This is a genomic window from Pseudoalteromonas sp. MB47 (assembly GCF_011319765.1).
Taxonomy (GTDB): Bacteria; Pseudomonadota; Gammaproteobacteria; order Enterobacterales; family Alteromonadaceae; genus Pseudoalteromonas; species Pseudoalteromonas simplex.
The window spans coordinates 57672-115342 of the sequence record NZ_VFBD01000031.1 but is presented as its reverse complement, the minus strand read 5'-3'; the positions used below and the strand labels follow the sequence as shown (position 1 = coordinate 115342).

Sequence of the window (57671 nt, the reverse complement as noted above, 5' to 3'; positions counted from 1 at the left end):
AATGTATGTCAGAAGTAACGCTGAATAGCCGTAATTAAGCGATAAAGTGTGTATTTGAAATAAGATGTAACAATTTAGCTGAGGCGCTTTAAGTTAAAAGCCTTAAGTCCTAAGTTTTAAGCTCTAAGTACAAAAAAGCGCGAAACTAGTTAGCATCGCGCTTCTTATATCTAAAATTTAAAGCTGACGGCTTAAAGCTCCGCTTTATTATTCATCAATCGAGCGAAGTAGGGCATTAATACCTACTTTTTCGCGAGTTTGCTGATCCACTTTTTTCACGATGATGGCAGCATATAGGCTGTGCGAACCATCTTTTGACGGTAAAGAACCAGGAACAACAACCGCACCGGCTGGTACTCGGCCGTAATGGATTTCGCCAGTTTCACGGTCATAGATACGTGTGCTTTGGCTGATATAAACGCCCATCGAGATAACGGCGCCTTCTTCAACTACCACGCCTTCAACAATTTCAGAACGTGCGCCAATGAAGCAGTTGTCTTCAATAATAGTTGGGTTAGCTTGTAGTGGCTCAAGTACACCACCAATGCCTACACCGCCAGATAAGTGAACGTTTTTACCAATTTGTGCACATGAGCCAACCGTTGCCCATGTATCAACCATGGTACCTTCATTAACGTAGGCGCCAATGTTGACATAAGATGGCATAAGCACCACGTTTTTACCTACGAAGCTGCCTTTACGTGCCACAGCATTAGGCACAACACGCATGCCGCCTTGTTGGAATTGCTCTGGTGTATAGTCGCTAAATTTAAGTGGTACTTTGTCGTAAAACTGATTAACACCATCGCTCATTGGTTGGTTATCACGAATACGGAAAGACAGTAGCACCGCTTTTTTTAACCATTGATGTACAACCCACTCACCACTGATTTTTTCAGCAACACGTGCAGCGCCGCTATCAAGTAATTCAAGCGCGTCGATAATAGCTTGTTTTACTTCACTTGATACCGTGCTTGGGCTGATGCTATCGCGGTTGTCCCAGGCGTTTTCGATCATGGTTTTTAAATCTGACATAAGATCCTCTTATTCGGTTTCTGCGTTGAGTTTTTTACGCAATGCTTGATGAATTTTAGCCTGTTCTTCGTCTGTTAATGCTTGGTATTCGTTATTTGATACCACGAAGAAATCTTCTGCACGTTCACCAACTGTGGTGATCCGTGCGGCATGAATATGTAATAAGTGCGCTTGAAATACTTCCGCAATTTTTGTTAATAGACCCGGAATATCCACCGCTTGAATTTCAATTAAGCTGCGGTCTTTACGGGCATGCGGTCTAAGCACAATTTTTGGTTTGATATTAAAGTCTTTAAAGCGCTGAGAGCGATTCTTTTTAAGGCGAATTTTCTTTTTCGGGTCGCTAATTGCAAGATCTAAAGCACGTTTAATGCCTTGCGAACGGTTACTCGCAATCGGGTCACCATTGACCTCTAAAATAACAAAGCTAAATAGCACGTAGCCATCTTTTGTGGTCAGTACCTGCGCATGTTGAATTTGCGCTTTTTTCGAACCAATCACACTAACTAAACGTGAGAATAAACTGCCCGAGTAAGGGCTATAAGCAAAAACTTGTGTACCACCATGCATTGCGGTGTTAGACACGGCAACGCTAGGCTGGCTTAAATCGTCACAGCTTAGTAGGTGCTCTGTGTGCCACGAAATCTGTTGCTCACTAAAAGCGGTAAAGTAATTGGCTTTAAAGCGACTCCAAATTAAGTCGATTTGATCTTCGTTACAACCGTGGTTCAGTAAGCGCTGTTTGGCTTGCTGTTTTTTATCACGTATTTGGTCACGTTGGTCCATTGGGTTTTCAAGCCCTAAACGAAGCGCTCGCTGGGTGTGTAAATACAGCTCACGTAGTAGGGTATTTTTCCAATCGTTCCACAGGTTATCGTTAGTTGCGCGAATATCGGCTAACGTTAAGCAGTACAAGTAATCAAGCTGACGCTCATTTTTCACTTTACTTGCAAAGTCTTTAATCACATCTGGGTCATTAATATCTTTGCGCTGCGCTGTAACCGACATAAGTAAGTGATTAGCCACTAACCACGAAATAAGCTTGCCATCTGAGGCTGGGAAGCGGTGTAGCTTAGCAAACGCGATTGCATCAACTGAGCCAAGCTCAGAGTGATCGCCACCACGGCCTTTAGCAATATCATGGAAAATACCGGCTAAATAAAGTAACTCAGGCTTGTCCATACGAGTGACAATTTCACTACATAACGGAAATTCGCTGACTTTTGATTTATCAAAGTACTTATAAATATTGTTGATGAGTTTATGGGTATGTTCATCCACGGTGTAGGCATGGAATAAATCGAATTGCATTTGCCCAAAGATATTACGCCACTGTGGTAAGTAGGCAGCAATAATGCCGTGCTTGTGCATCAGCGTAAATGCGCGGCCCATACCGTTAGGGTGTTTGATTAAACGCAAAAATGCTTCGCGACAGGCAGCGTAATCTTGTAAATCACCCAATAAACGACGGCGAACTTGGCGCATTGTACGTATGGTACTTGGGTAAATATGGGTGATTTCTGGGTTATCAGCAATATGCTCGAACAATACAAATAGCTGATCACGGCGGAAGAACACCGACGGATTCTTAACACGAATTTGATGACCAATTCGCTCAAAGTTACGGTCAAGCTCAATCACAGGTAACTCACCAGCACCCGGTAAAATGCTTTGCTCAAAGTATGAAAGCAGCATTTGGTTAAGCTCACGTACGCGGCTCATGATCCTAAATAAGCGCTTCATCATGCGCTCGACCGAGGCTTTACCATCACTACCAAAGCCGAGGATTTCAGCGGCGTTAGGCTGATGATCGAACAATAAGCGGTTTTCAGAGCGACCTGCAGCGATGTGTAGCGCAAAACGAATGTTCCAAAGGTTTTCTAAACATTCAGACAGTTCTTGGTATTCTTCGTGAGTAAGGTAGCCGTGATTTATAAGTTCTTGTAATGTTTCGGCCCTAAAGTGCTTTTTAGCAACCCAAATAATGGTCTGTAAATCACGTAAACCACCTGGGTTTTCTTTGATATTCGGCTCAAGATTATAAGCTGTACCATGGCATTTTTTATGGCGTAAACTTTGTTCTTGTACTTTTGCCAAAAAGAATTCGTCTGAGCGCCAAATCGGCGTATCAATTAAATGATTTTTTAATTTTTCGAATTCGATATGGTTACCGAAAATTAATCGGCTTTCGAGTAAGCTGGTGGCAAATGTCACATCTTCGCGTTTTTGTTCTAATGCTTGTTCTATAGTGCGAACGCTGTGACCAATTTCTAAATTAAGATCCCAAAGCATGGTAACGAACTGGCCAATTTTCTCGCACACGGCTTCACTTGGCTGCTCGCTTACTAGCAACATAAAGTCGATATCGGAATAGGGGTGTAGTTCGCCACGACCATAACCACCCACAGCAATCAGGGCAAGATCACTTTCGTGAGCAAGGTCGTAATCGTGAAACAGTTTAATTAATAAGCGGTCGATAAACTCAGCACGGGCATTAATTAAGTTGCTAACGGGTTGTTTTGAGAATTCGTTCTGTAGCCATTTATAAAAATAACTAGAACAGTCGCGATAATCGCTAAGTTGCTCAGCTTGGCTGAGCAACTTTTTTACTTTATTGGGTAATGCCACTGGGGCTGGCTCCTAGTGTTCGATGATCCTGTCAATAGTATCATCTGATCGGAGCGTTAAAATTTCAACACCATTTTCAGTCACTAACAGTGTATGTTCCCACTGTGCAGACAATGAACGGTCTTTTGTTACAACTGTCCAGTTGTCTTTAAGTAGCTTACATTGGCGTTTACCAGCATTAACCATAGGTTCGATTGTTAAGCACATACCTGCTTTTAATACTTCACCAGTACCTGCTTTACCATAGTGCATTACTTGAGGTTCTTCGTGGAACTCAGCACCAATACCGTGGCCACAGTATTCACGTACGATTGAATAGCTAAAGCCCTCTGCGTATTTTTGAATTGCAGCACCAATATCACCTAAGCGTACGCCTGGTTTTACCATTTTAATTGCAAGGTAAAGGCTTTCTTGGGTGATATCTGCAAGACGCTTGCCTTGAATGTTAGGCGTACCAACGTGGAACATCTTCGATGTATCACCGTGATAGCCATCTTTGATCACTGTCACGTCGATATTGACGCTATCGCCTTCTTTAAGTGGTTTGTCATTTGGAATACCGTGACAAATTACATGGTTCACTGAGGTGCAAATTGATTTTGGGAAACCGTGATAATTAAGCGGTGCTGGAATAGCATCTTGAACATTAACAATATAATCATGACAAATTGTATTTAGTTCATCTGTGGTTACACCTGGCACCACATGCGGTTCTATCATTTCTAGTACCTCGGCGGCTAAGCGCCCGGCAACACGCATTTTTTCGATTTCTTCAGGGGTCTTGATCACAGCACTCATTGAGGCTCCAAAGTTGTTTTTCAGGTCAGTTTTTAGTGCACAAATTTTGCACTAGACGTTGAGTTTTCAATTTTAATATGGTATAAAGCGCGCCGTCTTTTTACAAATAAATTCTTAACTGATTTTTTGTATTTAAGGCAAACACAATTTTATTTTAACACACACACGTATCGTCACATACACTTGGGTGCACTTAAGTTACAAATTAACTGCGGTGTTGGTGCTATGGGATATGTGGAGGCCTAACCCTAAATTATAGAGGATTATACAAATGGCAAACGTTTCAATGCGCGATATGCTTCAAGCTGGTGTTCACTTTGGTCACCAGGCACGTTACTGGAACCCTAAGATGAAGCCTTTCATCTTCGGCGCTCGTAACCGTGTACATATCATCAACCTAGAGCAAACTGTACCAATGTTCAACGAAGCACTTAAGTTCTTATCGAACGCAGCTTCAAACAAAGGTAAAGTACTTTTCGTTGGTACTAAGCGCGCAGCAAGCGAAGCAGTTAAAGAAGCCGCTCTTCAAAGTGAGCAGTTCTACGTAAACCACCGTTGGTTAGGTGGTATGTTGACTAACTGGAAAACAGTTCGTCAATCAATCAAGCGTCTTAAAGACCTTGAAGCGCAAAGCCAAGATGGTACTTTCGAGAAATTAACTAAGAAAGAAGCGTTAATGCTTACTCGTGAAATGGAAAAGCTTGAAAAGAGCCTTGGTGGTATCAAAGACATGGGCGGTCTTCCAGACGCGCTTTTCGTTATCGATGCAGACCACGAGCACATCGCTATCCGTGAAGCTAACAACCTAGGTATTCCAGTTGTTGCTATCGTTGATACTAACTCTAACCCAGACGGTGTTGATTACATCGTACCTGGTAACGACGATGCGATCCGTGCTATCCAACTTTACACTGGCGCTGTATCAGCTGCAATCACTGAAGGTCGTGAGAACAACATCGTTGCTCAAGCTGAGAAAGACGACTTCGTAGAAGCTGAGTAATTAGCTGTCATCAAGTCTTCATCTAATTAAGATGAAGACTTGTTATTCTTGTTAAGCGGCCTATACCGCTTCCCTATAACAGAATTCAATTGAGGATATTCTAATGGCTGTAACTGCTGCCCTAGTTAAAGAATTACGCGAGCGTACTGGCGCTGGCATGATGGATTGTAAAAAAGCGTTAACTGAAACTAACGGTGACATCGAGTTAGCGATCGAAAACATGCGTAAGAGCGGTGCTGCAAAGGCTGCTAAAAAAGCAGGTAACATCGCTGCTGAAGGTACAATCTTAATCAAAGAAGGTAACGGCTTCGCTGCACTTCTTGAAGTTAACTGTCAAACTGACTTCGTTGCTAAAGACGCTAACTTCCTTGGTTTCGCTAACCAAGTTCTTGACGCTGCTGCAGAATCTAAAGCAGACATCGAAGCACTTAAAGCACAATTCGAAGAAACTCGTGTTGCGCTAGTTGCTAAAATCGGTGAAAACATCAACGTTCGTCGCGTTGAGTACATCGACGGTGACAAGCTTTCTTCTTACCGCCACGGCGACCGTATCGGTGTTGTTGTAGTTGGTGAAGCTGACGAAGAAACACTTAAGCAAGTTGCTATGCACGTAGCTGCGTCTAAGCCTGAGTTCGTAAACCCAGAAGACGTACCAGCTGACGTTGTTGAAAAAGAAAAAGCAGTTCAAATCGATATCGCGATGAACGAAGGCAAGCCTGCTGAAATCGCTGAGAAAATGGTTATCGGTCGTATGAAGAAATTCACTGGTGAGATCTCTCTTACTGGTCAAGCTTTCATCATGGAACCTAAAAAATCAGTTGGCGAAATTCTTAAAGAGAAAGGCGCAACTGTTACTAACTTCATCCGTTTAGAAGTTGGTGAAGGTATCGAGCGTAAAGAAGAAGACTTCGCTGCTGAAGTAGCTGCTCAAATCGCTGCTGCAAAAGGCGAGTAATTTTCTAACTTAGTGACGTAGGGCAATAAGATGAAATTAATCTGCTATTAGCTTTTGCGTCACTGATGAAAATTCTTTAAAATAACCGCGTTTTATGTGTAACCATAGCGCGGTTATTTTTTATCTCATTACTAAGGCTGGCCCAAATATTATGACTATCAATCGTAAACCTATTTTTAGACGTGTTCTTCTTAAACTTAGCGGTGAAGCATTAATGGGAGACGAAGGCTTCGGCATCGACCCAAAAGTACTTGACCGTATGGCTCAAGAAATTAAAGAACTTGTAGAGCTCGACGTAGAAGTAGGTTTAGTTATCGGTGGCGGTAACTTCTTGCGTGGTGGTTCATTAGCAGAAGCGGGTATGAACCGCGTAGTTGGCGACCACATGGGCATGCTTGCGACTGTAATGAATGGTTTAGCAATGCGTGATGCACTGCACCGTGCATTTGTAAATTGTCGTTTAATGTCTGCTATCCCACTGAACGGTGTGTGTGATGCTTACAACTGGGCAGAAGCTATCAGCCTATTAAAATCTGGCCGCGTTGTAATTTTCTCAGCGGGTACAGGTAACCCATTCTTCACGACTGACTCAGCAGCGTGTTTACGTGGTATTGAAATTGAAGCAGATACTGTAATCAAAGCGACTAAAGTGGATGGTGTTTACTCTGATGATCCAGTGAAAAACCCAGACGCTACACTATATCGCCACTTAAGCTACAATGAAATCATTGATAAAGAGCTTAAGGTTATGGATTTAGCTGCATTTACGCTGGCGCGTGACCACAACATGCCATTAAGCGTATTTAACATGAATAAATCAGGCGCGCTTAAGCGTGTTATTATGGGCGAAGATGAAGGAACGCTTATCTCTTCACAAGCCTCAGATGAAACTAGCAAATAGATTAGGATTGAACCGTGATTAACGATATCAAAAAAGATGCGTCAGAACGTATGCAAAAAAGTGTTGCGGCACTAGGCAGTCAATTATCTAAAATTCGCACAGGCCGTGCGCACCCAGCATTACTTGACGGTATTCAAGTGTCTTACTACGGTGCTGACACGCCATTAAACCAAGTTGCTAACGTAACAATTGAAGACTCTCGTACACTTGCAATTAGCGTGTTTGATAAGTCACTAGCGCAAGCAGTAGAAAAAGCGATCATGGCTTCAGATTTAGGTTTAAACCCAATGTCTGCAGGTACTGTTATTCGTGTTCCACTTCCTCCACTTACAGAAGAGCGTCGTAAAGACCTTATCAAAATCGTACGTGGTGAAGTTGAAAGCGGTCGTGTTGCTGTACGTAACATCCGTCGTGACGCAAATGGCGACATTAAGAGCTTATTGAAAGAAAAAGATATTTCTGAAGATGAAGCACGTCAAGCAGAAGACGAGATCCAAAAGCTTACTGATAAGTTCATTAAAGAGATGGACGCACAACTAGCCGCTAAAGAAGCTGAGCTAATGGAAATCTAATAACCGCTGTTTATCTTTCAGACATTGATTCTGCAAGTAAACAGGCGTAACTAAATTTATTAGTTTTGAAACGCCGTCTAGGGTATACTAGACGGCGTTTTTTTATGGAATACTCGATATTTATGGTTCTTAACGCTGATAAAATTTCCCAGCAAAGTTTGCCTAAGCATGTCGCTATAATCATGGATGGCAACGGACGTTGGGCACAAGCGAAAAATCGCCCACGTGTTTATGGGCACAAAAAAGGCGTTGATGCGGTTCGTCAATCAGTGCAATTTTGTACTCGCTTAGGTATACAGTCGTTAACACTATTCGCATTTAGTAGCGAAAATTGGCGACGTCCAGAGGACGAAGTAAATACGCTTATGGAGCTATTTTTATTCGTACTGGGCAAAGAAGTTAAAAAACTTCATAAAAATAATGTAAAGCTAAACATAATTGGTGATTTATCACGCTTTTCAGAAGGTTTGCGCAATAAAGTTGATGCAGCCCATGAATTAACTCGTAATAATACGGGTCTACAGTTAAACGTGGCAGCTAATTATGGTGGACGTTGGGATATTACTAACGCCGCAACAACGCTTGCGAAAAAAGTCGCAGCCGGTGAAATGGCCGCAGAAGATATTACTGAAGAGCTAATGGCTGAACAAATGAGTATGGCCGACCAAGGTGAGCTTGATTTAATGATCCGCACCGGTGGAGATTTACGCATCAGTAATTTCCTTTTATGGCAAGCGGCTTATGCTGAGCTTTACTTTACCGATACGCTTTGGCCAGACTTCAATGAAGCTGCATTTGCTGACGCTATCGCATGTTACGTTGCCAGAGAGCGACGATTTGGTTGTACAGGCGAACAAATAAAACAATTACTCGCCGAGACCTAATTACTAGTTGAAGGTACACACATTGCTAAAACAACGAATTTTAACCTCGCTCGTGTTGGCACCACTTGCACTTATTTTGGTTTTTTATACCCCATTAACACTATTTAGTTATATCGCCGCTGGTATTGTTTTGCTCGGTGCGTGGGAATGGTCTGCATTTATGGGCCTATGCGATAAAGTTAAACGCTTTGGATTTGTAGCAGCAACGGCTGCATTTTTGGCATTACTCAACTGGCATTGGCCCATTGAATCACTTTGGCAAAATGGTCAATTAGTGGGTGATGCAAACTATCTATTTACTTTGTCATTTGCATGGTGGATTGTGGCAACTTATTTAGTTTGGCGCTACCCAGCAATGGCAAAGGCTTGGAATGAAGGCATTGTAATGCGTGCCATTGCAGGCTTTTTAACCTTAGTGCCGCTTTGGCTTGCATTAAATACACTACGTAGCGCAGGGTATGGTGAATCTACTCACTTTGGTTCAATGTTAATTTTAGTTGTACTTGGTATTGTATGGAGCGCAGATATTGGTGCTTACTTTACTGGTAAAAACTTAGGTAAACGTAAACTAATGCCAAAGGTTAGTCCTAATAAAACGATTGAAGGTTTATTAGGTGGTGTAGTGGCTTCGGTTGTTTTTGTTTTAGCATTTTGCCACTTCACTAATGTTGATATGAGTGTTTGGCCAATCTATGCCGTAATGACTGCATTTATCGCGTTATTCTCAGCGGTAGGCGATTTACTCGAAAGTATGTTCAAACGTGAAGTCGGCTTGAAAGACAGCGGTTCATGTTTACCAGGTCACGGTGGTATTTTAGACCGTATCGATAGCTTAACAGCAGCTGCGCCAATTTTTGTACTTTGCTACGCATGGACACTGAGTTTATGAGCAAAGTAGAGCAACTTGTCGTACTGGGCGCAACTGGTTCAATCGGTTTAAGCACCTTAGATGTTGTTTCTAGAAACCCGGAGCGCTTTGTGGTTTTTGCTTTAGCGGCGGGTAAAAATGCCGAGCAAATGGCTGAGTTGTGTATCGCACATCAGCCTAAGTTTGCTGTTATGGCTGATCAACAAGCCGCTAGTGCGCTATCAAATTTACTTGCAAATAGCTCGTGTAACACACAGGTGCTAGCAGGTGTTGATGCGATGTGTGAGCTTGCTGCACATACAGATGTTGATGCAGTGATGTCGGCGATAGTAGGTGCAGCAGGTCTGTTACCGACTTTAAGTGCAGTTGAAGCTGGCAAAAAGGTCTTGCTCGCTAATAAAGAGTCGCTCGTTATGTCAGGTCAGTTGTTTATTGATAAAGTAAAACAACATGGCGCCACTTTACTGCCTATCGACAGCGAACATAATGCGATTTTCCAATGTATGCCAGCATCATTACAGAATGCATCAGGCCTACTTGCTGATAATGGTGTAAGCAAAATCTTGCTTACAGGTTCTGGCGGTCCTTTCTTAAAGCGTGATTTAGCGACATTATCATCAGTGACTGTTGCTGAGGCAGTGGCACATCCAAACTGGTCAATGGGACAAAAGATTTCTGTTGATTCAGCAACTATGATGAATAAAGGCCTAGAGTTTATAGAAGCCAAGTGGCTGTTTAACTGCTGTGCCAGTGATATTGAAGTGGTGATCCACCCACAAAGTATTATTCACTCTATGGTGCAATATCAAGATGGCTCAGTGCTTGCGCAAATGGGCAATCCGGATATGCGCACACCAATTGCTCATGCTTTAGCTTTTCCTGAGCGTGTCGATGCGGGTGTAAAACCGCTCGATTTTTCACAAATGGCAGATTTTACTTTCACTAAACCAGATTATGCCCGTTACCCTAATTTAAAACTTGCCATTGATGCGTGTGAAATGGGGCAAGGTGCAACCACCACAGTAAATGCGGCGAATGAAATTGCCGTTGCTGCCTTTTTAAATGGTCAAATCGGCTTTACAGATATTTATCGAATTAACGCTGAAACGCTCAACGCAACACAAAACATCAACGTGCAAACTCTCGATGAGATTTTAGCTTGCGACCAAGCTGCACGTGTAAAAGCGACTGAGTTTGTAAAAAGAGGCATCAACTAGCATGTTTGATTTTTTCTGGAATCTTGGCTCATTTATTCTCGCCTTAGGTATTTTAGTGACTGTGCATGAATATGGTCATTTCTGGGTTGCGCGAAAAGCGGGCGTGAAAGTGCTACGTTTTTCAATTGGCTTTGGTAAGCCGTTGATCAAGTGGTACGACAAACAGCAAACCGAATATGTGGTTGCTGCAATCCCACTAGGTGGTTATGTCAAAATGCTTGATGAGCGTGTTGACGAAGTGCCGCCAGAGCAGCGTCATTTATCATTTAATGCTAAATCAGTAAAAGCACGTATTGCGATTGTGGCTGCAGGCCCGATGGCAAACTTTTTATTCGCTATTTTTGCACTTGCTGTGATGTATATGGTGGGGGTGCAGTCATTAAAACCTGTGGTGGGTGAGGTGACTCAAGGCAGCCGTGCCGCTGCTGCTAAGATTGAGCCAAACCAGCAAATTATTAAAATTGGTGAAGACGACATTAACACTTGGCAAGATGCTACATTCTCGCTTATGAGTCGCTTAGGTGAGCAAAGTGTTGTGGTAACGCTTCGTGATCAAAATTATCAAAAACATGTGCGTACTCTTAATTTAGATGGTTGGAAATTAGATCAACAAGACGTACCACCATTAACCTCGATAGGTATTGTACCGTTTCGCCCTAAAGCACTTTTAGAAGTGGCCATGATCAGTAAAGGCTCGGCGGCAGAAGCTGCAGGTTTACAGGTTAACGACAAAATACTTGCTGTAAATGGTGAAAATATCAGCAGTTGGAGCAAGTTAGTTTCATTAATTCAGCAATCACCTAACAAATCCTTACAATTTAGTGTACAAAGGCAAGATAGTATAAAAGAACTGACGGTAACGCCACAAAGCAGAACCAATGATGCAGGCGTTGCTCAAGGATTTTTAGGCGTGTCTCCGGTGGTCGAGCCATGGCCAGAAAACTATATTGAAACTAGACATTATGGCCCCGTCGATAGTATTGTGCTGGGCATACAAGAAACATGGCGTTTAATTACCCTTAGTTTTGACATGATTGGTAATTTAATTACCGGTCAGGTGTCGGTTAAAAATTTAAGTGGCCCGGTGGGCATTGCAGTTGGCGCGGGAACTAGCGTAAGCTATGGCTTGGTTGCATTTTTAAGCTTTTTAGCATTAATTAGTGTAAACCTTGGCGTATTTAACTTATTACCGCTGCCAGTGCTAGATGGTGGGCACTTAATGTATTACATAATTGAACTTTTTCGCAAAAAGCCGGTCTCTGAAAAGACGCAAGAATTTGGTTTTAAAGTGGGGGCCTTGCTGCTTCTGTTTTTAACATGTTTCGCTTTGTTCAATGATGTATCGCGTTTATAACAAGTAAGCGAAAAATTCCAATTTGAACACGATTGTAAAACACCAAAAGTTTATTTAATAAGGTGTTGAGCGGTAATACAGTTGTAAAGGATAAAGATAACAAAATGGCTATAAAAAAACATTTGGCAGTTTCAAGTTTATTAGGCGCTAGCTTTGCAGCCCTAGGCCAAAACTCCTTTATTGTAGAAGATTTAAAAGTTGAAGGTTTACAGCGTGTTGCACTGGGTGCTGCGTTAACGCATATTCCGATCAATGTGGGCGATAATATTGATGAGTACACAATTTCAAGAACCATAAAGGCTCTCTATCGTTCTGGTCACTTTGACAATATTAAAGCATTACGTGATGGCAACAGTGTTATCTTCCGAGTGACTGAGCGCCCAACGATCAGTATGATCGAATTTGATGGCAATAAAGATATCAAAGATGAGCAGCTAAATGAGTCGCTAGACCAGCAGGATATCCGTACTGGTGAGCCGCTTGATAAAACAGTTCTTGATAACATTGAAAAAGGTCTAGTTGAATTCTTCCACAGTATTGGTAAGTACAATGCAAAGGTGGAAGTTAGTATCACAAAGTTACCTCGAAACCGTGTAAAACTATTATTTGAATTTGATGAAGGTGATGCTGCATCAATTCGTCAAATCAACCTCGTTGGTAACGAACTTTTCTCTGATGAAGAGCTACTTAAATTAGCTGAGTCACAGCAAGATTTGCCGTGGTGGAAGTTCATGTCGAGCGACCGTTATCAAAAGCAAACCATTGAAGGCGATTTAGAGAAAATTCGCAGTTACTACCTAGACCGTGGTTACCTGCGCTTTAATATCGATTCGACACAAGTATCTGTAAGCCCTGAGCGTGACTCTGTTTATGTAACAGCAAATATCACCGAAGGCGTTAAATACAAAGTGAAAGGCTTTGACTTTATTGGTGACTTGTTAGGCCGTGAAGAACTCATCAGAAGTGTTATCCCGCTGAAAACAGGTGAGCTTTATAATGGCTCTGTTGTGACCTCTTCAGAAGAGTTCATCAAAAGCTACTTAGCGCGTTTTGGTTATGCTAATGCTGAAGTGCGTACCATCCCAGAAATTGATGATGAAAATAAAGAAGTTCAATTAACGCTATCGGTTAATCCGGGTAAGCGTGTTTATGTTCGTCGTATCATTGTGGGTGGTAACCAAAATACCTCTGATGAAGTAGTGCGCCGTGAAATGACACAGCTTGAAGGTGCGTGGTTGTCCAATCAAAGCCTTGAGCGCTCTAAACTGCAAATTCAGCGTTTACCCTACATGGAAAGCGTTGATTTTAATGTGGTGCCAGTACCAGGTGTAGATGACCAAGTTGATGTAGATTTTACTGTGAAAGAACAATCTGCAGGTAGCTTTAACGCAGGCCTTGCCTATGGTTCTTACTTAGGTCTGCAATTTAACATTGGTGTCAGTGAATCAAACTTCTTAGGGACCGGTAACCAAATTGGTTTCAACATCAATACCTCACGTGGTTCTGAGCGTATTAGTGTGTCTTATACTGACCCTTACTTTACGCCTGATGGTGTATCGCAAGGTAGTAGCATTTTCTACAGTAACTACGATGCGAGTAAGTTTAGCCTAATCGACTATAAATCGAAGAGCTATGGTATTGGTACTAACATTGGTTTCCCAATCGATGCAGTAAACCGTATTAACTTTGGTGTTCGTTGGGTACAAGAAGAACTGTCAGATATTGCTGAGTACGAGCAAACACGTGTTATTCGTGAAACCTTCTTAGATCCAGATAACCCAGATGCAGGTTTTGACTTTACTAAGTACGAGCTAAGTGCAGGTTGGTCACGCGTTACTGTAAACCGTGGTTTATTCCCAACAGCAGGTTCGCGTCAATCTCTTAACTTAACTGCGACAACGCCAAACTCTGATTTACAGTACTTTAAGCTAAATTATGATTCGCGTTTCTACTGGCCAATCAGTAATGACCACCGCTGGGTGTTCTCAACGCGTGCGGCACTTGGTTATGGTAATGGCTATGGTACAACCAATGGTTATGACCAAACACTGCCATTCCAAGAGTTCTTCAGAATTACTGAAATGGAACTACGTGGCTTTGACCGTAATACGATTTTACCACGTGCTGTATCACGTGTTCCGCAAAGCATTCCTGGTACACCATTACCTGATGGTACGACAACAGGTAGCATTGGTGGTGCATCAGAGTTTGACCAGCTTTACACAGCAGGCCGAATTGGTGGTAACGCCAAAGCGGTCGCAGGGATGGAGCTTATTGTTCCAACACCTTTCTTAGATGAAGAAAACACTAGCTCTGTACGTACCAGCTTCTTCGTAGATGCAGCAAACGTATGGGATACAGAGTTTAATATTGACCGTTATCAAAACCTGTCAACAGATGAGCGTGCTAAATTGGATGATTATGCAGATCCGATGCGCTTTAGGGTTTCAACCGGTCTTTCTCTACAATGGATCTCTCCGATGGGTCCAATGCTGATCAGTTTTGCGTATCCATTGCAAAAAGAAGAAGATGACGATACGAAGACCATCAGCTTTAATATTAGTAATACATTCTAAAGGAGTTTTTTCGTGAATAAATCAATTAAATCAACAGCTTTTGCACTACTTGCTACTTTATCTATGGGCCTATCTACTAACGCATTTGCCCACAAAGTAGGTATTGTTGATATGCAAGAAATCTACAAACAAATCCCACAAATGGCGAAAGTAGAGCAAACTTTAGAAGCTGAATTCTCTGAGCGTCGTCAAGAACTAGAAAAACTTCAAGGTGATATTCGTTTTGAAGCTGAAAAGTTCAAGCGTGAAGCGACAACTATGAGCGACAAGCAAAAAGAAGAATTACGTACTAAGATTCAAGGTATGCAGCAGCAACTTGCTGAAAAAGGTCGTCCTTTAGAGCAAGAAATCAAAATGCGTCAAAACCAAGAGCTAGCTAAAGTTCAAAAGCTAATCTTAGATGCAATCGAAGAAGTAGCGAAAGCTGGCAAATTCGATGAAGTTAAAGTTAAAGAAACAACGATTTATGTTAACCCTAAAACTGTCGATGACTTATCAAGCAAAGTTGTTGAAAAAGTAAGTAAGCAATAGAAATCATATATGCAAAACTACACGCTTTCGCAGATAGCGGATCTTCTGGGCGCTGACCTTCAAGGTGACGGCGCTACAGAGATTAAAAAAATATCTACACTTGCAAATGCCCAACATGGGCATATTGCATTTTTAGCGAACAAGAAATATCGCTCGCAATTAGATGATACTCAAGCAAGTGCGGTGATTTTATCATCAGCAGACGCTGAGTACTTTTCGGGTAATAAGCTCATTGTTGCTAACCCTTATGTTTGTTACGCCAAGCTTGCTCAGCTAATGGACACCACACCGCGCTCAGCAGTGACGGGTATTCACCCTAGTGCAGTCATTCATGATTCAGCTTCGATTGGTAATAATGTCGCGATCGCCGCCAATGTGGTGATTGAAGCGGGTGCTGTTATTGCTGACAATGTGCAGATTGGTCCAAACTGTTTCATTGGTGAGCATGCAAAAATTGGTCAAAGCACTAAGCTTTGGGCAAATGTAAGCATTTACCATGAAGTTGAGATTGGCAGCGACTGTTTATTCCAAGCGAATACAGTCGTGGGCAGCGATGGTTTTGGTTACGCTAATGAGCGTGGGGAATGGGTGAAAATACCGCAACTTGGCCGAGTAATCATCGGTGATAAGGTTGAGGTAGGCGCGTCTACTACGATTGACCGTGGTGCATTAGACGATACGATCATCCATAGTAATGTAATTATCGATAATCAATGTCAAATAGCGCATAATGTCGAGATCGGCTCAGGCACAGCGGTTGCCGGTTGCACGGTTTTTGCCGGAAGCGTCGAGATCGGTAGGAATTGTCAGATTGGTGGTATGGTTGCAATTAATGGTCACCTTAGCGTATGCGATGGTGCTATAATCACCGGCATGAGTATGGTGACGAAAGCAATCACAGAGCCTGGAATCTATTCATCAGGATTACCTCATCAAACTAACAAAGAATGGCGCCGAAGTATTGCCCACATCCGCAATCTTGGCGATATGAAAGACCGCATTAAAGCTCTTGAGTCACTGACTAAGTCACTCAATATTGAAGACAAATAAGGATGCTATTTTGGCAAATGAATTAAATAGTCTTGATATCCAAGATATTTTAAGTTTACTTCCGCATCGTTACCCGATGCTACTTGTTGACCGTGTTCTAGATTACACGCCAGGCGAGTCGTTACATGCGATTAAAAATGTAACAGTGAACGAACCTATTTTTACGGGTCATTTTCCTAATCAACCTATCTTTCCAGGTGTGTTGATTTTAGAAGCAATGGCCCAAGCAACTGGCTTACTTGGCTTTAAGACAGTTGAAAATCGTAGCGATAACGAACTATATTTATTCGCTGCGATTGATAATGCGCGATTTAAACAGCCAGTATTACCTGGCGATACTATGCATTTACATGTAGAGTTTTTAAAAGAGCGCCGCAATATATGGAAGTTTGCAGCAGAAGCAAAAGTTGACGGCAAAGTAGTGTGTACTGCCGAAATCATGTGTGCGAGAAGAGAGTTTTAATAGTGATCCATCCTACGGCGATAATCGAACCAGGTGCAAAACTTGGAAATAACGTATCAGTTGGCCCTTATAGCTACATCGGTAACGATGTAACTATTGGTGATAACTGTATCATCGAATCTCATGTGGTTGTAAAAGGCCCATCGACGATTGGTTCTGGTAACCATATTTTCCAATTTGCTTCGGTCGGTGAAGCGTGCCAAGACAAAAAGTACGCGAATGAGCCTACAACCTTGATCATTGGTGACAACAACGTGATCCGTGAGTGTGCGACCATTCACCGTGGTACGATTCAAGACCAAGGTGTAACAAAAATTGGTAGCAACAACTTATTTATGGCTTACACACACGTTGCGCATGATGCAGTAGTGGGCGATAACGTTATTTTTGCTAATAATGCCTCTGTTGCTGGCCACGTACACGTAGGTGACTGGGTGATCCTTGCTGGTAATTCAGGTGTTCACCAGTTCTGTAAAATTGGTTCACATGCCTTTGTTGGTATGTACTCAGGTGTTAATAAAGATGTGCCACCATTTGTAACGACCATTGGCACGCCGGCAGGCCCTGTAGCAATCAATACTGAAGGCATGAAACGCCGTGGTTTTGAAAGCGATGAAATCATGGCAACACGCCGTGCATATAAAACGCTTTACCGCAAGAGCTTAGGTGTTGAAGAAGCAATCGCTGAGCTAAGTGAAGATGCTGCGAAGTATCCAGCTGTTCAGTTGATGATAGACTTCGTGAAAAGCTCTGAGCGCGGAATTATTCGCTAATCAAAAGCTAATTACTAAAAGCCACCTTAAGGTGGCTTTTTTGTTTTTATAGTTCAGGTTTTGCTAAGTCAGTGCTTGTTATCTTCACGACAAAAAAGGATCTAGTAATATGAATAAACTCATCATCTTTGCATTGTTAAGCTTAATAATAAGTGGTTGTAGTAGTGCGCCTTCAGTATCAAAAGGAGCGATAGAAAAAGGCAAAGCCAGTTATTACGCTGATAAATATCATGGCCGAATGACAGCAAGTGGTGAGGTGTTTAATCAACAGGCATGGAGCGCGGCTCATCAAACGCTTGGCTTTGGCAGCAGAGTGAGGGTCACCAATATTAGTAACAATAAAAGTGTGATTGTTACCATTAATGACCGCGGCCCATTTATCCGCGGTCGTATTATCGATTTATCAAAAAAGGCGTTTTCACAAATTGCCTCAGTCAAGCAAGGTGTGATTGACGTTATTGTTGAGCAGCTCGATTAAAAACGGGTAATAAGCTCTACGTAATCGGCTTCATTAGCCATCAATTCAGCATGACTTGCAAAGGCTCTTACTTGTCCTTGTTCTAACCAAATAACCTTATCAACACGACTTAGCATTGCTGGGTCGTGGGTAATGGTCAACATGGTTTTATCTGCCCATATTTTCTCAAGTGTAGTCAGCAAGTTTTGCTTAGTGTGGTTATCTAGACTCTCTGTTGGCTCATCAAGAATGATTAAATTACCTTGCCTTAATAGGGCTTGAGCTATGGCAATACGACGTGACTGACCATGAGAAAGTTTTCTGCCTGCGGTTCCTAAGCGGGTATTAAGGCCGGCTTTTAAGTTCTTAAGCCAAGAGCCAAGTTCAGCGTTTTCACAGGCTTCAATTAGCATCTCATCTGTCGCATCAAAAGCTGCATAGCGTAGATTTTCACGTAGCGTGCCATCAAAAATATGATGCTGCTGGGCAACTATCGTTAGCTGCTTAAAGCGTGTTGCAGTGCTCAAGCTTTCAAGTTCAAAGTTATCTTGCTTGGTGGTGAGCTTTAATGAGCCTGATTGCAGCGGCCAAAGGCCCGTGAGTAAGTTAATTAGAGTGGTTTTGCCACTGCCACTGGCACCGACTAGGGCAACTTTACTGCCGGGTGTAATCGCAAAATTGATATTGCTAAGGGCTTTACTTTTTGCCCCCAAGTATTGGTAATTGACCTCGCTTAGCTCAAGACCAAGCCCTGATTTGTCAGCTAATTGGTTTGCTAGCTGATCATCTAAGTTGTTTGGCTTTTCGGCTAAGCTGTTGTGTTTATCTTCAAGATCAAACAGTCGCTTTGCGGCACTTAAAGTAAGCGGCAATTCAATAAATGCCGTAGGCAGAGTGAGCACGGTTTCAAAGCTTGCTAATACAAATAACGCGAGCATCGCCAGTTCAACGTTTTTCATAGTCCCTATTGCAACCAGTGGAATTATCATAAATACACTGGCTAGCATGGTGAGTTGTATCACCAAAGTGTTTAAGCCATTACTATTTGCTATGGCCTTGTGACGATTGTAGAGCTGGCTGTTGTATTGTTTACTGAGTGAATCACAATGCGCTAATTGCGCCGCATGTGCTTGATAGACAGCAAGCTCTCTAGCACCTGATAACGTATCGGCAAGTTCAGATCTTAACTCGGCTGAGAGCTGGGTTTCGTTATCCGCTTGTTGGTGAAGCTTATGGCTTAACAATGTGGGAAGCAGTACGCCAATAATTATCAGTGAAGTAAAGCACACTAATGCAACGTCAGCGTTATACATGGCCATGAAGGCCATTACTATAGGAATGCTGAAAAGGGCGACAATAATAGGCAGCAGTACATTTAGGTAAAACTTATCCAGCGCATCGACATCATTCTGTAGCCGGTTAAATAAATCGCTACTACGACTCATTGCTAAGTCAACGTTGTTCAGTTGGCTCAAAGTCTTGAACATGTTTACGCGAATTTCGCTCAGTAATAAAAAGGTAGCATTATGAGTTATCATCCTCTCACCGTAACGAGACGCTGTGCGCACGATAGCTAAAAAGCGGATCACTCCAGCTGGGGTAAAGTAATTCATCTGCACACCAGCAATGCCCGCCGCTGCCATGGCTGCTAAAAACCAACCCGATATAGCGAGCAAGCCTACATTAGCAAGTACCGTTAAGCTTGCTAAAAAAGCCCCTAAAAGCAGCATGCCAGTATGAGGTTTGCACAGTTTTAATAGACGTATAAAGTTATGCATGGGCGTCACCTTGGCTTACCAGTTTAGCAAATAGGCCAGCTTGCTCAGTCAGTTGCTGGTACTGACCAGATTCAACAATGTGACCTTGTTGCATAACGTAAATCTTATCGGCGTGTTTAACCGTATTCAGTCGGTGAGCAATAACCAGCACTAAGTGATCTTTTGCATACTCGCGGATCGCTTGATTGATTAAATGCTCGGTTTGGCTGTCTAAGTGAGCGGTAGGCTCATCTAGCATTAGCACAGGGGCATTCTTCAAAAATGCACGAGCAAGGGCAATACGTTGTTTTTGCCCACCAGAGAGGCCTTCTCCTTGTTCACCGAGCAAGGTATCAAAGCCATCAGGTAGTGCAGTAATAAACTCAAGTGCGCCAGCTTTACTTGCTGCTTCATCGAGCTCTGCTTGGCTTGCATCGGGTTTAGCTAAACGCAGGTTCTCTGCAACGCTCCGATAAAATAACGTGGCTTGCTGTGGGATCCACGCCAGCTGTGCTTGCCAATCAGCTAATGCAGTATCACTCAGTGGTTGCTCGTTAATGCTAATGGCACTATTGGCCTGATGATGAAAACCCAATAGGCAATCAAACAAGGTACTTTTACCCGAGCCACTTTCACCCACAAAGGCAATTAAGCCTGAGCTTGGCAGGGTTAAGTTGATATCAGTTACCCCTTCGTTTGTTTCAGGGTAATGAAAGGTAAGCGCATTCAGCTGTATATGCTTTATTGGTAACTCAAGTTTAGATGACCCTACATGTTCATCTGAGTCGCTTTGATTGATTATGTCGACCATATCAGCAGCGGCACTGATCCCTTCAAGTTTTGCGTGATAATGAGTGCCCATTTGTCGAAGTGGTAAGTAAAACTCAGGGGCCAGTAGTAACACCACAAATCCAGTGGCAAAATCGAGGGTACCAAAAAATAATCTAAAGCCAATGATCACGGCAACAAGTGCCACACTAATGGTGGCTAAAAACTCAAGGGCGAAAGACGATAAAAAGGCGACTTTCAATACACCCATGGTTGCTCCACGATAATCATCAGAAATCTGACTGATGCTATTTAGCTCACGCTTGGTTGCATTAAAGAGCTTGAGTTGAGTCAGGCCTTGTAATCGGTCAAAAAAGTAATTACCAAGTACCGCAAGTTGTTGCCAGCGATCTTGGTTTAACTGCTCCGCTTTATGGCCCACTAAAATCATAAAAAAGGGGATAAGCGGGGCTGTTAAAAGGAATATGAGGCCTGCTTTGTAATCGGTTGGAAAAATCACCACTAATATCGCTATTGGAATAAGCGCACTGTAAGCCACACTTGGAATGTAATTAGCGTAATATTGATGCAGTGCTTCAACCCCATTATGTAAGGTGTTAAGTGTTGCGCCATGACCTTTTTGTTCACTGTAGGCTGGCCCAAGTTTGCTGAGCTTTTCTAGCAATGTATTTCGCATCACGTTTTTTATTTTTAACGCGGCGCGGTTATTTACGCGTTCACTTAGGGCAACCAACAAAGCACGAACTAAAATTAGCCCAGCCAGCGGCCATAATAATGGGCTTACGGCTTGCAAGTTTGCTTGTTCAAACATGACTTGATGAGCCGCGTTTGCAAGAAGATAACAAGAGGCAATCATTAATAGGGCGTTGAGTGTGCCCAAACTAATGCTTAATTTAAGAAGTCCTGAAGCAGACTGGCTATACTGCTTTAAAAAAGCGCGCAGCGTTTGTTGCTGCGCGCGATTTGGTCGGGGTTTAGTTGTCATCGGTGTTTTTGAGTCTCGCGTAAAGCTCTAGCTCATCATCAGCAATCGAATCTTTATGTTGGTGAAATTCGTACCACATTACGTTGATCACCCCAAGGGTACAGGCTAATAGAACACCTAAAATCCAGGCAAAATACCACATAATTAAATCTCCTTAGTAGCTACCGTGCGTGTTGTTTTCGATTTCACTGATGGTTACTTTGCGCCACATTTTCACATAGCACCACGTTGTGTAAATAAGAATAAGTGGTACAAAAATAACCGCTGCAATAAACATCACGTTGAGAGTCATATGGCTCGAAACCGCATCCCACATAGTTAAACTAATATTTGGGTTGTTACTCGAAGGCATTACAAACGGGAACATTGACATACCCGCTGTTAAAATCACGCCTGCAAGCATTAAGCTTGACGCAGCCAATGCCATTGCTGGTTTTTGTAATTTAGATAATACAATTGCCAGTGCCGCCATCACGAATGCAAGGGCAGGAAACAGCATGGTTAATGGCATTTTTGTATAGTTATCAAGCCATGCCCCCGGTGCCTGTGTGACTGTTTTACCAAGCGGGTTTGCAAAACCTTGAGTATCGCCCATGCTAACGATTTTATAACCGTCAATTTGCGATACCCACACACCTGCTAAGGCAAACAACACAATAAACGCCATCAGTGCATATTGACCATATTGTGCTGAGCGTTTAGCAACCTCTGCATCAGTACGAAGTTGTAACCACATACCTGCGTGACCAACCAGCATTAGTACACTCACTAGGCCAACAACAATGGCAAATGGGTTTAATAACGCAAAGAATGAACCTTGATAACTGACACGCAGTAGGTCGTCGATATGATAAGGCACGCCCAGTAATAAGTTACCAAATGCCACACCAAATACTAAAGCGGGAATAAAGCTGCCAGCAAATAGGCCCCAATCCCAGTTGTTTCGCCAGCGTGGTGAGTCTATTTTTGAGCGGTAATCAAAACCAAGCGGTCTGAAAAATAACGCAAATAACACCAGCATCATAGCAAAGTAAAAGCCAGAGAACGCGGCCGCGTATACCATAGGCCAAGCAGCAAATAGTGCACCCCCAGCGGTGATGAACCAAACTTGGTTACCATCCCAGTGAGCACCTATGGTGTTAATTACAGTACGGCGCTCCACATCGGTTTTACCAACTAGGCGAAGCAAAATTGCCACACCCATGTCCATGCCATCGGTCACTGCAAAGCCAATCAGTAATACACCAATTAACAGCCACCAGATTAGTTTTAGTGTTTCGTAATCAAAAATCATGACTGAGCTCCTTGGCTTGCAAGTGAATCTGCTTTAGCAAGTTCATGGTGATATTTACCAGTATGAAGCGAGCTTGGACCTTGTTTAATAAAGCGCAGCATTAACCAGCCTTCTACAGCAGCAAGTCCTGTGTAAAAGATAATGAAGCCAGTAATGCTGATAAGTAAATCGTTTACCGTCAGAGATGAGGTTGCCAAGAAGGTTGGTAGAATCTCTGAAATAGCCCATGGTTGGCGGCCATATTCAGCAACAATCCAACCAAATTCAATGGCAATCCACGGCAGTGGAATACTCCATACCGCAGCCCATAATAACCAGCGTTTTTGCTCAATAATGCGGTGCGCGTTGTAATAAAATGCAAGCACGAATACGCCAAGCATGATCACACCGCAACCGACCATAATTCTGAAGGACCAAAACATAGGACCAACTTTAGGGAACGAATCTTTCACTGCTTTTTGAATGTGCTCTTCTGTGGCATCTACCACGTTAGGCGTATAGCGTTTTAGTAGTAAACCATAGCCAAGGTCGTCTTTTAAGCTATCGAATTTTGCAATGTTTTCTGGAGTGTCTTCACCACCTCGAAGCTTCTCTAAGTATTCGTATGCAACCATGCCATTACGAATTCGTACTTCGTGTTGCTTTTCTAGATCTTTAATACCCGTTACCTGTTCATCAATAGAGCGAGTAGCAATAATGCCCAGTGCATAAGGTATTTTAACAGCAGCGTGGGTGACTTGCTCTTCTGAATCAGGAATACCGACCAGAGTGAATGCAGCAGGGGCTTCTTCGGTGTGCCACTCAGCTTCAATGGTTGCGAGTTTAACTTTTTGTACCTCGCCAACTTCGTAGCCAGATTCATCACCAAGTAAAATAACACAAAGGATAGACGCTAAACCAAACCCAGAAGCAACCGAAAACGAGCGTTTAGCAAAAGCAAGATCGCGACCTTTTAGGATGTACCAGCTACTAATGCCCAGTACAAACATAGATGCTGCAACATACCCTGCCGAAACGGTATGAATAAACTTAACTTGTGCGACGGGATTGAATACCAGTTCAGCAAAGCTTGTCATTTCCATGCGCATGGTTTGATAATTAAACTCAGCCCCTACAGGGTTTTGCATCCAACCATTGGCAATCAAAATCCATAAAGCTGATAGGTTAGTACCTAGAGCCATAAGGAAAGTTGCAGCTAAATGCTGACGTTTTGTTAGTCGCTCCCAACCTAAAAAGAACATACCGACAAAGGTTGACTCTAAAAAGAATGCCATTAAGCCTTCAATCGCTAGCGGTGCGCCAAAAATATCGCCCACGTAGTGAGAGTAGTAAGACCAGTTGGTACCAAACTCAAACTCCATGGTTAGACCTGTCGCCACACCAATCGCAAAGTTAATACCAAATAACTTACCCCAGAATTTAGTCATATCACGATAAATTTCGCGACCAGTCATCACGTAAACGGATTCCATGATCACCAAAATCCACGTCATACCTAAAGTAAGGGGAACAAATAGGAAGTGAAAGAGGGCAGTGATTGCAAACTGCAATCGCGATAGATCCACAAATGTTTCATCTATCATTGTTTAGCTCCTTGTTAGCGAGTGCGGTAGACACGACAAATTATTGGTTATGAAGTTTCAGTAATTATTGAAACTTTGTGAATATTAACCTTGTATCCATTTTAGTCAATAGAAAAATAAGAAAATAAGATTAAATAATTGTTCATCATTTCTACAGACTAGAGATTAAAGCTTAACTTTTCAATCGATTAATTACCTTATCAAAAACTTTTAGCCAGTTTTTATAGAACAAAAAGATTACTCACTTATAGGTATTCTCTCGGCTAAAAAATTAATTGTTTACTTTCTTAGCTGGTTACCTAGGTTAATGAATAAGCACTTATTTAAATTCTAGTATTAATTACTCGTGTGACATTTATCCGACTGCTAAAACACGGTAAACTCATTTTTATTAGTGCCAAAAGTTGCGAATTATCAACGAATGAAAGAACAAACAAAGCCGTTACGTATTGCCTTGGTGGCAGGTGAGTTATCAGGTGATATTTTAGGTGAAGGGCTAGTAAAAGCACTTAAACGCCGTTTTCCAGATGCCATATTTGAGGGGATTGCAGGCCCGCGTATGCAAGCGGCTGGCTGTAAAACATTATTCGATATGGACGAATTATCTGTAATGGGCTTAGTTGAAGTACTTGGCCGATTACCGCGCCTACTAAAAATACGCAAACAATTGGTGCAGCATTTTATCGATAACCCACCAGATGTATTTATTGGTATAGATGCCCCTGACTTTAACTTACGTGTTGAAAAGCCGCTAAAAGAGGCGGGTATTAAAACAGTACAATATGTTAGCCCGTCAGTGTGGGCGTGGCGCGAAAAACGCATTCATAAAATCAGTGCCGCCACTAACTTAGTGTTGGCATTATTGCCGTTCGAAAAAGCCTTTTATGATAAGCACGATGTACCTTGTACGTTTGTGGGTCATACTCTGGCTGATGATATTGCTCTTGAGCACGACCAAACCGAGGCTCGTAATCAACTTGGATTGGCACAAACTGATAAAGTGCTTGCATTACTACCTGGTAGTCGAGGTTCTGAAGTAGGGCTTTTAAGCGAAACTTACATTGAAACAGCGGCGAAATTACAAGCGCAAAATCCTGATCTTAAAATTGTGGTGCCGTTAGTCAATGAAAAACGAAAAGCACAGTTTTGTGAGATTTTAGAAAAAACAGCCCCTGATCTAAAACTGCAATTATTGGATGGTCAGTCAAACCTTGCAATGCAAGCCGCTGATGCCATTTTGCTTGCCTCAGGAACCGCAACACTTGAAGGTATGCTGTATAAAAAGCCGATGGTTGTGGGTTATAAAATTAAGCCATTGAGTTACTGGATTTTCAAAACCTTATTCACGTTTAACATTAAGTATTTCTCGTTGCCTAATTTATTAGCCGATGAAGAACTCGTCCCAGAGTACCTACAAACTGAGTGTAATGTTGAAAACCTATCGGCTGCGCTAACACCTATGTTGAATACGGATAACAGCGAACTAAAGGCGCGCTTTTTAGCCATACATAAAAACATTAGATTAAATGCCAATGAACAAGCTGCAGCAGCAGTCGCGGAGTTACTAAATGCAAATTGAACGACCGAATGTTAATTATATTGCTGGTGTAGATGAAGTTGGCCGTGGTCCATTGGTCGGTGATGTTGTAACTGCTGCGGTAATACTGGACCCAAATAAACCCATTGCCGGGTTAGCCGATTCTAAAAAGTTATCAGACAAAAAACGTCAATTATTAGCGGCAGAAATAAAAGAAAAAGCTCTGTGCTATGCCATTGGGCGTTGTAGCCCAACTGAGATTGATGAGCTAAATATTTTACATGCCACCATGCTCGCGATGAGTCGCGCGGTTGAAGGCTTAAGTGTAAAGCCAGAGTTTGTTTTTATTGATGGTAACCGTGTGCCTAGTCAATTAACTGTGCCAGCACAGGCGGTAGTAAAAGGCGATAGCCTAGTCGAAGAGATTTCAGCGGCTTCTATTTTAGCGAAAGTTGCCCGTGACGAAGAAATGATTGAGCTTGATAAGCGTTATCCTGACTATGGCTTTGCAGGTCATAAGGGCTATCCAACTAAAGCGCACTTTGCGGCACTCGAACAATACGGGGCAATTGCAGAGCATCGTAAGAGCTTTAAACCTGTTCAGCGCATTTTGGCGTTAAAAGGAGAGCAACAGTAATGCCTGCGCCGCAATTTGTTCACTTACGTGTTCACTCAGATTTCTCTATGGTGGATGGCTTAGCTAAAACTAAGCCAATTGTCGCTAAAGCAGAAGAGCTGCAAATGCCTGCGTTGGCTATCACCGACCAGATGAACTTATGTGGTTTGGTGCGTTTTTATGGTGCTGCCCATGGCGCAGGTATTAAGCCTATTGTCGGCGCAGATTTTTGGCTCAGAAGCCCTGAATTTGAAGATGAACCTAGCCGAATTACCATCTTAGCGAAAGATAACGAAGGCTATAAAAACCTCACCTTGTTGATTTCTAAAGCATACCAACGAGGGCATTTATTTCACCGGCCTGTGGTTGACCGTGAATGGCTAGTGGAGCACAAAAGTGGCCTAATTTTATTATCTGGCGCTAAAGATGGCGACTTAGGTAAAGCCCTATTAAAAGGTAACCCTGGGCTTATAGAATCGGTCGTTAGCTTTTATAAGCAACATTTTAGCGATCATTATTACATTGAGCTTATTCGTACGGAACGTGCTTTAGAAGAAGACTATTTACACCTAGCTGTTGAGCTTGCCGCAAAAGAGCAGTTACCTGTAGTGGCAACTAACGAAGTAGTATTTTTAAAGCCAGAAAACTTTGAAGCCCATGAAATCCGCGTAGCAATCCATGACGGTTACACCCTAGAAGATAAACGTAGACCAAAACGTTTTTCTGAGCAGCAATACCTTAAAACGGCTGAGCAAATGGCTGAGCTATTTAGCGATATTCCTGAAGCGCTAGAAAACACTGTTGAAATTGCTAAGCGCTGTAATGTGACCGTGCAGCTCGGGACTTACTTCTTACCAGATTACCCAACCGGTTCGCTAAAAATTGAAGACTTCTTGGTTAAGGTCTCTGAAGATGGTCTTGAAGAGCGTTTACAGTTTTTATTCCCAGATGAGCAAGAGCGAAAAGAAAAACGTGGCGAGTATGATGAGCGTCTGAAAATAGAGCTCGACGTAATCAACCAAATGGGTTTCCCAGGTTACTTCTTGATCGTAATGGAGTTCATTCAGTGGAGTAAAGATAACAATATTCCGGTAGGTCCAGGGCGTGGTTCTGGTGCTGGCTCATTGGTTGCTTATGCACTGAAGATCACCGACCTCGATCCACTCGAATTTGACTTACTATTCGAACGTTTCTTGAACCCAGAACGTATCTCAATGCCCGATTTCGACGTCGATTTCTGTATGGATAGGCGTGATGAGGTAATTGATCACGTAGCGGCACTTTATGGTCGTGACGCGGTATCTCAGATCATTACCTTTGGTACCATGGCTGCAAAAGCGGTTATCCGTGACGTAGGCCGTGTACTTGGTCACCCTTACGGCTTTGTTGATCGTATTTCTAAACTAGTACCGGGCGATCCGGGCATGACCTTGGCTAAAGCGTTTGATGTTGAGCCGCGTTTACAAGAAGCCTACGACGGTGATGAAGAGGTCAAAGAGCTTATTGATATGTGTCGCATCCTTGAAGGCTGTACACGTAACGCGGGTAAGCACGCTGGTGGTGTTGTAATATCACCCACCACAATTACTGACTTTGCCGCTCTTTATTGTGATGATGAGGGTAAATTCCCGGTAACGCAATTTGATAAAAATGACGTTGAGACAGCAGGCTTAGTAAAGTTTGACTTCTTAGGTCTTAGAACACTTACCATCTTGCAGTGGGCACTTGATATGACTAACGAGCGCTTAGCTCGTGAGGGTAAAAAGCCCGTTGATATCAACGCTATTCCACTTGATGATAAGCCAAGTATTGAGTTACTGCTACGCGCCGAAACCACCGCGGTATTCCAGCTCGAATCTCGTGGTATGAAAGACCTTATTCGTCGTCTAAAGCCCGACTGCTTCGAAGATATGATCGCACTGGTAGCACTATTTCGCCCTGGTCCATTGCAATCAGGCATGGTAGATAACTTTATCGACCGTAAGCATGGCCGCGAAGAGTTATCTTACCCAGATGCGCAGTGGCAACACGATAGCTTGCAACCAATCCTTGAGCCAACCTACGGTATCATTCTTTATCAAGAACAAGTAATGCAAATTGCCCAAGTACTGGCTGGTTATACGCTAGGTGGCGCTGATATGCTGCGTCGTGCGATGGGTAAGAAAAAGCCAGAGGAGATGGCAAAGCAACGTTCAACCTTCGAAGAAGGCGCTGTTAAAAACGGAGTTGACGGCGAACTTGCAATGAAAATCTTCGACTTGGTAGAGAAGTTCGCAGGTTATGGCTTCAATAAATCTCACTCAGCTGCTTATGCCTTAGTATCGTACCAAACGCTGTGGATGAAAACCCACTACCCAGCAGAGTTTATGGCTGCGGTAATGTCGGCAGATATGGATAACACCGATAAAATTGTTACCTTGGTAGATGAATGTGAAAACATGAAACTGACCTTGTTACCGCCAGATGTCAATGCCGGTGAGTACAAGTTTACGGTTAATCTACAAGGTGAAATTGTTTACGGTATCGGTGCCATTAAAGGAGTTGGTGAGGCGCCTGTTGAAGCTATTTTAGAAGCTCGTAGCGAAGGTGGCCCGTTTAAGGACTTATTTGATTTTTGTGCCCGTGTTGACTTAAAGCGTTTAAACAAGCGTGTTGTTGAAAAGCTTATTTATGCCGGAGCGCTCGACCAACTTGGCCCAGATAAAACCCAGCCTGGCCGTGCAACCTTACTCGCAAGCTTAAAAGATGCCATGCGGGCGGCCGATCAGCACCATAAGGCTGAGTCACTTGGGCAGGCAGATTTATTTGGATTACTTGCTACAGAGCCAGATGAAGTTGAACAAGCATTTATTAAAGCCACAGATTTAACCGACAATGAGTGGCTAGACGGTGAGAAAGAAACTTTAGGGCTGTACTTAACTGGCCACCCAATTAATCAGTATCGTAAAGAGTTAAAGCATTATACATCAGGAAGGCTGGTCGATTTACAACCCACTAACCGCGATGTGCAGTCAACGGCTGCAGGCTTAGTGATTTCTGCTCGTACCTTGATAAACAAAAAGGGAAATCGATGGGGTCTTGTAACTTTAGATGACAAGAGTGCCCGTATTGATGTACGCTTATTCCCAGAACAGTTTGAAATGTACCAAGATTTGCTGCAAGTAAACAATATCTTGGTAATATCTGGACAGGTCAGCTTTGATAACTTCTCTGGTGGCATTACAATGACCGCTAGAGACATATGCACCATCGCACAGGCGCGAGAAAAACGTATAAAAGCGATTAAAATGACCTTGAATATGGTGCAGATCGAGGCGAACTTCTTCGATAATTTACAAAAAGTGCTGGAACCTTATAAGTTTGGTACTTGTCCTATTAAAGTATTCTATCAACGTCCGGATGCGTTGGCTGAGATTACTTTAGGAACCGAATGGTGTGTTACGCCGAGTGATGACTTAATTCACAAGTTATCGCTGATGGCGGCGCAAGATGTAGAACTAGAATTTAACTAATTAGGTAGTTTAGAGCATGAGCCTCAATTATCTTGATTTTGAGCTTCCAATCGCTGAATTAGAAGCAAAAATTGAAGAATTACAAAATGTAAGCCGCGCTGGCGAATTAGACCTTGGATTAGAAGAGGAAGTCAGTCGATTAAAAGAGAAAAGTGCTGAAATGAAAGAGAAAATTTTCTCTGAATTAGGTGCTTGGCAGGTTTCTCAGTTAGCCCGTCATCCGTTGCGTCCTTATACTCGTGATTACATCGAGCGCATTTTCACGGAATTTGACGAACTAGCAGGCGACCGTACTTTTGCTAACGACCCAGCTATTTTAGGTGGTGTTGCACGTTTTGAAGGTCAACCAGTGATGGTTATTGGCCAACAAAAAGGGCGTGACACGGCTGAAAAAATTAAACGCAACTTTGGTATGCCAAAGCCAGAAGGTTACCGTAAAGCATTACGCTTAATGGAAATGGCTGAGCGTTTCAAAATGCCAATCATGACATTTATCGACACTCCAGGTGCATACCCAGGTGTTGGCGCTGAAGAGCGTGGTCAAAGTGAAGCAATTGCGCGTAACCTTAAAGTTATGGCCGCATTAAAAGTACCAACTATCTGTACTGTTATCGGTGAAGGTGGTTCTGGTGGTGCATTAGCAATTGGTGTGGGCGACCGCGTTAACATGCTGCAATACAGCACTTACTCTGTAATTTCGCCAGAAGGTTGTGCATCAATCTTATGGAAAAGCGCAGACAAGGCACCATTAGCTGCAGAAGCCATGGGTGTAACAGCTGCACGTGTTAAAGAGCTTGATTTAATCAACAACGTAATTGATGAGCCACTTGGTGGCGCACATCGTAATTACGATGCGATGGCGCGTAACCTTAAAAACCAACTTAAGCGTGACCTAGCTGACTTACAAGGCCTTTCACTAGATGAAATGCTTGATCAGCGTTACAAACGTTTAATGTCGTTTGGCTATTGCTAAACACAGCTTAAAATTGAAAAAAGCCGCTTTTGCGGCTTTTTTTGTTTTATAATGCCGATAACACAGACGCTTGTATACTCATTGGTTTTTAATGCAAACATCAGATTTATACCACCATTTTTTAGCACAATTGCAGCCTTTGCTGAACGCTCAGCAAAGTTGCTTTAGCGTTGCCTTATCTGGCGGTGTTGATTCGGTTGTATTGTTACATTTAATGAAGCAAGCTCAACAGCAGCACTCAGAACTTAAAATTGAAGCTGTGTATGTTAATCATGGTTTGAGCAAGTATGCTGATGAGTGGCAAGGGTTTTGCCAATCGCTATGTGAAGAGCTCGATGTCGCATTTAAAGCGGTGCACGTTGAAATTTTTGAGCGTTCGCGTACATCACTTGAGGCACAAGCAAGAGAAGCAAGATACCAAGCACTCGACGAAAACTGTATATCAGGTAGTGTGATACTGCTTGGTCAGCACTTAAATGATCAACTTGAGACCTTCTTGCTTCGCCTAAAGCGCGGCTCAGGCTTGCAAGGCTTAGCATCAATGCCACAAACGCGATTATTAGCGTCTGGGCGTGTATGTTTTAGACCGCTGATTAATATCACTCGTGAGCAAATTGAACAATTTGCCAGTGAATTTGCTATTACCCATATCACCGATGATTCAAATGTTGATGAGCGCTTTGACCGCAATTTTTTACGTCATCAAGTTTTGCCTATTTTAACTGAGCGTTTTCAAGGGTTTGAAAAAAGTGCAGCGCGTAGTATTCGGCTGTTACAAAAGCAGCAATCACTGCTCGATGAATATACGCAAAGCGACCTTACACACTGCCAAAATTCACAGGGTGGTTTAAGCTGTGAGGCAATAGCGGGGTTTAGTAAGCCTAGACAAGCAAACCTTGTGCGTGCGTGGCTGAATCAGTTTACCCATCAACTACCTTCAGAGAATCAGCTACAGCAAATTATTGAACAAGGCTTAACAGCAAAAACCGATGCCCAGTTAAAAATTTGTTTGCAAAGCGGCGATGTTCGTCGGCATCAGCAGCATTGGTACTTTGTAAAAGAGCAGGCAATACCTGAGGCGATGAATATTGCTTTACAGAGTTTTGAACTGACAGATGGCCGAAAACTAATAGTGAAAGCGGGTAAAGGCATTAGAAAACCAAAGCCCGATGAGCAAGTAAGGGTTGAATTTAATAAGCCACAAGCGCGTATAAAACCTTTGCATAAACCCGGCTCAAACACCTTAAAACATTGGTTTAAAGATGCCAAAGTAGCTCCTTGGTTACGTGCGCAGACACCACTTATTTTTTATAACGATCAACTTGTGCAAGTAGTTGGCTACTTTATTAGTGAGCAGCACAGTGTTGAAGATGGAATTCTTTGGGAGACAATCTATGAGTGAACAACCACATGTTGGTTTATCACTAGTTAATAAAGCACCACTTGGCTTTGCGTTGTCGGTGCTAGTGGCTGTAATTGCTGGTTTTGCTTATACAGAGCTGACAATAAATACACTTTTTTATGCACTAGCTGGCGGCCTAGTATGCTCATTATTGCTGCTAGGTTACTGGTCAGGCAAAGGCGGTATTTTCTTTATATTGGGCGTGCTTACGCCGCTGGCATTAGTGATGGTATCGCCCCTTACCACTATGGCTGCCTTGCTTTACTTATTAAGCGGCTTCTTCGCTGGTTTTTGGTTAGTATTATTTGGTTATAAACTTATAAACAAAAAAGCCTAGCGGGGGATGCTAGGCTTTTACTCAATTAGTAAGCTCTTGCGCAGTTTCTTCCTGCTGCTTTTGCCTTATAGAGGCCCTTGTCAGCACGGGCAAACACTTCGTTTTCGCAGTCTTGGTTGTTGGCTAGCGTATAACCAATGCTTGATGTTACATCATATTGAGCCATCAACCCTGAGTTAGCAACTAAGCTCATAATGCGATCAGCTATCACCTTATTGGTGGTAAACTCAGGGTCATCGATTAATAATGCAAACTCATCTCCACCAAAGCGGAAAATCGAGTCAGTGCCGCGCACACTACTGCGCAGTACGTTAGCAAATTCTTGTAACACATCATCGCCAATTTTATGACCAAAGTTATCGTTTACTTGTTTAAAGTTATCTAAATCAAGCAACATTAAGCTAAATGGGCGATGTTGACGGCGGCAACGTTCTAGCTTTTGTGCCAAGCTGTCATTAAATTGACTACGGTTATTTAAGCCTGTTAGCGCATCTTTAGTCGCTAAACGTAATACGCGGGTGTACATAAGCGCATTACGTAATGGGTAAACGAGGGCAGTATGAAGCTGCTTTAATTTTGCTTCAATCGCTTTACCCATAGGGAACTGACTAAAGTAAATTAGCTGCCCTAAGCGTTCACTTTCGATATCTAAATCAAAAGAGTACGGTGTTTGGCTGGTATCGCTGCCTGCGCTTTGTGACACTCCGAGTGCAGATTGGAACTGTAAGCCAGATAAGTTGATTAGTTGCTTTGCGTGCTCGGCAAAAATAGTCAAAATTTCTTCGATTGATAACGTGGTTTGTAACTTTGCGACCAAATCGTGTGGACTATTTGTTTCATTTATTCGGTAATGCTCTGCCGAAAACGGCAGAAACTCGCCTCGAGCAGACACCCGCTGCGTCAAAATATGGACATTTTCCATGATAATTCTCCCCCCGGAGTGTTTAGATACCCCCATGTAGCGAGATTTGTGCCATATTTTTAAACTGGCCGAAAAACAGATGGTTGCTATATTTAAAAGAGAAACCAGTTTTGTCACCAAGTCTAGGGAGTTGATTGCTTGCAAAATGTGCTGATCCAAGTGTTTGGCTTGCTCGTCGCTGCCGTATTATTTGTTTGGTTTTTCAAGCGAATTGGTTTACCACCCATTCTTGCTTATCTTGCGACAGGTGTACTGGCAGGGAGTCATGGTATTGGCTGGATGGCGCAAAGCCATGAAATGCACTTTGTTGCTGAGCTCGGCATTGTGTTTTTACTGTTTAGCTTAGGGCTTGAGTTTTCATTGCCGCGTTTAATGGCAATGCGCAATATTGTATTTGGCCTTGGCTCCTTACAGGTCGTGGTGACCAGCATAGTGTTTATGCTAATTTTACTGCTGCTAGAGCACAGCCTTTTAAACGGTTTTACTATTGCTAGTTTAATGGCGCTGTCTTCAACAGCGGTGGTGGTGAAGCTACTTAAAGAATCTGGAGATTTAAACCAGCGCCGCGGCCAGTTGGCAATAGGGGTGTTGCTGTTTCAAGATATTGCTGTTGTCCCTCTGCTCATTGTTTACCCCTTGCTAGCCCAAAGTGGCTCTGAAGAAATTGCCGGTGCATTGGCTTTTGCACTTACTAAAGGTGCTTTAGTGTGTATTTTATTGTTCGGCATAGGTAAATGGATTTTGCCTAAAGTGTTTAGCGAAATAGCGCTGGTAAGAACCGATGAGCTATTTATGCTAACGACTTTATTGGTTGCCTTGTTTGCCGCAGGCTTGACTTACCTATTTGGTTTATCGATGGCGTTAGGCGCATTTTTAGCAGGCATGATGTTAGGAGAAAGCCATTATCGTCACCAACTAGAAGCCGATATTAGACCATTTCGCGATATATTAATGGGGCTATTCTTTGTGACTGTTGGTATGCAGCTAGATGTGCTTTATGTACTTAATAGTTGGTACTGGATCATCGCGGTATTAATTGGTTTATTGCTATTTAAAATAGCGGTGCTTGCGATTGCTGCGCAAGTGATGGGGGAGCGAAAGCAAGATGCGGTATCAGCGGGTATTATGCTTTGGCAAATGGGGGAATTTGGTTTTGTGTTAATTGCACTTGCTTCTCAGCATTTGTTAATAAGCTCAGAGCAAGCTTCGTTTTTAATTGCAGTTGGCGTGCTTTCGATGGCGCTAACGCCTTACTTAATTGAAAAAACACCGCTTATTCTCAAAAAACTTGGCCTTTTAAGCCATACAGGACAGTACTGGCAGCAGCCTGCGACAAGTAGTCCTTTGTATCAAAATCATGTCGTTATTTGTGGTTTCTCCCGTGTTGGGCAAACTGTTGCGCGCTTTTTAAAGCCAGAAGCAATTGAATACGTCGCGGTCGAAAGTAACCCTATCTTATTGCAAGAAGCGAAAGCGGCTGGTGAACCAGTTATATTTGGCCATGTGAATCAAAAAGATATTTTAAAATCAGCGGGCGTTGAGCGTGCAAGGTTGGTGATTATTACCTTTACCGATTTTGAGCAAACGCAAATAGTTGTTGATGCCATCAAACAAATAGCACCTGATGTAAAGATATTGGTACGAATGCGCGATGATACCGAAATGGAAACGCTTAAAGAACTCGGTGTTACTGAGGTGGTACCAGAAACCCTTGAAGCAAGTTTAATGTTAGTTTCGCATGTACTTTATATGTCTGGTGTGCCGATGACACGGATCATACGCCGTGTTAGTAAAGAGCGGCGCAACCGTTATAAGTTCTTAAATGGCTTTTTCACTGGCGATAAACTCGATGGTGAAGAGGCCAGTTCAGATAGGCTTGAGTATTTACATGTTATAGCTCTGCCAGAACACGCTTATGCGGTTAATCAGAAAATTAGTGAGCTTAAACTTGAGCAGCGCCGTGTGTCGGTTAGAGCGCTGCGCCGACAAGACCGTGAAATTGACGCGCCTTCATCACAAACTATTTTATTGGCAGGTGATATTTTAGTGTTGCAAGGTAAGCCTCGCCGAGTAGAGCGGGTAGAACGGTTTTTACTCGACGGTATGGAGTAGCTATTAGCTACTCCAGCTCTAAGAATTTACGAATTTCAGGTAGCTTTTTAAGGCCATCTTGGTAGCCAATTTCAATGAGCTTTTGGGTATAACGTTTTTCAAACAGTAAGTAGCTCGTTAAACTCGATTGCGAACGTTTCTTCACGCCTATCATGCGTAGTAACACTTTGATTGCCATAGGCATGTCATCATAAAACTGAGCTGCGATTGCATTAAAGTTTTGCGATGGATTGATCACGCAAGTTTCAATTTGTTTAAGCTCTTGGTGTTTGTCACGGGCAGGTAATAGGCTCAGCGTGCGATTGATACGTTGTAAACGCTCTAAATCAGACTGTAGCGTGTCGGTAAAGACGCTATCGAGTAAGTGGCCTGCAATATTCGAAAGGCCAGGGTAATGAGGCTGATAACCCGGCGGATGCAATTCTTTTGGTTCATCAACACCAATAATAAAGATTTTTTCAGCACCTAAATGAACCGACGGACTCAGTGGCGAAAGTTGGTGAATAGAGCCGTCGCCGAAATAGTGGTTATACACATTCACACTTGGGAACACCATAGGTATGGCACTCGACGCCATTAAGTGCTCAACATTTATGCGGGTTGCCTGTCCTTCACGTTTTGCTCTGCGCCACGGCTTTTGTGTAAGTGACTGAAAAAATGCCACAGAGTCACCTGTGGTATAGCTCGAAGCAGTAATCGATACTGCATCTAGGTAATTTTTATGCAGGTTTCGTTCGATACGTGATAAATCGAGTATTTCGTGCAACAGTTTTCGCAGCGGCTTATTGTTCAGCAAACTCGCTGGTGGGTGATTTATATGTTCAGATTGAAAACTTGTAAGCATGTTGCGGGTAATATGCAAAAACACACTTAAAAAGTCGCTTTTATAAACCTGAGAAGTCGAAAAGTTTTTCCACACCCATTCAAGTTTTTTGCATGCTAAATGTGCACAGGATGCATAACATGCTAATGCAGCGGAATTAATTGCGCCAGCTGATGTCCCATTAATAATAGTAAAGGGCAGCGGTGCTGTACGAGGCATGCTTTGAGTTATCGCTTTAAGCACACCAACTTGATAAGCCGCTCGCGCGCCACCACCTGTTAGTAATAAAGCGATTTTAGAGTGTTGTGTTTTTTTTAACTTACTGCTCATGGTTGCATTTAAATAGTTGTGCGTCTTTACTTTATTTATCAACTGTAAGTCTTTAAGCTAGAAGAAGCAAAGATTAGCTCAAGGCTAAATGGTTTTTTCGTATTTTTATCTGTTTTATTTTTAAGGGAGTGTCTATGTCAGAGCATTCGTCAGAACCTGAAGTACAAAAGGGTTCATCAAATAACAACCTGATTTTTGCGGTGGTTGTGCTTATCCTTGTTGCGGGTGTGGCAGCGTTTATTTTATTGAAGCCTGAAGATAAACCAGTGCAAGTTGTTGAAGATATTGTTAGCGAACAAGCGCCAGTTGTTGAGTATCAAGAGCCAGAGCCTGACCCAGAACCTGAAGTGACAGAGCCTGAGCCCGTTGTTGTAGATACTGCACCAGAGCGCACTCCAGAGCCAGTTCCAGAAGTTGAGCCACTACCAACGTTAAATGAAAGCGATGAAGTGGTTGTTGCTCGTATGGATGAGTTACTAAGCGACCAAGTGATGAGCTTAATGGTGACTGATGATCTTATTCGCCGTGGTGTTGTGTACGTTGATAACATCGCAAAAGGTAAAGTGGCAGTTAGCCATGCACCTGTAGAACGCCCTAAAGAGTCGTTTAAAGTTATTGAGGGCGATATCTTAACAATCGACCCAAATAGCTATGAGCGCTATACGCCGTACGTAAAATTATTTACCAGCCTTAGCGCTGCTCAAGTTATTCGTATGTATGATGAATATAAACCCCTTATCAGTGAAGCTTATGCAGAAATTGGTTACGAAGGTGATGCATTCACAGGCACGTTAGAAGAGGCGATTGATGTACTGCTTGATACGCCAGAGCCAAAAGGTGATATGCCACTCGTTCGTAACTCAGTTACGTATCAATATGCTTACTCTGAGTGGGAAAACTTACCCGATGCGCAAAAACAATTGCTGCGTATGGGCCCAGAAAATATGAAGAAAGTGAAAGCTGCGCTGCGCAACATTAAAGCTGAACTTGAAAAGTAAGCGATAACCCCCTTAATGACAGTGCGATTGTATACCAAGTATGCAATCGCACTTTCTTTTTCGAATATCCCTTGAATAACAGGCTAAAAGTAGAGATAATCCCTCCCGCGCCAAACAAGGCCCTCAATGGTAGTCTTATTGGTCCTCTCGCAACACTAGCAGGTGAACCTGGTCAGGCCCGGAAGGGAGCAGCCACAGCGTGTGACGTGTGTGCCGAGATGCGGCTGGTAAGACTGCCACCCAAAATTCTATTTGGGTGACTTATTTCATTTAAATTCCTTTTAAATTTTTTTAGAACCAATCTTTTATTCTTGTATTAATCTAACTTTCTTTGAGCTTTTTATTTCTTAAGTTATCTAGACATCCACTTTAAGGTTATCTAGGCACCCAAAAAAGGTTAACTAGACACCCAAGTTAAACAATATAAATTCAGGCTCAATGTTGATGATTTGATTGAAGATGACACAGCTGGTTAGGTACAGGTAATAAAGTTATTCGGACACCCACTTTTGTAGGTATTTTAATAACTAATTTTAAAGCCGGCTTGCTTAGTCGTTATAAATTAATTTACAGATAAATGTAATGTTTAGGTGATTCTGTAGACATTGTCTGATTAGCGCCTGATTTGGGCAAATTTAGTCCAAATGCAGGCTACTTTAAACATTTTCGAGTTTCGGTTTAGGTAAATAGTGCACGACTAGTGCTAATAGAGCTTCTTCGTTTTCGTTTCATGTGATTTGTGTAAGCTGTGATTGCTTGCTCTTTACCAGCCGTATTTTTAAACGAGCGAGTAAAGGAAGTGGTGAGTGTAAGCCAGTTGTCACTACAAATATCTAGTCTTTCAAGTATTGGTAACGCATTTTCTGGGATTTTCCCAGGTTTATCTTCTCGTATTGAGCGGCCAGTCCAATCGACGAGTTGCAGATATGTCTTGAGCTCAAATGGTAGTCCCTTAGGCATATGTTTACGTGGTTTACCTGCAAAGCGCATAAGTGATTTCGGTTGCTTATTATTTTGAGCTGCATTAATTCTAGATTTAATACTGGTGTAGTCAGATTGCTCAGGTAAATCAGCCGCTTTCGCTCTTACAGGGTTTAAATCTACATAAGCAAGGCAAGCTGCAAGAGCTGCTTCATCAAGTAAAGCTTGTGATTTAAAGCGACCTTCCCAAAAGCGTCCTTTACAGTCATCTTCTTGATTTGCTTTTCGAGCAACACTCTCATTAAGAACGCGCATAAACCAACTGATGCTACTGAGCCTCTCTCGATATAAATTTACTCTGGCATTAACCGCAGCGAGCTCGGTTTGTGTTAGCAATTCGCCATTTAAGAATTGTTGGCAAAGGAATGTACTTTTATATAACTTGTGCCATCTAATCAGAATCGCTTTATTATTCAAACGATTTGCTTTTGCTATATCAATATGAAGTACTAGATGAGTATGGTTACTCATAACTGCGTAAGCACAAACATCAATACAAAATATACGACCAAGTTGAAGTAGTTTCTTTTCAACCCAATCGCGCCGGTGTTCATACGAACGACCTGTTAGTGGGTCTTGCCCGCACAAATAAGCGCGACGAACGCAGCGTGAAATACAGTGATAGTAAGGCGTGTTTGAAACGCTAATTAAGTTTCTACGAGGGGTTGCCATGCTCTTCTCCTCCATGAGTTGAACACTATAAGCTTAGCTGTAATTCTAAAGAGTGAGAAACAGAAAGTAGTTTATTCACTTTTTTGTTAAACAATTGACAATTTGTTTCGCAAGTAATCTTAGGTTGATTATACTTTAAAAACTAGTAAGTTAACTCGAAATCATAAATGTTGACTTGCTAGAATCCCAACATATAAGTTTCTTTATTTCTAGCTCTTTTAGTATGTTGAGTAGTTCGGTTTCAGAAAGACAGCAGTTCTGTTTTAGGTTATCAATAGAAATTTCTTTATTAGAGTTGTTAACTTTTGAGGCTAACATAATACGATAAATTAATTTTGACTTGCGATTCATAATGCACCCCCCACATTTGCATAGCATTTTATAATAAATTGCTACTCTCTAATTTGTTAAAGCTTGGTTTTGTTGAGGAAAGGCATTGCAAGCTTCCTCTATATAGTTTCATTACAAGCAAATTAGATGTGTTTATTATTAGATTTTATGTGTATTGATGATTTTTTCGACTATGAGCGATCTTTTTCGCTAAGTCAAATGCAATTGATATGCTAATTTTACCAAAAGTGGGTGTCTAATTACGTGATGTCTCTAGTCCTCTCTAAAGTAGGTGATTAATTATCTTTAAACATGGGTGTCTTTTTATCATTTCTCAGACACTAGCTGTTGGGATTTAAACTGTTAGTGCTGGAGTCATGTTCTCTAATTATGGGGCCGTTTTTATTAATCAGATAAGTTTTGGCTGTGCTGTGAAATGGCATTATTTAAGGCTTCAAAGAGTAGATGTTTTTCAACGGGCTTACCAACATGGCAGTAAAAACCACAGTTCTTGTATTCAATAATATTTTCTTTCATGACATTTGCTGTTAACGCGATTACCGGAGTCGTAGGGTTTAATGCTCGAATGTGTGCACAGGCTTCAATCCCCCCCATTTTTGGCATTTGGATATCCATCAGGACGAGCATAGGGTTTATTTTTTTAAATAAATCTATAGCCTCTAGACCATCTTTGGCAAACTGAACATTGGCATTTGTTTCGGCCATTAAGGATTGAATGACCATAGTATTAAGTGGGTTATCTTCAGCAATTAGAACTGTTTTACCTTCAAGATTGGGAACATCAGTTATATGGGGGCTTTCTATGATTTGCTGCTGCTCTGCTATTTCTAGCGGTAAAAATATGGTAAAGCGTGTGCCTTCGCCTAATTTACTATCAACGTCTATAGTACCTCCCATCCGTTTAATTAAGTTTGTTGTTATTGACATGCCAAGGCCTGTGCCGCCAAAGCGGCGTGTAATACTATTATCAGCCTGTTGAAAGCGTTGAAAAAGATTTGCCAAACCTTCTTCACTCATACCTATTCCTGTGTCTAATACTTGTAACTCGATACCTGGGATTAAGTTTTTTACTTTTTTCTTTACAATAACTTGTATACCACCTTGCTCTGTGAATTTCACAGCGTTAGAAACTAGGTTTAAAATTATTTGCCTAATACGAACAGGATCACCAATCCATATATTTTCGACATTTTTGTCTATATCAATGTTTAGCTCGATAGACTTTTCGTTACAGATAGGTAAAAAATCAGAATTTATAGATTCAACTATTTTTATCAAAGAAAAGTTAACATTTTCGATTGTAAGCTCGTTCGCTTCCATTTTAGAAAAGTCTAAAATATCATTAATAATAGTAAGTAATGATCGGCATGAAAAAAGAGCTTTTGAGACAATTTCTATGTTTTGGGGCTTTTGAATATTAGGTTGCAGGATTTGTAGTAAACCCATAATGCCATTTAAGGGGGTTCTAATTTCATGACTCATATTAGCAAGAAATTCTGATTTAATTCTTGCCCCTTCTAATGCTTGATCAGTTAAAGCTTGTTGCTCTTTATATGAGGTGGATAGCTTTTTAAAGTAAAAGAGCAAAATACCAGCCAAAAGTACAATCGTCAGAATATGAACTGTATATGCAAATTTAAAGTTTTCATTTATCGCCACACTCTTTTTCTTAAGCATGGTGTTTACGTGGCTTTCAAAGTCAGATAGGGCTGCAAGGGCTTTCGCATCATCAACTTTTACAATGTCGTCAATAGCTTCACTAGAAGCGCCTTGTTCAATCATTTTGAGCGCTAAATCAAGCTTTTCCTCATAATTAGCTAGGGTCGTTCTTACACCGCCGAGAGCTTGCTTGTCGTAATTTTCTACAGCTTCTAGCTTTTCTAGTATTACTTTTATTTCGTAAATTTCTTTTTTTATACTAGGGAGGTAAAGATCAACATTTTTTCTTAAAATTAGATTTTTAAAGTGGTGTATAAAGCCACCATATCCTAACCTTTGCACCAAGGTGTCATGTAAAACATAAACGTTGCTTGCAGTATTGGAATAATCACGCCATTGGTTATCAACATGCTTGTAAAAGAATAATGAAGTCACTGTTAGCAGAATGACTAATATAATCACAATTACCGCGTTTACTCTCAGCCTTGTTTGAGTTTTCTTTAGCGATTGAGTCATGAGTCTTGTACCTACTAATTAGTAACTTTAAGCATAGCATTTAAAAAGACAATCTGTGACTTTATTACTTAAGTTTTACCTATATCATTATTTAATAATACTTAATTATGTTTTATGTAAGGCTATTGCTACCTGTGTTAAGAGTTTCTGATTTTCGACTGCATGGATACAGAAGGGAGAGCAATGCGGGAGCAATTGCCGAAAATAACTAAATAATGAAATTTTTGCTTTGTTATCAACGAGGTTTTATTGCCTCAAAATAGTCTACCTAATTAAGCGCATAGGTATTAGTTTTTGCTATTAAATCGTGTAGGGTGCTCATAATAGAGTAATCATTTTTTATTTATCGTTTCCCACTCTGGCGAGTTACCTATTTTTTCGACTAAGAAATCTATAAGAACTCTTACTTTAGCCGTAAGTACATTTGATTTCGGGTATACAAGCCAGATAGCGCTGTTATCACTTATTTGATAATCAGGTAAAACTCGAATTAAAGAACCTGCTTCTAGCTCAGTATGAATATTCCACAATGAACTCATACAGATACCCACGCCAGCTTTTGCTGCTATACGCATACTTGCGCCATCATCACACAAAATGCGTGGCTTACTTTTTTCAGGTGGAAAACTAAAATGATCGCTGCAATTAGGGGTAATTAACTTGCGGGGTTTGGTATTTAAAAACACTAATAATTGATGTCGGATAAGCTCCTCAGGATTCCTCGGAGTGCCATTACGAGCCAAGTAGTCTGGTGAGGCACACAATATCCGAGTGTCTTTGGCAAGGCGTCTGCAAATCAAGCTACTATCTTCCACAGCGAGGTTTCTCAGTGCTAGATCAAACCCTCCTTCAATTAATTTAACTTGGCCATCTGAGAACATGAGTTCAAGGTTTATATCTGGGTAGCGGTCTAGGAATTCTGGCAAAATAGGCATGATAAAGCGCTGCGCAAACGTACTTGATGCAGCAAACCTCAATGTTCCGCTAATATTAAGGTTACCTTGTCCTAAGGTTGCAAGCGCGGCTTCTTGTTGAGCAAGGATCTCTTTGGCATAAGGTAAAAACTCCATGCCAGCAAGTGATAAAGTTACTTTCCTTGTCGTTCTGTGGAATAGGTCTGCTCCAACTTGCATTTCTAATTTGGCTAACCAGGCACTTGCTACAGATGGAGTAAGGCCCAGCTGCTCGCCTGCAGCACTAATGTTGAGTGTCTCAGCCGCTAACACAAATAGTTTAATGCAATTAGTGTCCATCAATTATCTCGAAAATCAGAATTCTGATTCTTTTTATACGTTATTTATTCGTTTTATCCAAAGCCTTAAGCTTTATTTGTAAAACTAAACATGACAAATGCAACTAAAGGGGAGAGTTTCATATGTGAAAGTAAGCCGTATTTATCAACTGCATAGCAGTGATGAATTTATTTCTTTGACTAACTTCACTGACCCCTTATTAAAAGGAATCATTATGTATGCCTAAAACAATTCTATTAACAGGCGCTACAGATGGCATTGGCCTAGAGACGGCAAAAAAACTTGCTTCATTAGGTCATACGCTTTTACTTCATGGTCGTAGCCAGCAAAAGCTTTTACAAGCAAAAGAGTTGATAGAGGCGCTTTATAGCGGTGCAAAAATTGATACGTTTTTAGCAGACTTATCAGAGCTAAAACGGGTGGTTGAATTAACCAATCAGATCAAAGCTAAATATTCACATATTGATGTACTGATCAATAATGCTGGCGTTTTTAAAATAGCAAATAACCTAGGCGAGGGTGGTCTAGATGTACGCTTTTTAGTGAACACGATTGCGCCTTATATTTTGACCAAAACTTTATCTGCTCTTATGAATGAAAATAGTCGCATAGTGAACCTATCTTCAGCGGCGCAAGCACCGGTTAGTATTGCAGCACTTAAAGGCTTGCAAGCATTGTCTGATAGCAGTGCTTATGCGCAAAGTAAATTAGCGCTAACTATGTGGACGCTACAATTGGCAAAACAATGGGCAGACAATACTCCTTCTTTAGTGGCAGTTAATCCAGCCTCTTTTTTAGGAAGCAAAATGGTTAAGGAAGCATATGGTTCACAAGGAAAAAATTTGGCTATCGGGGCTGATATTTTAGTTAAGGCTGCGTTAAGTGACCAATTTACAGGTATGACTGGCCGTTATTTTGATAATGATATTGGTGCATTTTCGAACCCACATCCAGATGCGTTTGATACAGCAAAAAATACTACTTTGATTATGGCGATGGACGAAGTTTTAACTCGTCTAGATGTAAAAATTTAGAGTTTATTTTTACGATAGCTTTTTTACAGCCGCAACCAATAAAAACACTAGGGATAATTATGAAATACGAAGGATTTACAACATTCACGACCACTCAGTCTGGTGGTGTATTAACTGTTACGTTTGATTTTGGGCCAGTTAATGTTCAGGGCCAAGAAATGCTTGCTGATTTAAATAGTTTAGCAATGCGTTTAGAGCGAGATAAAAACACTAAAGTTGTTATTTTTCAATCAGCAAACCCTGAAATTTGGGTTTGCCACTATGATACTGAACTATTGAAAGATATGTCAGTTGAAGTTGTTTCACGCGATGAAGCGAAGCTGCTGGACTTACAATCAATTTGTGAGCGCTTAAGTAAAGTGCCGCAGGCAACAATAGCAAAACTAGAAGGTTTTGCACGCGGTGGTGGCCATGAACTAGCGCTAGCGCTTGATATGCGATTTGCAGCTCGTGGTAAGTTTAAATTTATGCAAATGGAAGTTGGTATGGGTATTTTACCTTGTGGTGGCGGTGCTTCAAGAATGGCTCGCCAGACAGGTTTAGGTCGTGCTTTAGAAATTATTTTGAGTGCCCGTGATTTTGATGCAGATGAGGCTGAGCGCATGGGTACCATTAATAAAGCGCTTAACCCCGATGAGATTGATGAATACGTTGATACGCTAGCAAACCGAATTGCTCAGTTTCCTGCTGAATCAATTAATGCATGCAAACAAATGGTATATGAATCAATTGATAAGCCAATTGCGGAGGCATTAAAAGCAGAAGCATATTGGTTATATCAAGCAACCAGTAAAACACCTGCAATTAAGCGCTTCACTATTGCCGATGAGCAAGGCCTTGAGCATGACATAGAAAATCAGCGTAATTGGCCGGAGTTAGTGATGAAGGTACAAGAAATAAATTAGTACTGTGCTAATAACAAGATTTGTAACCCCAAGAGACTTCTCTTGGGTTTGCTATTAGAGGAAATTTAATATGTTAAAGCTATTATCACTAACAACAAGTGTAGTACTTATTGCTGCATTTTCAGCCGCTGCTGATGAAAAAAGGTTGGATAATCCCCAGTCTGAACTTGTCCCCGTAGAGTCCGTAAACTGGGGATATTTAAACCCTCTACGTGGTGACAAAAGCCCCGGCGCAGCAAACTTATGGGGCGACAGAACAATAGATTCTGCAACCGGTATGCTAGTGCGCTTTAAACCGGGCTTTTCATCTCCTGCGCATATTCATAATATTTCATACCGTGGCATTGTCATTAAAGGACTGATGCATAATGATGACCCAAATGCAGAATTGGATTGGATGGCAACAGGGTCATTTTGGACGCAACCTGCAGGGCAAAATCACATAACAGCTGCTAAGGCTGAGACCAATCTCATATACCTTGAAATCGATGAAGGGCCTTATTTGGTTAAGCCTTCTAAGGCGCAGTTTAATAATGGCGAGCACTCACTCAATCTTCATTCAGACAACATGGTATGGTTCAATAGTGATGAGTTAACGTCATTAGACTCTAAAAAGGTTACCCTTACCCCTCTTTGGCAAAAACAAAATCAACAAGGTGTTTTAGTTAAACTCGATGCAGATTTTAATGGGCAATTAACAAGTGAAAGAGGTTCATTACGCGCAGTTTTGATCAGCGGCGAGCTTAACTATCTATCTGTTGAACATAGTGAAGCAAAACAACTTGAGGCTGGTAGTTACTTCTCGTCAGTCGCCGGTTTTAAACATCAGCTAAAGACTGAGGGTGGAGCAATCGTTTATGTGCGATTTAACAATAAACTACAGATCAGTGAACAATAACTATTTTAAAAGATAATGTTTTAAATTAACTAACTCTACTGTACTTTTTTTGTACTTGCTGTATCTTAAGTTGGTACGCAATTTTAAGGTTTCATTGAGTGTAGACTAACACTCATATGTTAAGTGGAGTAAAGGATATGCACGCACACACAGTTAAAGAGTCAGCAGCAACTATTCAATCGGGTGTCGCAAAAGCGGATGGTAAGCTTGTAGTTACTGAACAAGACATTGTTTTTGAACCGTTTAATAAAGAGCTAGGCTTAGGCCCATACACATTTTCACGAGCACAAATCAATAACGTTGGTAAGTGTTCAGGTAAAGGCGCGGGTATTTTGCCAATCACAGCAGATGGAATTCGCATAACTTTAAATAATAACGATATATTTGAGTTCATTTTAGCAAACCCAGATGAGTGGTTAAGCGTACTAGCTCACTAAGCAAATCTTTAAAAAGACGGCATATTTTAGCAACTTGTCATAATATGCCGTGTTAGCTTTTCATTAATTAATTTCCTTTCTTCGCAACTATTTACACTTAAAAACAGCATACATTGCTATACATTCACACCCTAGCAAGGCATCATAACTTTTTCTAAGGAGAGGTTATGATGCTTAAATCTTTGTTAGCACTGGTTTTGTGTTCCAGCTCTGCGATGGCTGCAACAAGTCTGCCGGATAATCGCCATATTGTTGTTAAGGGTGAGGCTGTTGTGCGTACAGCCCCTGATAGGGCAGATATCACGTTAGAGTTTGAAGCTGTTAAAGCTGAAAGTGTGCAGGCTAAGCAGCAAGTAGATGCGCAAGTAAATGAACTCCTTGCGGGCTTAAATAATTTCTCAATAGACGAAAAAAGTATCTCTGCGGGTCGAATTTTCGTAGAGCCGAACATGCGCTATGACGAAAACGATAACCAAGTTAAAGATGGTTTTCGCGCTACCCGCAAGGTCAAAGTCAGCCTTAAACAACTCTCCCTTTTGGATGGCTTTTTAAACTTTGCGCTTAAAGTGGGTGTCAATCAAATCGAGCAAATTCAACTTTTATCAAGCAAAGCCTCAGATTACGAGCAAGCCGCTCTTGATAAAGCAGTTGAGAATGCCAAACAGCAGGGAAGTAGCCTTGCTAGCGCATTCGAAGCGAAACTTGGTCGGGTGTATAGTATTCAATCACAACAGGTAGGTAGTCACTTTGGCTATGGCAGCAACACAAATATTGAACGAATCATGGTAACGGGCTCACGTATTAATACAGTCCCAGAAGGTAAGTATTTACAAGAATCGATTACCTTCAGAGCAAGTGTCAATGTTGTGTTTGATTTAGTTTTGGAATAATTAATTCCCTGTTTTTAAAACATCAAGGCAGCCTATGAATCTTTAAAAGCAGCTTTGATTTTGTTTCTTCTCTTTTCATTGCTAACAAGGTATTGATTGTATTTAGTTTATCTCTTTATAGGTGGTGAGCGCTTAAAAGTTGAGAATTAAATATTTTAACTTGAGTGTGTTGTTTAGAATAAAATATCTTGATTTTGTAATTTATTACTAATATTGTAGCCGCATTGTAACAATAAAGTTGTTACCAATTGTTGTTCTTAAGAGCATTTATGTAGTTTGTAGTCACAAAATCTCTCACTTTACAAAAACTATAAGGTTACAGTTCCATGAATAAAAAATTCTCAGCGCTAGCGGCTGGTGTTAAAAAAGCACTTATTCCTACTTTAGTTTTAAGTACATCAGTATCTGTTTATGCAGCTGATCAACTGCCAGAAAAGAAAAAAGCAACTAAAGAAGATATCGAGCAGATTGAAGTAAGAAGTTATGCTGCATCAGTTGAGAAAAGCATTAATATGAAGCGCTTTTCAAACAGTGTAGTTGATGCCGTTTCTGCTGAAGATATTGGTAAATTTCCAGATCAAACTGTCGCTGATGCACTACAGCGTATTCCGGGTGTACAAGTTGAAAAAGACCTAGGTGGTGAAAGCGACCGAGTTAGTATTCGTGGTACTGCACCGCATTTAAATATTACCTTGTTAAACGGGCAAAACGTTGCTTCAGCAACTGCTTCAGCTTCAATTACGCGTCCTTCACGAGGGTTTAACTACTCGCTGCTACCAGCTGAATTAGTAGATACTCTTGAAGTATATAAGTCGGCAGAAGCAGACATTGATGAGGGCTCTATAGGTGGTACCGTTGTTGTAAAAACTCGTAAACCGCTCGATAGTGAAGCGAATTACGCAGCGCTCTCTGTTAAGGCTTATCATTTTGAAAATGCTGAAGAAACTAAACCGTACCTTTCTGGTTTGTATTCGTGGAAAAATGAAGCACAAGATTTTGGTTTTAATCTAGGATTTGTTCATAAAGAAACTGCGACCCAACGTGATAGCAAAGAAGTTCGATTCGGCTATCGCAGTACCGATGCAGATCAAGATGGCAACGCAGAGTTTTACCCTGGCGCGGTAGGCTATAACCGATACGCAAGTGATAGTGATTTAGATACCGCAACTTTGACGTTTCAATATGCAGCTAATGACAACGTAGATTTTGTTTTTAATAACTTATATTCAAAATCTGAGCATGAGTCATACGGAACATACTCAAGCGGCTTTATTTTGCAAAACATTGCAAATGTAGAAAATCCAGTCATTGTTGATGGCACTTTGATTTCGGGCGATCTGCCGGCCCATAATAATTTAGGATATTATGGCAATGCAGGTTATGAGGGGGAGTTTAAAACTCAAGCGCACGATTTAAAAGTGACATATAAAGCAGACAATTACACTGTTACAGGTCAGCTAGGTTATAGCAAGGCTGATGGTGAAGTAAGTGATGTTTACTCAGAATATTACGCAAATACAAGCGCATCATTTACATTAGACAATGGAACGCCAGATGTAACATTAGACGCTGATTTAAGCGCTGATGATTATCGCTTAGACTACAACCATAAAAATGACATATACAACGACTCAAAGGAAGTTTACGGGCAGCTAGATTTTGAGTATCTATTAGATGGTGACTTCTTCAAAGCAATCAAGGCTGGGGTTAAGTACCGAGAGCATTCAAAAGCTGCAAGTTTAATAAAAGCGAATTATCCAAAAGTATCATCAGATGGTGAACAATTTAACTTAGGCATGTTCGCAAGCGATTCGACAGATAATGCAATTTTATGGCAGTTTGATAATTCAAAATATGCTGATTGGATATCATCAACAACACCTTCTACAGCGCCATATGAACACCTTGATTACACATTCGATTTAGAAGAAACCGTCACCGCAGGGTATGTAAAAGCGGTGTTCGATCATAATAAGTGGCGCGGTAATTTTGGAGTTCGAGCTGTGAAAACAGAGCTAGATTCTCGTTCTGTTGAATACACAGGGCGCAGCTTTGCACCTGAAAATATTCAAGATATCAATAGCTCTAATAGCTACGATGATATCTTGCCGAGTGTGAATATCAACTACGACTTTACAGATGATGTGGTTGTGCGTTTTGCTGCGGCAAAAGTCATGTCTCGCCCGGATTATGACTTCTTATCTGCCCGCAAAAGTGGTTATTGTGCTGCAGCTACAGGCTGTAAAGGCTCTGAGGGTAACCCGAACCTGAAGCCTTACCGTGCGACTCAATATGACTTATCTGCTGAGTGGTACTTTAATGAATCATCTATTTTATCGTTTGCTTATTTTTATAAAGATATCGACTCATACATAACCAATGCCACTATAGAAAAACAATGGGCCTGGACAGATCCTGATACAGGCGTGGAAGAAGTTCGTGACTTTTTAGTGACCCAGCCTCTGAACGGTTTAGGCGGTGAGAACTCAGGTTTTGAAGTTAACTACACGCAGAAACTCCCTTACGGCTTTGGAGTACAGACAAACTACACCTATTCAGATGCACAGTTAAAACAAACTGCGGAGCAAAAAGAGGCGGGTGAAGAAGCCGTTTTACCTAATAATTCAGAAGATACCTTTAACGCGACAGTATATTATGAAAACACAACCTTTAGTGCCCGTGTTTCTTATACTTATCGTTCAGAGTATTTCTACACTAACTATCTTGGTTTGAACCAATATAAAGATGGTTTTGGTCAATATGATCTTAATATTAGTTACAATGTTAATGAAGATTTAAACCTTGTATTCCAAGCAATTAACCTCACAGATGAAGAGCAAGAAGCAACGTCGGGCAATAGCACTGGCATGTCAGATGCAAATCGCCCATTAGCGATACACGATTATGGTCGTCGTTTCTTACTTGGCGCACAAATGAAGTTTTAATTTTTCCTTTTGAATCTGATACATGTAGGCACAGCAAGTCTTTGTTGTGCCTTTTTTGTGGGGTATACAATGTACTTTAAAAACGTTTTCTCTTTGATAATGTGCTTTGTTTTGAGTGCGTGCAGTTTCGTACAAATAAAGGAGATGTCTAATACTGAAAAGCAGTTGTTAGGTAACATCCATCAAGATCATGTTGCAAGGGAGTTTCGTGCGGCATGGGTTGCTACTGTTGCCAATATTAACTGGCCTAATGAGCCCGGGCTGTCAGTGATAGAGCAAAAAGAACAAGCTATTCAAATTCTTAATTCACTTCAAAAACATAACTTTAATACGGTTATTTTTCAGGTTCGACCGCAAGCCGATAGTTTGTATCAAAGCTCTTACGAACCTTGGTCTTATTACCTTTCTGGTGAGCAAGGTAAAGCGCCTGAGCCGTTTTATGACCCATTAAAATTTTGGATAGAGCAAGCACATAAACGAGGTTTAAAGTTGCATGCATGGATAAACCCTTATCGTGCTCATCATCATATAGGGGGCCCAATTTCAGAACACTCAGTTGTTGAAAAAATGAATGATAAGGTAGTAAAACTCAAAAATGAGACCTATTGGTTTTTACCAACCGAACAAGCCGTGGTTTCACATACATTAAATGTATTAACCGAACTTGTAGATAGCTATGATTTAGATGGTATTCATTACGATGACTATTTTTACCCTTACCCTTCTTACAACAACGATGAAGATTTTCCTGATGCTGAACAATACAGGCAATATGTGGCTGAAGGCGGGGCACTTTCGATAGGTGATTGGCGTCGTGAAGCTGTAAATCAGTTCGTTAAACGCTTATATCAACGAGTAAAGCAATCGAAGCCTCATGTACTTGTTGGCATAAGCCCATTTGGTATCTATAGACCTGGTGAACCTGAAACTATTCGCGGGATGGATCAATATGACAAGCTGTTTGCTGATGCTAAGCTTTGGCTTAATGAAGGATGGCTTGACTATTTTTCGCCGCAACTTTATTGGCCAATAAACCAGTATGCACAAAGTTACCCGCTCTTATTAAGTTGGTGGCAATCTCAGAATACGCATGAACGACATCTGTGGCCTGGTATTAATGCGTTACGCTCATTTGATGAGACCGGCGTTGATGAAGTCGTGAATCAAATCATGATTAATCGTGGTTTTTTATCAACATCACCCGGTACAGTGTTTTGGAATGTAGCAGCACTTGATGGCAGCCAATTGATGAGTGATGTGATTGCACAAGGCGTTTATCAGCATCAAGCATTAATACCAGAAACTCCGTGGATAGCTGCGCCGCACTTAGCGGCTGTTAATGTTGATATGAATTATGTTGGCGAAGACATCCAGCTTACTTGGAGTCATTCTAATTCTGAGCAAGTATCACAGTTACTTGTCTATCTAAAATATGCACAGCAGTGGCAATATCATATCTACTCAAGTGAGGAGAGTGTAATTTCTGTTGCGGCCTCTGAAGGACAACGACCATTAGAGGCAATTAAGGTAATTGCTATTGATAGGCTCGGTAACCAAAGTGATGAGATTGAGTTGTTATTCCAATAGCACCTGTACTGCAAATACAAAAATTTGTTACGCTTTGGATAATCAAATTTTTAACCATAAAAGTGAACACAATGAAGTATTTTGCGGTCATTTTCTTAGGTTGCTTTATCTCATTTTCAACAGCTGCCGCAACAAAGCACATAAGTATTGTCAAACCTGTGGTTGCTGCGTTTAAGGCCGGTGATAAAGCGACCATCGCTAAAAGAGTCCATTACCCGCTAAAGCGCAAAGCGCCGTTGCAAGCTATTGAAAACGAGCAAATGTTTATAGAAAAATTTGAGCAAATTTTCGATAAACAGTTTGTTGAAGAAATAGCTAACTCAAATATTCGCCATGATTGGGAAATGATGGGCTGGCGCGGCATTATGTTTGATTCAGGTAAACTGTGGCTGGATTTTGATGGCTCTATTTGGGCTGTGCCCTATGAATCAGAGACAGAAAAAGCACAACGCGAAGCGCTAATTGACGAGCAAAAACAAGCATTGCACAAAAGCCTGCGTGAATTCACAAAGCCGATATTAACGTGGCAAACAAAAAAGCATTTAATTCGTATTGATGAACTGGCTGATCATCAATACCGCTATGCGGCATGGAATAGGGATCAATCTATGCAAGATGAGCCAAGCCTGGTGATCACAGGGGGCACATTAAGCTTTGATGGCAGTGGAGGGAATCATTTTTATACCTTTACTAACAACGGTTATCGTTACGTTTGTCATGTTACTGCGCTTGGTACTGAACACTCGCCATCAGGGCTGTTAGAGGTGTTTAAAAATAATGTACAGATATTGTCTGAGCCTGTTTTAAGTTATTAGTATGTTCTTCTTATTTTGCACTACACTTATTCTTCCAAAGGAGTTTTTCTAAAGGAGTAAGTTATGGGTACAAGATTCTGGGTGATCAGAGCCGCTAAAGTTTTTACGCTGGTGTCTATTTTATTATTTATGATAGAAATTCTAAAAGGTCACGAGACACTCAGCGCGTTAGGTTTTGCGCTACTTTGGTCTTTTATTGCCACAGCCATTTTTATTGCAACCCGTTTATATCATTCATCAAAAGGGCGCCACTGTGCACTTTGTAATGACTCCCCTGATGATAAAAAAGTAAGCTAACTTAGGTTATTAATAAACACGCCGCCCCAGACCAACACACAAATTGTTAGAGCAATCAGTACGGCTGCGGATCCTAAGTCTTTAGCTAGGCCTGATAATGGATGAATTTCAAGGCCTATTCGGTCTATGGCGGCTTCAATTGCCGTATTGACGACTTCAGCAAACATCACAAATAGCACTGATGCAAGCAGCATTATTTTCTCATACAGGCTGATCTGCCAGACAAAAACCACTGCTATGGCAAGGACCAACAGTATCAGCTCTTGTTTAAAAGCAGACTCATGCTTTGCCAACCACGTGAATGCTCGTTGGGAGTTTTTGAATGCGAGGAGGATACGTTTAATGCCAATGGGTTTGTTAGTGCTATCAAATTGCATAGTTTGAAATCTCTATTTCGTTAGCTTTGTGTTGAGCAAGTATTAAAAATATCTTGCTCTGGGCGATATTCAGTGCTTTGTATATGAGTTAAGCCAAGTAGGGTGTCAAAAATGTTATCGTGTGAAAAAGCATGGTTACGCTGCTGTTCGATACATTGATTAAAGCGGGTATTGGCCAGTTTATTACTCCAAAATAGCATAGGCACATGGGTTTGCTCTTTAGGCGCTAATGCATATGGGAAGCCATGTAAGTACAAGCCTTTTTCACCCAGTGATTCACCATGGTCAGAGACATACAGCAGAGCTTTGTCATCCGCCGGACTGTTTTGCAGTAATTTAATAAGCTTACTCAGCACTAGGTCGGTATAAGCAATGGTATTGTCATACGTGTTTGTCAGTTGCTCAGTGCTACAATTTTGAATATCGCTACGTGGGCAGTCCGGCAAAAATTTAGTGTATTTTTCTGGATAGCGACGATAGTAGGTTGGCCCGTGTGAACCTATCATATGTAACACTATTAGTTGGTGCTTCGCATGACTCTTGGCAAGCTTTGCAGCTAATGCTTCAACCAATACTTCATCAAAACAATAACGTCCGTCACAAAGTGGATTGCTCTTTGTGGGTTCTACCGTTTGTGAGTTTACTCGTGCGCAAACCCCTTTACAGCTGCTATTGTTATCAATCCACGTTACTTCTACACCACTTCGTTGAATGATATCTAGGGCATTTTCTTGGCTTTGCGCGATGCGCGAATCATAGTGATTGCGGTCTAAGCGCGAGAACATGCAAGGTACTGAAATGGCCGTTGCGGTGCCACATGAACTTACATCACTGAAATATTTAACGCCAAGTTTAGGGGTATATTGATTAGTCGGCTTGTCGTAACCTTGCAGTGAGAAATTTGCTGCACGGGCAGTTTCACCTACCACCATAATCGTCAGTGAACTTTGTTGCTTAGCTAATAGGTATGGTGTTTTATCTAAGACTTTAAATGGTAAAGGTGGATAAAAATAATTATCGCGCAGGTACTTATAGCCCGCAGTATAAAATGCAAAAGGGGTAATGTAGCTGGTTAATTGGCGATTATTACGCCCTACAGAGGCGTAATCTTTATAAAAAGGAACGGCAATAACAGCTACAGCAATAAACGCTGTAACGTTAAGAAATGCAAAGCTTTTAAGACGAATACGAAAGTTTCCGACAATTTTAAAGCGAGAAAACAAGTAAGCAGGCAGTACGCCTAGCACAGTAATAAAAGCAATAACTTGTTCATTAAGGTATGAAAATGCTTCGCCTGAATTTGTTTCTAAGATATTTTGCAGCATGCTTTTATCAAAGATAACACCGTAATTTAAAGTTGCATAAAACAACAATGATGAAACCACGATGCTTGTTAAAAGCACGGGTTTTACGAAGGTGATTAACGATAACCAACTTAACACCATTGCCGTCAGTGCTAATAAGAAAAACGGTACGCTTGCTATAAATAACCAATTGACATGTTCAGGTTTGCTGGCTGCTTCAAGCGTGTTAAATAAAAACAGGCCATTAAATGCAATCACCAAGTACAACGACACCAACCAGACAAATTGGCTGTAGCTAACGTGCCATTTTTTAGTAAGGAGTTGTTTAATTTGCATGATCATAATGATTCCTCATCGCTACGATTTATTTGGTAAGCGATACAACTGTTCGGTATAAGCTAAATTGCTAAATAAGACGTGCGCTAAGGCTTTTTTGGCAAGCTCAACGCTGCTACCTGTGTTATTGATGGCAACTTGGGTTTTACTTGTAGGGTCATAGCGCCAATAGCTCACTTTTTGGTTTGGCATCAGGATCACGGCTTGACCATTTTCTACGTAAGCAAAGTTGTCGTAGTACTGCATCATGGCGCGCTCAACAGGGTATTGTTTCGTTAAATCATAACCAAGCATAGGGGTTGCTTGCTCAACGCCTAATAACGACAACAAAGTAACAGGTAAATCAATTTGGCTGACTAAGCGAGTATCGCGCTTTGCATCCATTTCACTATTTAAGATCACAGCAGGGATATGGAAAGATTTAAGCGGCACAGGCTCTGAACCAAACACGCGCACATCATGATCTGCAACCACTAAAAAGACGGTGTCTTGCCAGTAATCTTGCGTTTTTGCCTTTGCGATGAATTTACCGAGTGCATAGTCAGCATATTTGATTGCTAGGTCGCGTTTGTAGTTTTCTGGGTCGTGGCCTTCAGGCAGTGTTACTTTACTCTCTGGAATATCGAATGGGTCGTGGTTACTTGACGTAAACACAAGGCTGAAAAATGGTTTGCTTGATTTATTTAGCTCACTCAACTCTTTATCAGCTTGATTAAACAAGTCTTCGTCGCTTGCTCCCCATGACGAAATAAACTCAGGGCTTTGCATGTCATTAATATCGACAATATCGCTAAAGCCATTGCCTAAGAAAAAGCTTTTCATATTATCGAAATGACTTTCACCGCCATAAATAAACTGGGTGGTATAGCCTGTGCGGGCTAATACATCAGCAAGAGAGAAAAAGTTACGCTGAGATTTAGAAAGTTTGACCACCGAGCGCGAAGGAGACGGGGTAAACCCAGTTGTTACCGCTTCAATCCCTCGAACAGAGCGTGTACCAGTGGCATATAAGTTATCAAACCCCCAGCCTTGTTGATAAAGCTTATCTAGTTCAGGAGTCACTCCAATGCCACCTAGTTCACCAACAAAGCGTGCGCCTAAGCTTTCTTCTAAAATGATCACTAAATTCTTTTGCTTGCCTGTGCTAAAAGGTGTGTTGTTGGCAAGGGTAGGGATACTCTCAGTGATAAACTGCTGTTTATAGGCTGCTTGCTTTACTGTTTGTAAAATCTCATCACGTGGCATAGTACCGTATAAACTACTGGCATTTTTTTCATTGCCCATATTCTTAATAGCAAAGGCGACACTGTAAGTTGAATTAAGGGCTAAGGAGTTAACTAGTGAGTCACTTGAAAAGTACACTAATGCAGGGTTTAACGGGCGATGGCTTACTGTGCCCCTTGCGCTAATTAAGCAAACTAATAAAGTGGTAACCAGTATCACCACTTGGCCAACCGTTTTAGCATTTTGCTGTTTGCTAAATGCTGTATTTATATAACGGTACGCAAAGACACAGCTAAGCGTTGCAATAATTAAAGGGCTTATCATGGCAAACAGGTGGCCATGTAATAGCATAGAAAAGACTTCTTGAGGGTAGTCTAGGTATTCAACAAATAAACGATTTGGTCGTACATCGTATTGGGTAATAAACGCGGGAGTCGAAGCCTCTACAACCACGATTAAAGTCACAACTATGCTGCTATAAAGAGTAAAAACATGCTGAAAAAAAGCGGTTTTGCTTCGCACAAGCAGATCAGCGAGTAACATCAAAACAGCCAAGGCTGACAAGTAGCCTAAACTACTTAAGTCGACTCTTAAGCCGCCAAATAAAACGGCAAGGCAATCGCCATCAGCTAACCTTTGGTGTTGCCATACAAGCAAGGCTATTCTCGACAGTATAAAAACTGACATTAAAATTAATGAAAAACGGAACAAAGGTTTTAAAACAGAGAGTTTTGCTGTCATAGTCGTACTTACTTAATCGAAACTACGGCAATACTAGGAGTCGAAACTTAAGAAACCCTGATGGTAATCTTAATATTTTCTAAACTAGAAAAACTTCAGTAAATCTTAAGTGAACCTTAAGATTAAAAGCGTAACCTGATGACGCTAAAGCGGTTTTTACCTAAATGAGTAACTTATGAAATTGTTGATTATAGAAGACTCGGTGTCATTAAGACGTAGTCTACGAATTGGCCTTGAGAACTTAGGTTTTACTATTGATGAAACCGGCGATGGTGCTGAAGGTTTGAGTATGGCAATGACAGGTGAGTACGAATTAATCATACTCGATATTATGTTACCCAGTATTGATGGTATTACGTTATTACAAACCATAAGAGCAAAACAGCTTGATGTGCGTGTGCTAATTTTATCTGCCAA

48 protein-coding genes and 1 other RNA gene (1 of these 49 only partly in view) are annotated in these 57671 nt (G+C 41.5%); 33 read left to right on the top strand and 16 right to left on the bottom strand.

Annotation, left to right across the window (positions count from 1 at the left end; translation table 11 throughout):
* Nucleotides 1–207: 207 nt before the first annotated feature.
* Genes dapD through map form a run of 3 tightly spaced genes read right to left on the bottom strand, consistent with a single transcriptional unit; the run spans nt 208 to nt 4485 of the window.
* Nucleotides 208–1035 carry a 2,3,4,5-tetrahydropyridine-2,6-dicarboxylate N-succinyltransferase gene (gene dapD / locus IMPJCBKJ_RS18705; protein ID WP_166341558.1) on the bottom strand — a complete coding sequence of 276 codons (828 nt, stop codon included), beginning with the start codon at nt 1033–1035 and terminating at the stop codon, nt 208–210.
* Nucleotides 1036–1044: 9 nt separating this feature from the next.
* The gene (glnD, locus tag IMPJCBKJ_RS18700) at nt 1045–3663 is read right to left on the bottom strand and encodes a [protein-PII] uridylyltransferase (protein WP_054553125.1); all 2619 of its coding nucleotides are present in this window, start codon (nt 3661–3663) and stop codon (nt 1045–1047) included.
* A gap of 12 nt (nt 3664–3675) precedes the next feature.
* Nucleotides 3676–4485, bottom strand: coding sequence for a type I methionyl aminopeptidase (gene map, locus IMPJCBKJ_RS18695; RefSeq protein ID WP_228482666.1), 810 nt, complete (start codon nt 4483–4485; stop codon nt 3676–3678).
* Between the two features lie 247 nt (nt 4486–4732).
* Here map and rpsB point away from each other — a divergent pair, with 247 nt between their 5' ends.
* From rpsB to IMPJCBKJ_RS18625, 14 genes are all read left to right on the top strand, one after another.
* Entirely contained in the window at nt 4733–5461 is a 729-nt protein-coding gene (gene rpsB / locus IMPJCBKJ_RS18690; RefSeq protein ID WP_054553123.1) for a 30S ribosomal protein S2, read from the top strand.
* A 103-nt stretch (nt 5462–5564) separates the two neighbouring features.
* Nucleotides 5565–6416, top strand: coding sequence for a translation elongation factor Ts (gene tsf / locus IMPJCBKJ_RS18685; RefSeq protein ID WP_138599316.1), 852 nt, complete (start codon nt 5565–5567; stop codon nt 6414–6416).
* Between the two features lie 151 nt (nt 6417–6567).
* The gene (gene pyrH, locus IMPJCBKJ_RS18680; protein ID WP_054553317.1) at nt 6568–7317 is read left to right on the top strand and encodes a UMP kinase; all 750 of its coding nucleotides are present in this window, start codon (nt 6568–6570) and stop codon (nt 7315–7317) included.
* 14 nt (nt 7318–7331) lie between these two features.
* Nucleotides 7332–7889: a ribosome recycling factor gene (frr, locus tag IMPJCBKJ_RS18675; RefSeq protein WP_054553121.1), complete on the top strand. Its 558-nt coding sequence runs from the start codon at nt 7332–7334 to the stop codon at nt 7887–7889.
* A gap of 104 nt (nt 7890–7993) precedes the next feature.
* On the top strand, nt 7994–8773 hold the full coding sequence (locus IMPJCBKJ_RS18670) for an isoprenyl transferase (protein WP_054553120.1): 780 nt from the start codon (nt 7994–7996) through the stop codon (nt 8771–8773).
* A gap of 22 nt (nt 8774–8795) precedes the next feature.
* Nucleotides 8796–9662: a phosphatidate cytidylyltransferase gene (locus tag IMPJCBKJ_RS18665; protein WP_054553119.1), complete on the top strand. Its 867-nt coding sequence runs from the start codon at nt 8796–8798 to the stop codon at nt 9660–9662.
* Nucleotides 9659–10858, top strand: a complete 1200-nt coding sequence (gene ispC, locus IMPJCBKJ_RS18660) for a 1-deoxy-D-xylulose-5-phosphate reductoisomerase (RefSeq protein ID WP_166341556.1) — start codon at nt 9659–9661, stop codon at nt 10856–10858. Before IMPJCBKJ_RS18665 ends, ispC begins: the two co-directional genes overlap by 4 nt.
* A gap of 1 nt (nt 10859) precedes the next feature.
* Nucleotides 10860–12212 carry a sigma E protease regulator RseP gene (gene rseP / locus IMPJCBKJ_RS18655; protein WP_166341554.1) on the top strand — a complete coding sequence of 451 codons (1353 nt, stop codon included), beginning with the start codon at nt 10860–10862 and terminating at the stop codon, nt 12210–12212.
* Between the two features lie 104 nt (nt 12213–12316).
* Nucleotides 12317–14788, top strand: a complete 2472-nt coding sequence (gene bamA / locus IMPJCBKJ_RS18650) for an outer membrane protein assembly factor BamA (protein WP_166341552.1) — start codon at nt 12317–12319, stop codon at nt 14786–14788.
* Nucleotides 14789–14800: 12 nt separating this feature from the next.
* Nucleotides 14801–15319: an OmpH family outer membrane protein gene (locus tag IMPJCBKJ_RS18645; protein WP_054553115.1), complete on the top strand. Its 519-nt coding sequence runs from the start codon at nt 14801–14803 to the stop codon at nt 15317–15319.
* Nucleotides 15320–15328: 9 nt separating this feature from the next.
* A complete protein-coding gene (lpxD, locus tag IMPJCBKJ_RS18640; RefSeq protein WP_054553114.1) occupies nt 15329–16369 on the top strand; it encodes a UDP-3-O-(3-hydroxymyristoyl)glucosamine N-acyltransferase in 1041 nt (346 codons plus the stop codon).
* A 10-nt stretch (nt 16370–16379) separates the two neighbouring features.
* A complete protein-coding gene (fabZ, locus tag IMPJCBKJ_RS18635) occupies nt 16380–16832 on the top strand; it encodes a 3-hydroxyacyl-ACP dehydratase FabZ (RefSeq protein ID WP_054553113.1) in 453 nt (150 codons plus the stop codon).
* Between the two features lie 2 nt (nt 16833–16834).
* Nucleotides 16835–17605: an acyl-ACP--UDP-N-acetylglucosamine O-acyltransferase gene (gene lpxA / locus IMPJCBKJ_RS18630; protein WP_054553112.1), complete on the top strand. Its 771-nt coding sequence runs from the start codon at nt 16835–16837 to the stop codon at nt 17603–17605.
* A 109-nt stretch (nt 17606–17714) separates the two neighbouring features.
* Nucleotides 17715–18083, top strand: a complete 369-nt coding sequence (locus IMPJCBKJ_RS18625; RefSeq protein ID WP_166341550.1) for a septal ring lytic transglycosylase RlpA family protein — start codon at nt 17715–17717, stop codon at nt 18081–18083.
* Here IMPJCBKJ_RS18625 and cydC read toward each other — a convergent pair.
* The 5 genes from cydC to IMPJCBKJ_RS18600 are packed head-to-tail and all read right to left on the bottom strand — an operon-like array spanning nt 18080 to nt 24470.
* The gene (gene cydC, locus IMPJCBKJ_RS18620; RefSeq protein WP_166341548.1) at nt 18080–19840 is read right to left on the bottom strand and encodes a thiol reductant ABC exporter subunit CydC; all 1761 of its coding nucleotides are present in this window, start codon (nt 19838–19840) and stop codon (nt 18080–18082) included. The genes IMPJCBKJ_RS18625 and cydC overlap by 4 nt on opposite strands.
* Nucleotides 19833–21593: a thiol reductant ABC exporter subunit CydD gene (cydD, locus tag IMPJCBKJ_RS18615; protein ID WP_166341546.1), complete on the bottom strand. Its 1761-nt coding sequence runs from the start codon at nt 21591–21593 to the stop codon at nt 19833–19835. Before cydD ends, cydC begins: the two co-directional genes overlap by 8 nt.
* Nucleotides 21583–21735 (bottom strand): cytochrome bd-I oxidase subunit CydX, encoded by a 153-nt coding sequence (gene cydX / locus IMPJCBKJ_RS18610; protein ID WP_054553108.1) that lies wholly within the window; start codon nt 21733–21735, stop codon nt 21583–21585. Before cydX ends, cydD begins: the two co-directional genes overlap by 11 nt.
* A 12-nt stretch (nt 21736–21747) precedes the next feature.
* The gene (gene cydB / locus IMPJCBKJ_RS18605; protein WP_138617138.1) at nt 21748–22887 is read right to left on the bottom strand and encodes a cytochrome d ubiquinol oxidase subunit II; all 1140 of its coding nucleotides are present in this window, start codon (nt 22885–22887) and stop codon (nt 21748–21750) included.
* On the bottom strand, nt 22884–24470 hold the full coding sequence (locus IMPJCBKJ_RS18600; RefSeq protein WP_054553106.1) for a cytochrome ubiquinol oxidase subunit I: 1587 nt from the start codon (nt 24468–24470) through the stop codon (nt 22884–22886). Before IMPJCBKJ_RS18600 ends, cydB begins: the two co-directional genes overlap by 4 nt.
* A gap of 421 nt (nt 24471–24891) precedes the next feature.
* On the opposite strand from IMPJCBKJ_RS18600, the gene lpxB reads away from it, so the two are divergent.
* From lpxB to IMPJCBKJ_RS18570, 6 genes are all read left to right on the top strand, one after another.
* Nucleotides 24892–26049, top strand: a complete 1158-nt coding sequence (lpxB, locus tag IMPJCBKJ_RS18595) for a lipid-A-disaccharide synthase (protein WP_054553105.1) — start codon at nt 24892–24894, stop codon at nt 26047–26049.
* Nucleotides 26039–26644 (top strand): ribonuclease HII, encoded by a 606-nt coding sequence (gene rnhB, locus IMPJCBKJ_RS18590; protein WP_054553104.1) that lies wholly within the window; start codon nt 26039–26041, stop codon nt 26642–26644. The genes lpxB and rnhB overlap by 11 nt, the downstream gene beginning before the upstream one ends.
* Nucleotides 26644–30135, top strand: coding sequence for a DNA polymerase III subunit alpha (dnaE, locus tag IMPJCBKJ_RS18585; RefSeq protein ID WP_054553103.1), 3492 nt, complete (start codon nt 26644–26646; stop codon nt 30133–30135). Before rnhB ends, dnaE begins: the two co-directional genes overlap by 1 nt.
* A 16-nt stretch (nt 30136–30151) precedes the next feature.
* Nucleotides 30152–31108, top strand: a complete 957-nt coding sequence (gene accA / locus IMPJCBKJ_RS18580) for an acetyl-CoA carboxylase carboxyl transferase subunit alpha (RefSeq protein WP_054553102.1) — start codon at nt 30152–30154, stop codon at nt 31106–31108.
* 91 nt (nt 31109–31199) lie between these two features.
* A complete protein-coding gene (tilS, locus tag IMPJCBKJ_RS18575; protein WP_166341544.1) occupies nt 31200–32510 on the top strand; it encodes a tRNA lysidine(34) synthetase TilS in 1311 nt (436 codons plus the stop codon).
* On the top strand, nt 32503–32847 hold the full coding sequence (locus IMPJCBKJ_RS18570) for a hypothetical protein (RefSeq protein ID WP_166341542.1): 345 nt from the start codon (nt 32503–32505) through the stop codon (nt 32845–32847). Before tilS ends, IMPJCBKJ_RS18570 begins: the two co-directional genes overlap by 8 nt.
* 25 nt (nt 32848–32872) lie before the next feature.
* Here IMPJCBKJ_RS18570 and IMPJCBKJ_RS18565 read toward each other — a convergent pair whose 3' ends face one another.
* Nucleotides 32873–33769 (bottom strand): GGDEF domain-containing protein, encoded by an 897-nt coding sequence (locus IMPJCBKJ_RS18565; RefSeq protein ID WP_054553099.1) that lies wholly within the window; start codon nt 33767–33769, stop codon nt 32873–32875.
* 138 nt (nt 33770–33907) lie between these two features.
* On the opposite strand from IMPJCBKJ_RS18565, the gene IMPJCBKJ_RS18560 reads away from it, so the two are divergent.
* A complete protein-coding gene (locus tag IMPJCBKJ_RS18560; protein ID WP_166341540.1) occupies nt 33908–35881 on the top strand; it encodes a monovalent cation:proton antiporter family protein in 1974 nt (657 codons plus the stop codon).
* A 7-nt stretch (nt 35882–35888) separates the two neighbouring features.
* On the opposite strand, the gene IMPJCBKJ_RS18555 is transcribed toward IMPJCBKJ_RS18560, so the two are convergent.
* Nucleotides 35889–37034 (bottom strand): patatin-like phospholipase family protein, encoded by a 1146-nt coding sequence (locus tag IMPJCBKJ_RS18555; protein ID WP_138599329.1) that lies wholly within the window; start codon nt 37032–37034, stop codon nt 35889–35891.
* A 134-nt stretch (nt 37035–37168) separates the two neighbouring features.
* Here IMPJCBKJ_RS18555 and IMPJCBKJ_RS18550 point away from each other — a divergent pair, with 134 nt between their 5' ends.
* Both IMPJCBKJ_RS18550 and ffs read left to right on the top strand, forming a co-directional pair.
* Nucleotides 37169–38032 carry a DUF3014 domain-containing protein gene (locus tag IMPJCBKJ_RS18550; RefSeq protein ID WP_166341538.1) on the top strand — a complete coding sequence of 288 codons (864 nt, stop codon included), beginning with the start codon at nt 37169–37171 and terminating at the stop codon, nt 38030–38032.
* Between the two features lie 136 nt (nt 38033–38168).
* An RNA gene (gene ffs, locus IMPJCBKJ_RS18545) (signal recognition particle sRNA small type) lies at nt 38169–38265 on the top strand.
* A gap of 445 nt (nt 38266–38710) precedes the next feature.
* On the opposite strand, the gene IMPJCBKJ_RS18540 is transcribed toward ffs, so the two are convergent.
* From IMPJCBKJ_RS18540 to IMPJCBKJ_RS18530, 3 genes are all read right to left on the bottom strand, one after another.
* Entirely contained in the window at nt 38711–39685 is a 975-nt protein-coding gene (locus IMPJCBKJ_RS18540) for a transposase (protein ID WP_166341536.1), read from the bottom strand.
* A gap of 735 nt (nt 39686–40420) precedes the next feature.
* Nucleotides 40421–42211 carry an ATP-binding protein gene (locus tag IMPJCBKJ_RS18535; RefSeq protein WP_166341534.1) on the bottom strand — a complete coding sequence of 597 codons (1791 nt, stop codon included), beginning with the start codon at nt 42209–42211 and terminating at the stop codon, nt 40421–40423.
* 332 nt (nt 42212–42543) lie between these two features.
* Nucleotides 42544–43464, bottom strand: coding sequence for a LysR family transcriptional regulator (locus tag IMPJCBKJ_RS18530; RefSeq protein ID WP_166341532.1), 921 nt, complete (start codon nt 43462–43464; stop codon nt 42544–42546).
* A gap of 218 nt (nt 43465–43682) precedes the next feature.
* On the opposite strand from IMPJCBKJ_RS18530, the gene IMPJCBKJ_RS18525 reads away from it, so the two are divergent.
* The 9 genes from IMPJCBKJ_RS18525 (at nt 43683) to IMPJCBKJ_RS18485 (ending at nt 53272) form a co-directional block, all read left to right on the top strand.
* Nucleotides 43683–44498, top strand: a complete 816-nt coding sequence (locus tag IMPJCBKJ_RS18525; protein ID WP_166341530.1) for an SDR family NAD(P)-dependent oxidoreductase — start codon at nt 43683–43685, stop codon at nt 44496–44498.
* Nucleotides 44499–44557: 59 nt separating this feature from the next.
* A complete protein-coding gene (locus IMPJCBKJ_RS18520; RefSeq protein WP_138600022.1) occupies nt 44558–45403 on the top strand; it encodes an enoyl-CoA hydratase/isomerase family protein in 846 nt (281 codons plus the stop codon).
* A 70-nt stretch (nt 45404–45473) separates the two neighbouring features.
* Nucleotides 45474–46301 (top strand): DUF4437 domain-containing protein, encoded by an 828-nt coding sequence (locus IMPJCBKJ_RS18515; protein ID WP_166341528.1) that lies wholly within the window; start codon nt 45474–45476, stop codon nt 46299–46301.
* A 137-nt stretch (nt 46302–46438) separates the two neighbouring features.
* Nucleotides 46439–46738: a hypothetical protein gene (locus IMPJCBKJ_RS18510; protein ID WP_054553761.1), complete on the top strand. Its 300-nt coding sequence runs from the start codon at nt 46439–46441 to the stop codon at nt 46736–46738.
* A 167-nt stretch (nt 46739–46905) separates the two neighbouring features.
* Nucleotides 46906–47628, top strand: a complete 723-nt coding sequence (locus tag IMPJCBKJ_RS18505; RefSeq protein ID WP_166341526.1) for an SIMPL domain-containing protein — start codon at nt 46906–46908, stop codon at nt 47626–47628.
* Nucleotides 47629–47954: 326 nt separating this feature from the next.
* Nucleotides 47955–50573 carry a TonB-dependent receptor gene (locus IMPJCBKJ_RS18500; protein ID WP_054553759.1) on the top strand — a complete coding sequence of 873 codons (2619 nt, stop codon included), beginning with the start codon at nt 47955–47957 and terminating at the stop codon, nt 50571–50573.
* A 144-nt stretch (nt 50574–50717) separates the two neighbouring features.
* Nucleotides 50718–52160, top strand: a complete 1443-nt coding sequence (locus tag IMPJCBKJ_RS18495) for a family 10 glycosylhydrolase (RefSeq protein WP_228482663.1) — start codon at nt 50718–50720, stop codon at nt 52158–52160.
* A 71-nt stretch (nt 52161–52231) separates the two neighbouring features.
* A complete protein-coding gene (locus IMPJCBKJ_RS18490) occupies nt 52232–52975 on the top strand; it encodes a hypothetical protein (protein WP_166341522.1) in 744 nt (247 codons plus the stop codon).
* A gap of 63 nt (nt 52976–53038) precedes the next feature.
* A complete protein-coding gene (locus tag IMPJCBKJ_RS18485) occupies nt 53039–53272 on the top strand; it encodes a hypothetical protein (protein WP_166341520.1) in 234 nt (77 codons plus the stop codon).
* On the opposite strand, the gene IMPJCBKJ_RS18480 is transcribed toward IMPJCBKJ_RS18485, so the two are convergent.
* From IMPJCBKJ_RS18480 to IMPJCBKJ_RS18470, 3 genes are read right to left on the bottom strand one after another with little or no spacing between them, the layout of a single operon-like run.
* The gene (locus tag IMPJCBKJ_RS18480) at nt 53269–53649 is read right to left on the bottom strand and encodes a diacylglycerol kinase (RefSeq protein ID WP_166341518.1); all 381 of its coding nucleotides are present in this window, start codon (nt 53647–53649) and stop codon (nt 53269–53271) included. The two genes, IMPJCBKJ_RS18485 and IMPJCBKJ_RS18480, sit on opposite strands and share 4 nt — an antisense overlap.
* A gap of 20 nt (nt 53650–53669) precedes the next feature.
* Entirely contained in the window at nt 53670–55295 is a 1626-nt protein-coding gene (locus tag IMPJCBKJ_RS18475) for a phosphoethanolamine--lipid A transferase (RefSeq protein WP_240921061.1), read from the bottom strand.
* A gap of 15 nt (nt 55296–55310) precedes the next feature.
* Nucleotides 55311–57254, bottom strand: coding sequence for an LTA synthase family protein (locus IMPJCBKJ_RS18470; RefSeq protein ID WP_166341516.1), 1944 nt, complete (start codon nt 57252–57254; stop codon nt 55311–55313).
* Between the two features lie 175 nt (nt 57255–57429).
* Between IMPJCBKJ_RS18470 and IMPJCBKJ_RS18465 the strand changes: the two genes are divergently transcribed.
* Nucleotides 57430–57671 carry the 5' portion of a response regulator transcription factor gene (locus IMPJCBKJ_RS18465; RefSeq protein ID WP_138600015.1) on the top strand. 433 nt of this gene lie beyond the right edge of the window, so the window shows 242 of its 675 coding nt (coding positions 1–242); the start codon lies at nt 57430–57432; its stop codon lies off the right edge, out of view.

Coding starts and splice junctions, on each gene's coding strand:
- IMPJCBKJ_RS18555 (WP_138599329.1), bottom strand. CDS start 37,034: ATGAGCAGTAAGTTAAAAAAAACACAACACTCTAAAATCGCTTTATTA.
- tsf (WP_138599316.1), top strand. CDS start 5,565: ATGGCTGTAACTGCTGCCCTAGTTAAAGAATTACGCGAGCGTACTGGC.
- rpsB (WP_054553123.1), top strand. CDS start 4,733: ATGGCAAACGTTTCAATGCGCGATATGCTTCAAGCTGGTGTTCACTTT.
- IMPJCBKJ_RS18495 (WP_228482663.1), top strand. CDS start 50,718: ATGTCTAATACTGAAAAGCAGTTGTTAGGTAACATCCATCAAGATCAT.
- IMPJCBKJ_RS18480 (WP_166341518.1), bottom strand. CDS start 53,649: ATGCAATTTGATAGCACTAACAAACCCATTGGCATTAAACGTATCCTC.
- IMPJCBKJ_RS18570 (WP_166341542.1), top strand. CDS start 32,503: ATGAGTGAACAACCACATGTTGGTTTATCACTAGTTAATAAAGCACCA.
- IMPJCBKJ_RS18520 (WP_138600022.1), top strand. CDS start 44,558: ATGAAATACGAAGGATTTACAACATTCACGACCACTCAGTCTGGTGGT.
- IMPJCBKJ_RS18505 (WP_166341526.1), top strand. CDS start 46,906: ATGATGCTTAAATCTTTGTTAGCACTGGTTTTGTGTTCCAGCTCTGCG.
- tilS (WP_166341544.1), top strand. CDS start 31,200: ATGCAAACATCAGATTTATACCACCATTTTTTAGCACAATTGCAGCCT.
- cydB (WP_138617138.1), bottom strand. CDS start 22,887: ATGATTTTTGATTACGAAACACTAAAACTAATCTGGTGGCTGTTAATT.
- rseP (WP_166341554.1), top strand. CDS start 10,860: ATGTTTGATTTTTTCTGGAATCTTGGCTCATTTATTCTCGCCTTAGGT.
- IMPJCBKJ_RS18540 (WP_166341536.1), bottom strand. CDS start 39,685: ATGGCAACCCCTCGTAGAAACTTAATTAGCGTTTCAAACACGCCTTAC.
- IMPJCBKJ_RS18470 (WP_166341516.1), bottom strand. CDS start 57,254: ATGACAGCAAAACTCTCTGTTTTAAAACCTTTGTTCCGTTTTTCATTA.
- IMPJCBKJ_RS18550 (WP_166341538.1), top strand. CDS start 37,169: ATGTCAGAGCATTCGTCAGAACCTGAAGTACAAAAGGGTTCATCAAAT.
- cydD (WP_166341546.1), bottom strand. CDS start 21,593: ATGACAACTAAACCCCGACCAAATCGCGCGCAGCAACAAACGCTGCGC.
- IMPJCBKJ_RS18510 (WP_054553761.1), top strand. CDS start 46,439: ATGCACGCACACACAGTTAAAGAGTCAGCAGCAACTATTCAATCGGGT.
- IMPJCBKJ_RS18670 (WP_054553120.1), top strand. CDS start 7,994: ATGGAATACTCGATATTTATGGTTCTTAACGCTGATAAAATTTCCCAG.
- accA (WP_054553102.1), top strand. CDS start 30,152: ATGAGCCTCAATTATCTTGATTTTGAGCTTCCAATCGCTGAATTAGAA.
- lpxD (WP_054553114.1), top strand. CDS start 15,329: ATGCAAAACTACACGCTTTCGCAGATAGCGGATCTTCTGGGCGCTGAC.
- rnhB (WP_054553104.1), top strand. CDS start 26,039: ATGCAAATTGAACGACCGAATGTTAATTATATTGCTGGTGTAGATGAA.
- IMPJCBKJ_RS18625 (WP_166341550.1), top strand. CDS start 17,715: ATGAATAAACTCATCATCTTTGCATTGTTAAGCTTAATAATAAGTGGT.
- bamA (WP_166341552.1), top strand. CDS start 12,317: ATGGCTATAAAAAAACATTTGGCAGTTTCAAGTTTATTAGGCGCTAGC.
- IMPJCBKJ_RS18485 (WP_166341520.1), top strand. CDS start 53,039: ATGGGTACAAGATTCTGGGTGATCAGAGCCGCTAAAGTTTTTACGCTG.
- IMPJCBKJ_RS18475 (WP_240921061.1), bottom strand. CDS start 55,295: ATGATCATGCAAATTAAACAACTCCTTACTAAAAAATGGCACGTTAGC.
- IMPJCBKJ_RS18535 (WP_166341534.1), bottom strand. CDS start 42,211: ATGACTCAATCGCTAAAGAAAACTCAAACAAGGCTGAGAGTAAACGCG.
- cydC (WP_166341548.1), bottom strand. CDS start 19,840: ATGCATAACTTTATACGTCTATTAAAACTGTGCAAACCTCATACTGGC.
- IMPJCBKJ_RS18525 (WP_166341530.1), top strand. CDS start 43,683: ATGCCTAAAACAATTCTATTAACAGGCGCTACAGATGGCATTGGCCTA.
- dapD (WP_166341558.1), bottom strand. CDS start 1,035: ATGTCAGATTTAAAAACCATGATCGAAAACGCCTGGGACAACCGCGAT.
- IMPJCBKJ_RS18600 (WP_054553106.1), bottom strand. CDS start 24,470: ATGATAGATGAAACATTTGTGGATCTATCGCGATTGCAGTTTGCAATC.
- IMPJCBKJ_RS18530 (WP_166341532.1), bottom strand. CDS start 43,464: ATGGACACTAATTGCATTAAACTATTTGTGTTAGCGGCTGAGACACTC.
- dnaE (WP_054553103.1), top strand. CDS start 26,644: ATGCCTGCGCCGCAATTTGTTCACTTACGTGTTCACTCAGATTTCTCT.
- cydX (WP_054553108.1), bottom strand. CDS start 21,735: ATGTGGTATTTTGCCTGGATTTTAGGTGTTCTATTAGCCTGTACCCTT.
- IMPJCBKJ_RS18565 (WP_054553099.1), bottom strand. CDS start 33,769: ATGGAAAATGTCCATATTTTGACGCAGCGGGTGTCTGCTCGAGGCGAG.
- lpxB (WP_054553105.1), top strand. CDS start 24,892: ATGAAAGAACAAACAAAGCCGTTACGTATTGCCTTGGTGGCAGGTGAG.
- IMPJCBKJ_RS18515 (WP_166341528.1), top strand. CDS start 45,474: ATGTTAAAGCTATTATCACTAACAACAAGTGTAGTACTTATTGCTGCA.
- IMPJCBKJ_RS18490 (WP_166341522.1), top strand. CDS start 52,232: ATGAAGTATTTTGCGGTCATTTTCTTAGGTTGCTTTATCTCATTTTCA.
- IMPJCBKJ_RS18500 (WP_054553759.1), top strand. CDS start 47,955: ATGAATAAAAAATTCTCAGCGCTAGCGGCTGGTGTTAAAAAAGCACTT.
- ispC (WP_166341556.1), top strand. CDS start 9,659: ATGAGCAAAGTAGAGCAACTTGTCGTACTGGGCGCAACTGGTTCAATC.
- pyrH (WP_054553317.1), top strand. CDS start 6,568: ATGACTATCAATCGTAAACCTATTTTTAGACGTGTTCTTCTTAAACTT.